47 protein-coding genes are annotated in these 46,975 nt (G+C 71.2%); 21 read left to right on the forward strand and 26 right to left on the reverse strand.

Annotated features, from left to right (window positions below):
* The coding region (locus DW297_RS07815) for an LLM class flavin-dependent oxidoreductase (protein ID WP_136031077.1) at window positions 1-672 on the reverse strand (672 nt) is incomplete at its 3' end.
* 104 nt (window positions 673-776) lie between these two features.
* On the opposite strand from DW297_RS07815, the gene DW297_RS07820 reads away from it, so the two are divergent.
* On the forward strand, window positions 777-1,772 hold the full coding sequence (locus DW297_RS07820; protein WP_136031079.1) for a Gfo/Idh/MocA family protein: 996 nt from the start codon (window positions 777-779) through the stop codon (window positions 1,770-1,772).
* Complete coding sequence (locus tag DW297_RS07825) at window positions 1,765-2,727, forward strand: NYN domain-containing protein (RefSeq protein WP_136031082.1); 963 nt, start codon at window positions 1,765-1,767, stop codon at window positions 2,725-2,727. The genes DW297_RS07820 and DW297_RS07825 overlap by 8 nt, the downstream gene beginning before the upstream one ends.
* Before the next feature lie 72 nt (window positions 2,728-2,799).
* Here the strand turns inward: DW297_RS07825 and DW297_RS07830 are convergent, their stop codons facing one another.
* The 7 genes from DW297_RS07830 to DW297_RS07860 all read right to left on the reverse strand — a co-directional run bounded on the left by DW297_RS07830 (window position 2,800) and on the right by DW297_RS07860 (window position 10,795).
* A complete protein-coding gene (locus DW297_RS07830; RefSeq protein ID WP_136031084.1) occupies window positions 2,800-3,807 on the reverse strand; it encodes a sugar phosphate isomerase/epimerase family protein in 1,008 nt (335 codons plus the stop codon).
* A gap of 57 nt (window positions 3,808-3,864) precedes the next feature.
* Window positions 3,865-4,716: a sugar phosphate isomerase/epimerase family protein gene (locus DW297_RS07835; RefSeq protein WP_136031085.1), complete on the reverse strand. Its 852-nt coding sequence runs from the start codon at window positions 4,714-4,716 to the stop codon at window positions 3,865-3,867.
* A gap of 77 nt (window positions 4,717-4,793) precedes the next feature.
* A complete protein-coding gene (locus DW297_RS07840) occupies window positions 4,794-5,990 on the reverse strand; it encodes a substrate-binding domain-containing protein (protein WP_372490612.1) in 1,197 nt (398 codons plus the stop codon).
* A gap of 14 nt (window positions 5,991-6,004) precedes the next feature.
* Window positions 6,005-7,075, reverse strand: a complete 1,071-nt coding sequence (locus DW297_RS07845) for an ABC transporter permease (RefSeq protein WP_136031089.1) — start codon at window positions 7,073-7,075, stop codon at window positions 6,005-6,007.
* Complete coding sequence (locus tag DW297_RS07850) at window positions 7,072-8,172, reverse strand: ABC transporter permease (RefSeq protein ID WP_136031092.1); 1,101 nt, start codon at window positions 8,170-8,172, stop codon at window positions 7,072-7,074. The genes DW297_RS07845 and DW297_RS07850 overlap by 4 nt, the downstream gene beginning before the upstream one ends.
* Window positions 8,169-9,689, reverse strand: coding sequence for a sugar ABC transporter ATP-binding protein (locus DW297_RS07855; protein WP_136031094.1), 1,521 nt, complete (start codon window positions 9,687-9,689; stop codon window positions 8,169-8,171). Before DW297_RS07855 ends, DW297_RS07850 begins: the two co-directional genes overlap by 4 nt.
* Entirely contained in the window at window positions 9,686-10,795 is a 1,110-nt protein-coding gene (locus DW297_RS07860; RefSeq protein WP_136031096.1) for a Gfo/Idh/MocA family protein, read from the reverse strand. Before DW297_RS07860 ends, DW297_RS07855 begins: the two co-directional genes overlap by 4 nt.
* Window positions 10,796-10,909: 114 nt before the next feature.
* Here DW297_RS07860 and DW297_RS07865 point away from each other — a divergent pair, with 114 nt between their 5' ends.
* Window positions 10,910-12,127, forward strand: coding sequence for an ROK family transcriptional regulator (locus tag DW297_RS07865; RefSeq protein WP_136031098.1), 1,218 nt, complete (start codon window positions 10,910-10,912; stop codon window positions 12,125-12,127).
* Here DW297_RS07865 and DW297_RS07870 read toward each other — a convergent pair.
* Window positions 12,079-13,215, reverse strand: a complete 1,137-nt coding sequence (locus tag DW297_RS07870; protein WP_136031100.1) for a Gfo/Idh/MocA family protein — start codon at window positions 13,213-13,215, stop codon at window positions 12,079-12,081. The two genes, DW297_RS07865 and DW297_RS07870, sit on opposite strands and share 49 nt — an antisense overlap.
* Window positions 13,215-14,021: a sugar phosphate isomerase/epimerase family protein gene (locus tag DW297_RS07875; protein ID WP_136031102.1), complete on the reverse strand. Its 807-nt coding sequence runs from the start codon at window positions 14,019-14,021 to the stop codon at window positions 13,215-13,217. Before DW297_RS07875 ends, DW297_RS07870 begins: the two co-directional genes overlap by 1 nt.
* A gap of 106 nt (window positions 14,022-14,127) precedes the next feature.
* Here DW297_RS07875 and DW297_RS07880 point away from each other — a divergent pair, with 106 nt between their 5' ends.
* Both DW297_RS07880 and DW297_RS07885 read left to right on the forward strand, forming a co-directional pair.
* The gene (locus tag DW297_RS07880) at window positions 14,128-14,778 is read left to right on the forward strand and encodes a TetR/AcrR family transcriptional regulator (RefSeq protein ID WP_136031104.1); all 651 of its coding nucleotides are present in this window, start codon (window positions 14,128-14,130) and stop codon (window positions 14,776-14,778) included.
* A complete protein-coding gene (locus DW297_RS07885) occupies window positions 14,775-15,737 on the forward strand; it encodes an epimerase (RefSeq protein WP_136031105.1) in 963 nt (320 codons plus the stop codon). The genes DW297_RS07880 and DW297_RS07885 overlap by 4 nt, the downstream gene beginning before the upstream one ends.
* A gap of 40 nt (window positions 15,738-15,777) precedes the next feature.
* Here DW297_RS07885 and DW297_RS07890 read toward each other — a convergent pair whose 3' ends face one another.
* The 4 genes from DW297_RS07890 to DW297_RS07905 form a co-directional block, all read right to left on the reverse strand.
* The gene (locus DW297_RS07890) at window positions 15,778-16,722 is read right to left on the reverse strand and encodes a DUF1254 domain-containing protein (RefSeq protein WP_136031107.1); all 945 of its coding nucleotides are present in this window, start codon (window positions 16,720-16,722) and stop codon (window positions 15,778-15,780) included.
* Window positions 16,723-16,789: 67 nt separating this feature from the next.
* Entirely contained in the window at window positions 16,790-17,173 is a 384-nt protein-coding gene (locus DW297_RS07895; protein ID WP_136031109.1) for a PLD nuclease N-terminal domain-containing protein, read from the reverse strand.
* A gap of 38 nt (window positions 17,174-17,211) precedes the next feature.
* Window positions 17,212-18,141: an aldo/keto reductase gene (locus DW297_RS07900; protein ID WP_136031111.1), complete on the reverse strand. Its 930-nt coding sequence runs from the start codon at window positions 18,139-18,141 to the stop codon at window positions 17,212-17,214.
* 21 nt (window positions 18,142-18,162) lie between these two features.
* Entirely contained in the window at window positions 18,163-18,393 is a 231-nt protein-coding gene (locus DW297_RS07905) for a helix-turn-helix domain-containing protein (RefSeq protein WP_206253032.1), read from the reverse strand.
* A gap of 94 nt (window positions 18,394-18,487) precedes the next feature.
* On the opposite strand from DW297_RS07905, the gene DW297_RS07910 reads away from it, so the two are divergent.
* Genes DW297_RS07910 through DW297_RS07920 form a run of 3 tightly spaced genes read left to right on the forward strand, consistent with a single transcriptional unit; the run spans window position 18,488 to window position 19,916 of the window.
* The gene (locus DW297_RS07910; protein WP_136031115.1) at window positions 18,488-18,859 is read left to right on the forward strand and encodes a helix-turn-helix domain-containing protein; all 372 of its coding nucleotides are present in this window, start codon (window positions 18,488-18,490) and stop codon (window positions 18,857-18,859) included.
* Window positions 18,860-18,884: 25 nt separating this feature from the next.
* Window positions 18,885-19,280, forward strand: a complete 396-nt coding sequence (locus DW297_RS07915) for an ImmA/IrrE family metallo-endopeptidase (protein ID WP_136031117.1) — start codon at window positions 18,885-18,887, stop codon at window positions 19,278-19,280.
* A gap of 33 nt (window positions 19,281-19,313) precedes the next feature.
* A complete protein-coding gene (locus DW297_RS07920) occupies window positions 19,314-19,916 on the forward strand; it encodes a GNAT family N-acetyltransferase (RefSeq protein ID WP_136031120.1) in 603 nt (200 codons plus the stop codon).
* A 24-nt stretch (window positions 19,917-19,940) separates the two neighbouring features.
* Here the strand turns inward: DW297_RS07920 and DW297_RS07925 are convergent, their stop codons facing one another.
* Entirely contained in the window at window positions 19,941-20,147 is a 207-nt protein-coding gene (locus DW297_RS07925) for a hypothetical protein (RefSeq protein ID WP_136031122.1), read from the reverse strand.
* Between the two features lie 88 nt (window positions 20,148-20,235).
* Here DW297_RS07925 and DW297_RS07930 point away from each other — a divergent pair, with 88 nt between their 5' ends.
* Window positions 20,236-20,847 (forward strand): flavodoxin family protein, encoded by a 612-nt coding sequence (locus DW297_RS07930; RefSeq protein WP_136031124.1) that lies wholly within the window; start codon window positions 20,236-20,238, stop codon window positions 20,845-20,847.
* 25 nt (window positions 20,848-20,872) lie between these two features.
* Here the strand turns inward: DW297_RS07930 and DW297_RS07935 are convergent, their stop codons facing one another.
* Together DW297_RS07935 and DW297_RS07940 are read right to left on the reverse strand one after the other, a co-directional pair.
* Window positions 20,873-22,609 (reverse strand): DUF4304 domain-containing protein, encoded by a 1,737-nt coding sequence (locus DW297_RS07935; protein ID WP_136031126.1) that lies wholly within the window; start codon window positions 22,607-22,609, stop codon window positions 20,873-20,875.
* 18 nt (window positions 22,610-22,627) lie between these two features.
* Complete coding sequence (locus tag DW297_RS07940; protein ID WP_136031128.1) at window positions 22,628-22,939, reverse strand: DUF7882 family protein; 312 nt, start codon at window positions 22,937-22,939, stop codon at window positions 22,628-22,630.
* A 120-nt stretch (window positions 22,940-23,059) separates the two neighbouring features.
* On the opposite strand from DW297_RS07940, the gene DW297_RS07945 reads away from it, so the two are divergent.
* On the forward strand, window positions 23,060-24,064 hold the full coding sequence (locus DW297_RS07945; protein WP_240744553.1) for a hypothetical protein: 1,005 nt from the start codon (window positions 23,060-23,062) through the stop codon (window positions 24,062-24,064).
* 96 nt (window positions 24,065-24,160) lie between these two features.
* Here the strand turns inward: DW297_RS07945 and nrdF are convergent, their stop codons facing one another.
* Genes nrdF through nrdH form a run of 4 tightly spaced genes read right to left on the reverse strand, consistent with a single transcriptional unit; the run spans window position 24,161 to window position 27,989 of the window.
* Entirely contained in the window at window positions 24,161-25,141 is a 981-nt protein-coding gene (nrdF, locus tag DW297_RS07950) for a class 1b ribonucleoside-diphosphate reductase subunit beta (RefSeq protein WP_136031130.1), read from the reverse strand.
* A 32-nt stretch (window positions 25,142-25,173) separates the two neighbouring features.
* Entirely contained in the window at window positions 25,174-27,318 is a 2,145-nt protein-coding gene (nrdE, locus tag DW297_RS07955) for a class 1b ribonucleoside-diphosphate reductase subunit alpha (RefSeq protein ID WP_136031132.1), read from the reverse strand.
* On the reverse strand, window positions 27,315-27,749 hold the full coding sequence (gene nrdI / locus DW297_RS07960; protein WP_136031133.1) for a class Ib ribonucleoside-diphosphate reductase assembly flavoprotein NrdI: 435 nt from the start codon (window positions 27,747-27,749) through the stop codon (window positions 27,315-27,317). Before nrdI ends, nrdE begins: the two co-directional genes overlap by 4 nt.
* 6 nt (window positions 27,750-27,755) lie before the next feature.
* Window positions 27,756-27,989, reverse strand: coding sequence for a glutaredoxin-like protein NrdH (nrdH, locus tag DW297_RS07965; RefSeq protein WP_017202656.1), 234 nt, complete (start codon window positions 27,987-27,989; stop codon window positions 27,756-27,758).
* Between the two features lie 423 nt (window positions 27,990-28,412).
* Between nrdH and DW297_RS07970 the strand changes: the two genes are divergently transcribed.
* The 6 genes from DW297_RS07970 to DW297_RS07995 all read left to right on the forward strand — a co-directional run bounded on the left by DW297_RS07970 (window position 28,413) and on the right by DW297_RS07995 (window position 34,394).
* Complete coding sequence (locus DW297_RS07970) at window positions 28,413-29,576, forward strand: MFS transporter (RefSeq protein WP_136031136.1); 1,164 nt, start codon at window positions 28,413-28,415, stop codon at window positions 29,574-29,576.
* Window positions 29,573-30,490 carry a sugar kinase gene (locus DW297_RS07975; RefSeq protein ID WP_136031138.1) on the forward strand — a complete coding sequence of 306 codons (918 nt, stop codon included), beginning with the start codon at window positions 29,573-29,575 and terminating at the stop codon, window positions 30,488-30,490. The genes DW297_RS07970 and DW297_RS07975 overlap by 4 nt, the downstream gene beginning before the upstream one ends.
* A gap of 48 nt (window positions 30,491-30,538) precedes the next feature.
* The gene (locus DW297_RS07980; protein ID WP_136031140.1) at window positions 30,539-31,297 is read left to right on the forward strand and encodes an alpha/beta fold hydrolase; all 759 of its coding nucleotides are present in this window, start codon (window positions 30,539-30,541) and stop codon (window positions 31,295-31,297) included.
* On the forward strand, window positions 31,294-32,454 hold the full coding sequence (locus DW297_RS07985; RefSeq protein ID WP_136031142.1) for an acyl-CoA dehydrogenase family protein: 1,161 nt from the start codon (window positions 31,294-31,296) through the stop codon (window positions 32,452-32,454). The genes DW297_RS07980 and DW297_RS07985 overlap by 4 nt, the downstream gene beginning before the upstream one ends.
* A gap of 84 nt (window positions 32,455-32,538) precedes the next feature.
* Entirely contained in the window at window positions 32,539-33,006 is a 468-nt protein-coding gene (locus DW297_RS07990; RefSeq protein WP_136031144.1) for an Lrp/AsnC family transcriptional regulator, read from the forward strand.
* Window positions 33,003-34,394: an aspartate aminotransferase family protein gene (locus tag DW297_RS07995; protein ID WP_136031146.1), complete on the forward strand. Its 1,392-nt coding sequence runs from the start codon at window positions 33,003-33,005 to the stop codon at window positions 34,392-34,394. Before DW297_RS07990 ends, DW297_RS07995 begins: the two co-directional genes overlap by 4 nt.
* A gap of 16 nt (window positions 34,395-34,410) precedes the next feature.
* Here DW297_RS07995 and DW297_RS08000 read toward each other — a convergent pair whose 3' ends face one another.
* Window positions 34,411-35,958, reverse strand: coding sequence for a PucR family transcriptional regulator (locus tag DW297_RS08000; RefSeq protein WP_240744554.1), 1,548 nt, complete (start codon window positions 35,956-35,958; stop codon window positions 34,411-34,413).
* A 98-nt stretch (window positions 35,959-36,056) separates the two neighbouring features.
* On the opposite strand from DW297_RS08000, the gene DW297_RS08005 reads away from it, so the two are divergent.
* Window positions 36,057-37,541, forward strand: coding sequence for a CoA-acylating methylmalonate-semialdehyde dehydrogenase (locus DW297_RS08005; protein WP_136031148.1), 1,485 nt, complete (start codon window positions 36,057-36,059; stop codon window positions 37,539-37,541).
* A 25-nt stretch (window positions 37,542-37,566) separates the two neighbouring features.
* The gene (locus DW297_RS08010; protein WP_136031150.1) at window positions 37,567-38,955 is read left to right on the forward strand and encodes an aspartate aminotransferase family protein; all 1,389 of its coding nucleotides are present in this window, start codon (window positions 37,567-37,569) and stop codon (window positions 38,953-38,955) included.
* A gap of 21 nt (window positions 38,956-38,976) precedes the next feature.
* On the opposite strand, the gene DW297_RS08015 is transcribed toward DW297_RS08010, so the two are convergent.
* A complete protein-coding gene (locus tag DW297_RS08015) occupies window positions 38,977-39,249 on the reverse strand; it encodes a metal-sensitive transcriptional regulator (protein WP_045255889.1) in 273 nt (90 codons plus the stop codon).
* 36 nt (window positions 39,250-39,285) lie between these two features.
* On the opposite strand from DW297_RS08015, the gene DW297_RS08020 reads away from it, so the two are divergent.
* Window positions 39,286-40,563: a DUF445 domain-containing protein gene (locus tag DW297_RS08020; RefSeq protein WP_136031152.1), complete on the forward strand. Its 1,278-nt coding sequence runs from the start codon at window positions 39,286-39,288 to the stop codon at window positions 40,561-40,563.
* A gap of 1 nt (window position 40,564) precedes the next feature.
* The gene (locus tag DW297_RS08025; RefSeq protein WP_136031154.1) at window positions 40,565-41,482 is read left to right on the forward strand and encodes an arginase family protein; all 918 of its coding nucleotides are present in this window, start codon (window positions 40,565-40,567) and stop codon (window positions 41,480-41,482) included.
* 72 nt (window positions 41,483-41,554) lie between these two features.
* On the opposite strand, the gene hutI is transcribed toward DW297_RS08025, so the two are convergent.
* Genes hutI through hutH form a run of 3 tightly spaced genes read right to left on the reverse strand, consistent with a single transcriptional unit; the run spans window position 41,555 to window position 45,958 of the window.
* Entirely contained in the window at window positions 41,555-42,736 is a 1,182-nt protein-coding gene (hutI, locus tag DW297_RS08030) for an imidazolonepropionase (protein ID WP_136031156.1), read from the reverse strand.
* 23 nt (window positions 42,737-42,759) lie between these two features.
* On the reverse strand, window positions 42,760-44,424 hold the full coding sequence (gene hutU, locus DW297_RS08035; protein WP_136031158.1) for a urocanate hydratase: 1,665 nt from the start codon (window positions 44,422-44,424) through the stop codon (window positions 42,760-42,762).
* Complete coding sequence (hutH, locus tag DW297_RS08040) at window positions 44,417-45,958, reverse strand: histidine ammonia-lyase (RefSeq protein WP_136031160.1); 1,542 nt, start codon at window positions 45,956-45,958, stop codon at window positions 44,417-44,419. The genes hutU and hutH overlap by 8 nt, the downstream gene beginning before the upstream one ends.
* 53 nt (window positions 45,959-46,011) lie before the next feature.
* On the opposite strand from hutH, the gene DW297_RS08045 reads away from it, so the two are divergent.
* On the forward strand, window positions 46,012-46,815 hold the full coding sequence (locus tag DW297_RS08045) for an IclR family transcriptional regulator (RefSeq protein WP_240744555.1): 804 nt from the start codon (window positions 46,012-46,014) through the stop codon (window positions 46,813-46,815).
* Window positions 46,816-46,975: the final 160 nt, after the last annotated feature.

Genomic DNA, 46,975 nt, shown 5'->3' on the forward strand with positions numbered 1-46,975 from the left:
CGACCGCGGCGACGTGCCGGCGTGCACCACCGGGATGCGCCCCTGCGGCGGCCGTGCGACGTTGAGCGGTCCCGTCACGCGCACGTGCGCGCCCTCCAGGTTCGCGGCGCGCAGCCGGTCGGCGTCGATCAGCACCCCGCGTTCGGCGTCGGCGATCCAGGCGTCGGCGTCCCACGAGTCCCAGAGCCGGCGCAGCGCCGTGACGAACTCCTCGGCCCGGTCGTAGCGGGTCTCGTTGTCGGCGTGCGCCGCGCGTCCGTGGTTGCCCGCCGCGCGCGGCTCGGCCCCGGTGACCAGGTTCACCCCGGCGCGTCCGCCCGAGAGCACGTCGAGCGACGCCAGCGACCGCGCGGTCGTGTACGGATCCGCGTAGGTCGTGTTGACGGTCGCGATGAGCCCGATGCGCGAGGTGAGGCCGGCGAGGAACAGCACGGCGCTGACCGGGTCGATGCGCGCGAGCAGGTACGGGTCGCGGAACTCCAGGTCGGGGCCCGTCGCGAGCCAGTCGCCGAAGAACAGGTAGTCGAGCCCGGCCTCCTCGCCCGCCGCGGCGATGCGCCGCAGGACCTCGGCGTCGCGTGCGGGGTCGCGGTGTGCTCCGGGGTGACGCCAGCCGGACGGGTAGGCACCGAGCGTGCGCACCATGGCGCCGATCACGAGGGGTTCGGTCATGCCGTCACGCTAGGAGCGCGGGACGGCGGCGACCACGGCGCGGAAGCCGGGGGTCACGCGACGTCACACGGCGACATGTCCACCCCACCCTCTACGCTGAGAGGATGACTGGTCTTCGTTGGGGAATCCTCGCGACCGGCGGCATCGCCGGCGCCTTCGCTTCCGACCTGCGCACGGCGGGCCTCGACCTGGTCGCGGTCGGCTCGCGCTCGCAGGAGTCCGCCGACGCGTTCGCCGCGCGGTTCGACATCCCGCACGCGCACGCCTCGTACGAGGCGCTCGTGGCGGATCCCGACGTCGACATCATCTACGTCTCCACACCCCATCCGATGCACCACGAGAACGCCCGGCTCGCCCTGGAGCACGGCAAGCACGTGCTGGTCGAGAAGGCGTTCACGCTGAACCAGACCGAGGCCGCCGACCTGCAGGCGCTCGCCGCCGAGCGCGGCCTGCTGGTCACCGAGGCCATGTGGACCAGGTATCTGCCGCACATGGTGCGCATCCGCGAGCTGATCGCCGAGGGGGCGCTGGGCGAGATCCGCACCGTGAGCGCCGACCACACGCAGCTCCTGCCGACCGACCCGGCGCACCGCCTGAACGCGCTGGAGCTGGGCGGCGGCGCGCTGCTCGACCTCGGCATCTACCCGATCTCGTTCATCTGGGACATCCTGGGTGCCCCCACCAGCATCCGCGCGGTGGGCCGCCTGGTCGAGACGGGCGCCGACTCCGAGGTCGCCACGGTCATGACGCACGAGGGCGGCGCAGTGTCGACCAGCCTGTCGTCCTCGCGCGGCGCGGGCCCCAACGCGGCGAGCATCGTGGGCACCGCCGCCCGCATCGACATCGATCGCGTCTGGTACGCGCCCACCACGTTCCGTCTGGTGCTGCCCGACGGCACGGTCGCGGAGGAGTACGTGACCGACATCACCGGGCGCGGGATGCAGTTCGAGGCGATCGCGGCGGAGCGTCTCGTGGCCGAGGGGAACCTCGCCGGCGACATCCTCCCGATCGCCGAGAGCGTCGCGATCATGGGGGCGCTCGACGAGATCCGCGCCCAGATCGGCGTCCGCTACCCCGGCGAGGAGGATCACCGTGGCTGAGACCCCCGACGCCCGTGTCGCGGTCTACCTCGACTTCGACAACATCGTCATCTCCTGGTACGACCGCGTCCACGGCCGCAACTCGTACGGCAAGGACCGCCAGCGCATCACCGAGAACCCGAACGACCCCGAGGTCGCCGAGCGGTTGAACAGGGCGATGATCGAGGTCGGCGCCATCATCGACTACGCCGCCTCGTTCGGTACCCTCGTGCTCACCAGGGCCTACGCCGACTGGTCGTCGCCCGTGAACGCCGAGTACCGCTCGCAGCTCGTGGCCCGTGCGGTCGACCTGGTGCAGCTGTTCCCGGCCGCCGCGTACGCCAAGAACGGCGCCGACATCCGGCTCGCGGTCGACGCGGTGGAGGACATGTTCCGCCTGCCCGACCTCACCCACGTGGTGATCGTGGCGGGCGACAGCGACTACGTGCCGCTCGCGCAGCGCTGCAAGCGCCTCGGCCGCTACGTGATCGGGGTCGGCGTGGCCGGCTCCACCGCGAAGTCGCTCGCCGCCGCGTGCGACGAGTTCGAGTCGTACGACTCGCTGCCCGGTGTCGCCCGCCCGGCGAAGAGCGTGAACCGCACGCCCGCGGAGGCCCCCGCGGAACTCGCGGCCCCACCGGCCGACACCGCGACCAAGCCGAAGGCGGCGCCCAAGACGCGCGCGAAGGCCAAGGCCGCGAAGACCGAGGAGCCCAAGGTCGAGGAGAAGATCGACGACCAGGGCGAGGCCACGCGTCTGCTGGAGCGGGCGCTGCGCCTCGGGCACGACAAGGCCGATGCCGACGAGTGGCTGCACAGCTCAGCGGTCAAGACGCACATGCGCCGCATGGACCCGTCCTTCAGCGAGAAGGCGCTCGGTTACCGGTCGTTCTCCGACTTCCTGAAGTCGCGCGACGACATCGCCGAGCTCGAGGAGACGGGGCACGAGCGCCTCGTCCGCCTGCGCGAGCCCTGATCCCCCCGCCTGCGCGAGCCCTGATCCACCCGCCTGCGCGGGGCCTGATCCATCCAGGCCGAGGTCCGGCCCTCACTGGTTGCTGAAGGCGGCGTCGAACGCGGCCTCGGGCGGCGGCCACAGCAGCGACCGCACGAAGCCGAGCGCTTCGGGGGCACCGTGGAGCCGGTCCATGCCGGCGTCCTCCCACTCGATCGAGATCGGGCCGTCGTAGCCGATCGCGTCGAGCGCCCGGAAGGCGTCCTCCCACGGCACGTCACCGTGACCGGTCGACACGAAGTCCCAGCCGCGCCGCGGGTCGCCCCACGGCAGGTGCGACCCGAGCACGCCCGCCCGGCCGTTGTGCGGACGCATCCGGGTGTCCTTGCAGTCCACGTGGTAGATGCGGTCGGCGAAGTCGACGATGAACCCGACCGGGTCGATGTTCTGCCACATCATGTGCGAGGGGTCCCAGTTGAACCCGAACGCCTCACGGTGGTCGATCGCGTCGAGCGCACGCACGCTCGACCAGTAGTCGTAGGCGATCTCGCCCGGGTGCACCTCGTGCGCGAACCGCACGCCCTCGCCGTCGAACACGTCGAGGATCGGGTTCCAGCGGTCGGCGAAGTCCTGGAACCCCTGCTCGATCACGGCGGCGGGCACGGGCGGGAACATCGCCACGTAGGGCCAGATCGACGAGCCGGTGAAGCCCACGACCGTGTCGACCCCGAGCTTGCGGGCGACCCGGGCGGCGCGCGTCATGTCCTCGGCCGCTCGCTGCCGCACCCCTTCGGCCTCGCCGTCGCCCCACACGTACGGGCGCAGGATGCCCTGATGGCGGAAGTCGATCGGGGCGTCGCACACGGCCTGGCCCGCCAGGTGGTTCGAGATCGCGAAGAGCCGCAGGCCGTGTCGGTCGAGGATCTCGCGGCGCGAGGCGAGGTAGGCGTCGTCCTCGTCGGCGCGGCGCAGGTCGAGGTGGTCCCCCGAGGCCGCGACCTCCAGCCCGTCGTAGCCCCACTCGGCGGCGAGCCGGGCCACCTCCTCGAACGGCAGGTCGGCCCACTGGCCGGTGAACAGGGTGACCGGACGAGTGCTCATGGATCCTCCTTGGTCGCGGGTACGGGGTACGGGGGTCGGGCGGGCGGGGTCGCGGGGTCAGGCACCCAGGGCGCGCAGATGGGCGATGCTGCGCGCGGCGAGCTCGTCCTGGCTCGCGGCGAGCGGGCGCCACACCGACGCCGCGACCGCGATCGTCGCGTTCTCGCCGGTGAAGCTCTCCAGCCCGAGCACCCCGCGGTAGCCCGCGTCGTCGAGCGCCGCGAGGATGCCCGGCCAGTCGGTGTGGTCGTCGCCCACCGCCCCGCGGTCGCTGCCGCACACCTGCACGTGGGCGATCGCGGATCCCGCGGCCCTGATCGCGTCGGCCGGCCGCTTCTCCTCGATGTTGAGGTGGTACGTGTCGAGGGCGAGCCCCACGCCCGCGCCCAGCAGCGGCTCGAGCGCGTCGAGGCTCTGCGCGACCGTGTTGAGCACGCTCGTCTCATACCGGTTGAGGGGCTCGACGGCGAGGATGAGCCCGGCGGCCGCCGCCTCGTCCGCCAGGGGCGCCAGGTTCTCCCGCAGCTCGGCCACGACCGCGGTGCGCTCCCCCGCGTCCATCCGCCAGGTCGCCCCGGTGGGCGCATAGAACGGACCGGCCACGACCGGGGAACGGAGGATCGCGGCCGCGTCGAGGCAGGCGCGCAGGTAGTCCTGCGTCGCCGGCACGTCGCCCGCGCGTGCCACGAGCGACCGCCCCTGCCCCATCGCGCCGACCAGGACCGCGCCCATCCCGAGGCCGTCCAGCACGGCACGCGCCCGCACGGGATCCCAGTCGCCGGGGTTCTCCAGCGGCAGTTCCAGGGCGTCGTAGCCCATCCGTGCGGCGGTGTGCGCGAGCGGCTCCAGCGTCTCGTCGGTGAGCGGAGACGTCCACACCCAGGTGTTGACGGCGATCGTGCGGGGCATCGTTGTCCTTCGATCAGGGAGTCGCTCCCACCCTCCCACCCCGGTGACACGGAGCGGAAGGGCGGGAGCGCAGGCGGTTACGGGATCTGCCGCTCCTGCCACACCGTCGGGTAGCCGGGGAGGTTCTCCCCGCCGAACTTGGCGTAGTGGCCGTCGGGCATGCCCTCGTTCGCCGCCAGGTAGTCGTCCAGCTCCGCCTCGGTGATGGGCTTCTGCGGCAGCACCCACTCCTTCGGCACCTCCTGGCCGGCGAAGATCATCTGCGCCGCGAGCAGCGGGGTGCGCCACTGGAAGTTCGAGTACACCGGGGCGAGGCCGGTGAGGCCCGTGTCCTTCCACTTGCGCAGGAAGCTCATCTCGTCCTCACCGGTCATGACCGGGTAGTCCGCGCCGGCGTCCTCGAACGCCTCGATGGCCGCGACGGCGCCGTCACCGGCGTCCATCCAGATGCCGTCGACGTCGCCCTTGGCGAGCTCGTCGCTGATGATGCTCTTGATCTCCGCCGGGTCGGCGCCCGTGAAGTAGTCCACGGCCTCGATGCCCGCCTCGTCGAACAGCTTCTCGGCACCGGCCCAGCGGTGCTCCAGCACGTCGACGCCGGGGAGGATGCGCAGGGCCACGACCTTGTCGCCCTCCTCCAGGTTGTCGATCAGGAACTCGGCCGTGTCGATGCCCCAGGCGAAGCCGCCGATGGGGTGGATGAAGGTGACGGGGCAGTCGGTGTTCACACCGCGGTCGAACACCACCACGGGCTTCCCGGTCTCGCACGCCCGGTCGACGGCGGGCGTCATGGCCGCCGTGCTGTTCGGCGAGATGAGGAACACATCGCAGTTCCCCTCCGAGATGAAGTAGTCGATGTCGGCGATCTGCGTGTCATCGGAGTCCTGCGCGTCGCGCGTCTCCATCTCGCTGATCGCCCCGGCCTCCTGCAGCGCCTTGAGCTGCTCGTTCATGGTGATCCAGCCCGTCTGCCGCCACGGGTTGGAGATCGAGGCGTTCGCGAAGCAGGCCTTCTTGGCCCCGGCGCTGGCGAACTCGGACGTGTCGACCATCTCGGCGTTGATGTGCTGCAGGTAGGGCTCGTCGGCGGGACCCTGGGGCTCCACGCCGCGCTCCTCGTCCTGCTTGTCGAACAGCTCCTGGTCGAACCACTCGGTCGTCTCCGCCGCCTGCTCGGGGTTCTCCGACTCCGCCGGCGCCACGGACGGGTCGGTCGTGCACCCGGCGAGCGCGATGAGGCCGAAGAGGGCCACCCCGGCGGTGGCGATCTTCATCGATCGTCGCATTGCTAATCTCCTCTGGTTTCTGTGTGGATGGTGCGTGAGGTCGTGACGGCCCCGTGGGTCACGGGCGCCGCTGGTTCGGGTTCCGCGGGCTCCGGCGCCGCGGATTGGGGGCCGCGTGCGCGGCGGGCACGGAAGGCGACCGCGGAGTAGGCCACCGCCGCGATGATGATGACGCCCTGCACGGCGTCGCGCAGCGTGGACGGCACGCCCGCGATGTTGAGGAGCATGAACAGCGCCTCGAGCGTGAACGCCCCGGCGACCGCGCCCACGATCCAGCCCCGGCCACCGCCGAGCACGACGCCGCCGAGCACGACCGCCGTGATGGCGGTGAACTCGTAGCCGCGGCCGACCGACGGGTGCACGCCCGCATAGCCGACCAGCAGCACGGCCGACAGCGTGGCCGAGAGCGAGGAGATCACGAACGCGCGCGTGGTGACCCAGGCGCGGCGGGCACCGGCGTAGTCCACGGCCCTGGCGTTGTCGCCGATGGCGATGAGGGTCTTGCCGAGCGGCCGCTTCGTGAGGACGATGCCCAGCGCGAGCCACACGATCAGCAGCAGCACCGCCCACGGGATGAAGTCCAGCAGCGGCACGTCGCGCAGGCCGCCACGCCCGATCTCGCGGAAGCTGTCGGCGGGGTTTCCGGTGGCCGCTCCCCCTGTCCACCACATCACCCCGCCGAGCAGCGCGAGCATCATGCCGAGCGTCACGATGAACGACGGCACCTTCAGCAGCGTCGTGATCAGGCCGTTCACGAGCCCGACGGCCACCGCGAAGACCACCATGAGCAGCAGCACCGGGATGGTGCGGGCGTCGTCCTGGCCCACCAGGTTGCCGGCGATGATGACCTGCGCCGTGATGAGCGAGCCCTGCGACAGGTCGAACTCGCCGGCGATGATCACGAAGTACTGCCCGATCGCGACGATGGCGATGGGTGCGACCCGCTGCAGGAACCGCATGAACTGCCCCGGCTCGGCGAAGCTCGGGTTGAGGATCGTGACCGCGACGAGCAGCACCACCAGCAGCAGGAACACCGCGCCGCGCGGGCTGACGAGGGTGCGCAGGGCCTTCATGAGCGCGTTCCTTCCGTCGTGGAGCCGGGACTGGGCGCGAGCTCCCGCGCCGCCGCCGCCATCTCGGCCTCCGCGGCTCTGGCCGCCGCATCGCCCCCGGTGCGCGTGCCCCCGGCGCCGAAGCGCGGGCGACGCCGCACGATCGCGCGACGGCTGTACACCGCGACCGCCGCGACGATGACCACGCCGCGCACCACGTCCTTCAGGAACGGGTTCACCTGCAGCACGCTCATCACGTTGTCGACCACCGCGAGGATCGCGACGCCGCCGATCGTGCCCCAGATGGAGCCGCGGCCGCCGAGGAGCAGCGTGCCGCCCAGCACGACCGCGGCGATCGAGAGCAGCGCATAGCCGCCCTGCTGCCCCACCGTCGGGCTGCCGACGCCGAGGCGGCTCGCGAGCAGCAGTCCGGCGAGCCCCGCGAACACGGAGCACAGCACGTGCGCCCAGATCAGCGGCATCCGCGTGCGCACGCCGCTGAGCCGTGCGATCTCCGGGTCGCCGCCGACGGCGTACAGGTGCGCGCCGGTGCGGGTGCGGTTCAGCAGCACCCAGACCACCACGGCGAGCACGATCATGATGATCGTCGACACCGGGACGGGCCCGACGCCGGTGGCGCCGATCAGCTGGAACGCCCAGGGGACGTTGCCCGCCGAGCCCTCGAAGTTCGTGTTGAGGATGCCCTGGAGGATCAGCCCCACGCCGAGCGTGGCGATGAAGCCGTTCACCTTGAGCACCGTCACGATCACGCCGTTGAGCAGCCCGATGCCCGCGCACACCAGCAGCGTGACGGCCACGGCGACCGGGATGTTGCCGGGGTTGCCGTTCATCAGGGTGGCCGCGAGCAGGCTCGACAGGCTGATGACGTAGGTGACGGAGAGGTCGAGCGACGCCCCGAGCACCACGAGCGTCTGCCCGATCGCGACCAGTCCGAGCACGCTCATGCCGGTCAGCACGTCGCGGATGTTGCCGGGGCTGAGGAAGTTGCGGCCGACGGTCGCGACGAGGATCGCCCCGACCACGAGGGTCAGCACGAGGATGCCGAGCACGATCACGGTGGAGTCGATGCGCAGCCGGGGGCGGGTGGCGGTGGTCATCGCTGGCCTCCCTCGGTCGAGGGGCGCGCATCCGCACCGGTCGCCGCGGCGAGGATCTCGTGCTCCGCGGAGCCCGCGGGCAGCTCGGCGACCAGCTCCCCGTCGTGCATCACCAGGATGCGGTCGCTCATGCCGATCACCTCCGGCAGCTCGCTCGAGACCATCAGCACGGCCGTGCCCTGCGCCGCGAGCTGGCGCATCAGCTCGTACACCGCGTACTTCGCGCCCACGTCGATGCCGCGTGTCGGCTCGTCGAACAGCACGATCTGCGGTCCGGTGAGCAGCCACTTCGCGAGCACGACCTTCTGCTGGTTGCCGCCGGAGAGGTACCGCACCTCCTGGTCGAGCCCGCGCGACGACACCTCCAGCGCGCTGAGCACGCCGGGCACCTCGCGGCGCGACGCGGCCGTGCGCCCGGCGAACACGCTGCGCACGACCAGCAGGGCGTTGTCGAGCACCGACTGGCCGAGCGCGAGGCCCTGCGCCTTGCGGTCCTCCGACACGAGCGCGAGCCCCGCACGGACGGCCGCCCGGGGGCCGGTGATGCGCACGGGGGCGCCGTCGATGCGCATCGTGCCGCGCGTGAACGCCTGGATGCCGAACACGCCCTCCACGAGCTCCGTGCGTCCGGAGCCCTGGAGCCCGGCGACGCCGACGATCTCGCCGGCGCGCAGCGTGAGCGACACCCCGTCCACGTAGGCGTTGCCGCAGCCGTCGAGCTCGAGCCGCGGCTCCCCCACCTCGGTGCCCTCGAGCGCGTCGGGGAAGTACGACTGGATGGAGCGGCCGACCATGCGCCGCACGAGCTCGTCGGTCGTGAGCGCCGCGGTGTCGTCGGTGGACACGAGGGCGCCGTCCTTGAGGATGGTGATGCGGTCGCAGAGGTCGAAGATCTCCTTGAGCCGGTGCGACACGTAGAGCACCGCGACCCCGCGCGAGGTGAGCCGGCGGATGATGGCGTACAGCAGCTCGACCTCGCGGTCGCTGAGCGCCGCCGTCGGCTCGTCCATCGAGATGACCCGGGCGTCGAACGACAGGGCCTTCACAATCTCGACGATCTGCTGCTCGGCCACGGTGAGCGAGCCGACGCGGGCCTGCGGGTCGATGAACGACACTCCGAGGTCGTCGAGCAGTGCGCTCGTCTTCGCGTTCATGCCGCGCACGTCCACGAAGCCCGCCCGGCGCGGCTCGCGTCCGAGGTACACGTTCTGCGCGACCGTGCGCTCGGGCAGGAGCGTGAATTCCTGGAACACGGTCACGATGCCCGCGTCCATGGCCTGCCGCGGGTGCGCATGGTGCACCTCTTCGCCGAGGTACGTCAGGGTGCCCTCGTCGGCGGGCTGCACTCCGGCGATGATCTTCATGAGCGTGGACTTTCCCGCACCGTTCTCGCCCACGAGGCCGTGCACCTCACCCGGTCGCACGTCCAGGTCGACGCCGTGCAGCACCTCCACGCCGAAGAACGACTTGCGGATGCCGCGGGCCGCGAGCACGGGCTGCGTCGTCGTGGCGGTCATGCCGTCACCTCCACCCATCGGCCGTCGTGCGCCGCCGAGTCGAGCACGGCTTCGGTGAGCACGGCGGAGCGGTGTCCGTCGGCGAAGGTCGGGAGTCCGTCCGGTCGGGCCCCGCCGATCGCGGCGTACACGTCCGCGACGAAGCCGTTGAACGCGTCCTGGTAGCCCATCGCATGCCCCGCTGGCACCCGCTGCAGCCGGGCCGCATCGGCGCCGGCGGTCGCGGGGTCGCGCAGCAGCAGCCGGGACTCCTCGCGCATCCCGATCCAGAGCTCCTCCGGGCGCTCCTGCTCGAACCGCAGGCTCTGCCGCGAGCCGTGCAGCTCCAAAGTGAGGGCGTTCTTCCGCCCCGGTGCCATCTGCGAGATGAGCAGCGTGCCGAGCGCGCCGGAGCCGGTCTCGACGAGCACGGCGACGAGGTCCTCGGTGTCGACGGCGTGCCCGCCGCGCTCCGCGTAGACGCGGCGGCTGCGGGCGCTGAGGGCACGGATGCGCTCTCCCGTGACGAACTCGATCAGGTCGCACAGGTGCGAGCCGATGTCGGCGAAGGCGCGCGAGGCGCCGCCTGCCTCAGACCTCACGCGCCAGTCGTCGTCACCGGGCAGCAGCATCCAGTCCTGGAGGTAGGAGCAGTCGAGGGTGAGCAGGTCTCCCGCCTCTCCCCTGGCGATGCGGGCCCTGGCCTCGCGCACCATGGGGTGGTAGCGGTAGATGAAGGGGACGGCGCCGATGAGGCCGGCCGCGGCGGCCGCCTCCGCGAGCTCGCGGGCGTCGTCCGCGGTGGTCGCGAGCGGCTTCTCGCAGATCACGTGCTTGCCGGCGTGCAGCGCGCGGCGCGCGAGGTCGGCGTGCGTGGCGTTGGGGGTGCAGATGTGCACCACGTCGATGTCGTCGGCGTCGAGGAGGGCGTCGGCGTCGACCTCCGCCCGCTCGGCCCCCAGGGCCTGCGCCGCATCGCGTCCGCCCGCGGCCGACCGGGTGGCGATCGCCCGCAGCTCTCCCCCTGCGTCGCGCGCTGCCGCGCGGTGGACGCGGGCCATGAATCCCCCGCCGAGGATGCCGGCTCGGATCGTCCCGAGACCGGTGTCTGTGACATCCGTTGTCATGTCGGGGAGTCTGACACACCCCGAACCACTTTTGCTAGCTTTTCGTCAAAAGTTGTTCGAACCGAATTCGAAGTTCTGCGTCTGCACTCCGAAGTGCTGTGGTTTACTGACCGAATGGTTGACGTGCTGAGGCCGGTCACGGTGCCCTCCCCGGGGACGGGCGAGATCTTCCAGATCCTCCGCGACGGCCAGGCGCGCACCAAGGCCGAGCTCGCGGCGCTCACCGGACTCGCCCGCTCGACCGTCGCCCTCCGTGTCGACGCGCTCCTCGCCGCCGGGCTCCTGCGGCCGGCGGGCGAAGCCGCCTCCACGGGCGGACGCCCGCCCGCGCGGGTGGCCTTCAATCCCCGCGCCGGACTCTCGCTCGCGGTCGACCTCGGGGCCACGCACGCCACGGTCGCGGTCGCCGATCTGTCCGGTGTCATCCTCGACGCCCGCACGCGCACGATCGACATCGGCGACGGCCCCGAGAAGCTCCTCGACACCATCCTCGCCGACGGCGCCGCGCTGCTCGCGGCGACCGCGGACGGACTACCGCTGGTCGGTGTCGGCATCGGGGTGCCCGGCCCCGTCGAGCACTCGACCGGACGGCCCACGAACCCGCCGATCATGCCGGGGTGGGACCGCTTCGACGTTCCCGCCTATGTGCAGCGGACATTCGACGTGCCCGTGCTGGTCGACAACGACGTGAACATCCTCGCGCTCGGCGAGCAGGCCACCAGCTGGCCCCGCGTCGACGACCTGATCTTCGTCAAGGTGTCCACGGGCATCGGCGCCGGCATCATCGCGGGCGGACAGCTGCAGCGCGGAGCCCAGGGGTCGGCGGGCGACATGGGCCACGTGCAGGTGCCGCGGGGGGCGGGATCCGAGCGCGATCCGGACGACGAGCGCGACCTCGAGGCCCTGGCCAGCGGCTCGGCCCTCGCGATCGCGCTGCGCGCGGCGGGGCACGAGGTGCACAGCGCCTCCGACGTGGTCGACCTGGTGCGCGGAGGCAACGCGGCGGCGATCGAGGCGACCCGGCAGGCGGGCCGCGACGTGGGCGAGGTGCTCGCCACCGTCGTGAACCTCCTCAACCCGTCGATCATCGTGCTGGGCGGCAGCATCGCGCGGGCCGGCGAGCATCTGCTGGCCGGTGTCCGTGAGGTCGTGTACCGCCGCTCGATCCCCCTCGCCACCCAGCACCTGGCCATCGTGCAGTCCCAGGCCGGAGACCGGGCCGCGGTGCTGGGGGCGGCGATCATGGTCGCCCGCGAGGTGCTCTCCCCCGCGAGCGTCGACCGCTATGTCGCGGCGAAGGGGTCGAAGTCGGCCGACAGCGCGCCGACCTGAGCGAGCGTGCTGGCCACCTCGACGAAGCGGCGCTGTTCTGCGGCCTCCTCGATCGACAGCAGCGTGTCGAGCACGTGGTACGCGAACTCGCCCGTGGCGACGTGCGGGCGGTCGTCCGCGATCGAGCGGACCATGTCCAACAGGCCGATGCCGCGACCGGCGAGCACGCCCTCCTGGGCGACGTCGACGATCTCCTGCTCCACGGGCTCCGGCGGCACGAAGTGGCGCGCGAGCGGGCGGGTGATCGTGATCGGCCCCCCGAAGGTGTTGGGGTCGGGGATCGTGATCGTGCCCTCGGTCCCGGTGATCTCCACGATGCCCTGCCGCACGAGGGGCGAGTCGGTGCTGTAGAGGCTCTGGGCCTGGCCGCCACCCTCGAAGTCGAGCAGCACGCTCAGCGTCGACGGGATCTCGACGGGGAACTCCTGCCCGGCGAGCTCGCCGACCTGCACCCGCCTGGTCGGCGCACCCTGCAGCCCGAGCGCGGCGACCGCCGCCACCGGGCCGAACACGTGCACGAGCGTCGAGACGTAGTACGGGCCCATGTCGAGCAGCGGACCGGCGCCCTTGGCGTAGAGGAACGCCGGGTTCGGGTGGAAGATCTCCGGGCCCTGCCACTGGAACGTCGTCTGCCCGAACAGCGGCCGCCCGATGTCGCCGCGGGCGATCGCGCGCTTCGCGGTCTGCACCCCGGGGCCGAGCACCGTGTCGGGCGCGGCGCCGATGCGCCGTCCGGCCGCCTCGGCGGTGCGCAGCAGCCGGCTGGCCTCCTCCCGGCTCACGCCGAGCGGCTTCTCCGTCCACACGTGCTTCCCGGCGCGGATGATCGCCTCGGACACCGCGACGTGCGCGGCCGGGATCGTGAGGTTGACGACCACGGCGATGTCGGGGTCGTCGAGCACCACGTCCACGCCGCCCGCCCGCGGCACGCCGTACGCCTCGGCCTGAGCGCGGGCGCGCTCCGGGAGGAGGTCGCCGATCGCGAGCACCCGCACGTCGGGGAACCGGGTCAGGTTCTGCAGGTACTGGTCGCTGATGTTGCCCGCGCCGATGATGCCGACGCCGACCGCGTCGCCTGCGCGCCCCATCAGCCCGCGACCTCCGCGTCGAGGAACCGCCGACTGCGCTCGATCGCGTCGAACAGGTCGCCCTCGTAGTGGTCGAACTCCACGATGGCGAGCTCGAGCGCGGGGGCCGCCGCGATGGCCGCCACGAGCGGGACGGCGCCGTCGCCCGCGGGCACCTGGTCCGCCGGCGGGTAGGCGTCGAGCAGGGCGGGGTCGAGCGTGCCGTCCTTGGCGTGCACCGCGATCACGCGGTCGCCCAGGCGCTCCAGCAGGGCCACGGGGTCGACCCCACCGCGCGCCACCCAGTAGAGGTCCACCTCCAGCACCACGCGGTCGTCGAGCAGGCCCGCCAGCACCTCCAGCCCCGTCACGCCGTCGAACGCGGCCTCCAGCTCGTGGGCGTGGTTGTGGTAGCCGACGCGCACGCCCATCGCGGCGCCGACCTCGGCCGCGGCGTTGAGCAGTCGGGCGGTCTCGGCGATCTGCTCCACCGACTCCCAGCGGGCAGGTTCGGTGTACGGGTCGATCACGGTGTGCATGCCGAGCGTCTTCGCCGCCGCGAACACCTCGGCGGGCGCGGGCACGGGCAGGGTGGTGCCGCTGCCGTCCGGGTTGACGAACGACTCCGACGCCAGGAACGCGTGTCCGGAGGGCGCGGTGAGACCGGCGGCGGCGAGCGCGGCGGCCATCGCCTCGGCCCTTCGCACGAAGTCGTACGGCTCGACGGCCGTGAACCCGCGCGCGGCGACGGCGGCGAGAGTGCCGTCGAGGTCGGCCTCCAGCTGCTCGCGGATGGTGAACAGCTGCAGGGACGTCTGGATCGTCATCGGTCGTGCTCCTCGGGTCGTCGGCGACTCGCGGGTGGTGCCCCGCGCTGGCACGCTATCACCGAATACCTCCACATGGAAGTTTTGGTCGCACTAGACTCGGGCCATGCCCCCCTCCTCCGCCGACGGTCCGGAGCGCCCACGCGCCCGTGGCGCCTACGCCAAGGGGATCGCGCGTCGGCAGGAGATCCTCGACCGCGCGATCGAGGTGTTCGCGACCCGCGGCGCCGACCGCACGAGCCTGCGCGCGATCGCCAGCGAGGTCGGCGTCACGCACGCCGCGCTCACGCACTACTTCGGCTCCCTGGAGGAGCTCCTGGTCGCGGTCTACCGCGAGAGCAACGCCCCTGGTCGGCACCCCGAGGCGCGAGACGACGCGACGCCCGTGGAGAGCATGATCCTGTCGGCCAGGGTCAACCGCGAGGTGCCAGGCCTCGTGCAGCTGTACTCGGCCCTGGTGGCCTCCGCGCTCGAGGAGGGCCATCCGGCGGCGAGGGAGTTCGCCACCGACCGGTTCGCGCGACTGCGAGCGAGCATCGCCGCGACCGTGCGGCAGCAGCAGCGCGAGGGGCGCATCCGCGACGACGCCGACCCCGAGGCGGTCGCTGCCCTGGTCATCGCCGCCTCGGACGGCCTGCAGACGCAGTGGCTGCTCGACCCCGACGCCCCGCAGCACGAGGCGCTGACACTGCTGAACCGCCTGCTCCGCCCCACCCCGGGCGCCGAGCCCCGACCACCGGAGGATGACCGCGCATGAGCACAGGACGGGTCGTGGTGGGCGGGTCCACCGGATTCATGGGGCAGTACCTCACGGAGCGCCTGCGCGGACAGGGGCGGGAGGTCGTGACGGTCTCTCGCGCGGGCGCCGACCTCGCCTGGACCGATCAGGCCGGGATCGACGCGGCGGTCGAGGGTTCCGCGCTCGTCCTCGGCCTCGCGGGCAAGAGCGTCAACTGCCGGTACACGCCGGCGAACCGCGCCGAGATCTTCCGCTCCCGGCTCGACACCACCGCCGCCCTGCGCACCGCGATCGCGCGCGCCTCGGCCCCGCCCGCCCTGTGGATCAACTCGTCCACCGCGACGATCTACCGCCACGCCGAGGACCGGCCGATGACCGAGGCGGACGGCGAGCTCGGCAGCGGCTTCTCGGTCGAGGTCGCGAAGGCCTGGGAGTGGGAGCTGTTCACGGGCGCGCTGCCCGGCACGCGCCGTGTCGCCCTGCGCAGCGCGATCGTGCTGGGCGACGGCGGAGTGCTCGGCCCGCTGCGCACCCTCGCCCGCCTGGGCCTCGGTGGTCCGCAGTACGACGGGCGCTGGCCGGTGAGCCGTGCGCGCCGGGAGGCCGGCACCGCGCATCGCTTCGGCGCGCGCCGCGGTCGCCAGCGGTTCAGCTGGATCCACCTCGAGGATGTGGCGCGGATCGTGGAGTTCCTGGAGCAGACGCCGGCGCTGGAGGGTCCGGTCAACGCCGCGTCGCCGAACCCCGTGGACAACGTCGCCTTCATGGCGGCCGTGCGTCGCGCGCTGGGGGTGCGTTTCGGCCCGCCGACGCCGCGGTGGATGCTGGAGCTGGGCGCGATCGGCATCCGCACCGAGACCGAGCTCGTCTTGAAGAGCCGGTGGGTGTTGCCCGAGAAGCTCCGTGCCGCGGGCTTCACATTCCGCCATCCCGACCTCGACGAGGCGCTGCGTTCCTCCTTCGCCGCCTCGACCTGATCGCAGCCCGGCACGCGATCAGGTCCGCCTCCGGCGAGGGTCACGCCGACTGCTGCAGCGCCGGGAACCTCCAGCTCCCGTCGAGGAGCTTGGGCCGCGGACGGTACAGACGCACGAGGTAGTTCCATCCCTCCGGGATCGGGATCACGTTCGGCACGCCGTCGGGGTGATCGCCGAACCGCACCGTGATGGCGCCGTCGTCGTCCGGGACTCCGGTGATGTTGTTGATCGTGTAGGCACCGCGGTCGTTCGGCTCGAAGAAGCCGTCGGCGTTGTACACCGAGATGGACCAGAACCCGTCCACGGGAACGTCGATCACCCGGAGTTCGTACCGCCCCCGCGGCAGCCGCGGGTCGACTCCGATGTACTGAGCCTCCCAGGAGGGCAGCCCTCCCCATCCCGCCGCGGTTCCGATCAGGTGCCGGACCGGATCGACTTCGGCCTCGGACCCGAACATGCGGTCGAATCCGCGCAGGTTCCGTGCAAGAGTCAGCAGCGCCCCGCGTGTCTCGTCCAGGTCCGCGGGGTCGTCGTCGGGGACGGGGAACGGTTCAGCGGACGCACTGTCGATCCCGAGCTGATCCTGGAGCGCCGTCACGACGGCCACGTCTGCCTGGTCTTGCGGGTCGACGAGGATGCGCACCGCGACCACGACGTAGGGTGTGCCGAACCGCTCGGTGGTCAGCCGGTACTCTCCGGGGTCGTGGAAGACGGCGTCCACGTAGTGGCGTTCGTTGACGACCATCGCCGAGAGGTAGCGATCGCCGTGGTCCGGGATCGTGAGCGTCGCCCCCGCGCGGATGTCGACGACGGCGAAGCTGTAGAGCGTGTCGCGGTTGAGCCGGATGACCGTCTGATGCTCGATCGCGGCCGGCTCCCTGTTGTGTCGGAACCGGTTCACGCCCCCGGCGTCGCGCTGCAGGTCGGACATCATGCGGTGGGTCTCGGCGACGGCGAAGTTCTCCACGTTCACGGGTGCGCTCATACCGGGATCATGGCACCGACGCGCACCCCGAGCCAGCATCGTCTCGCACGGCCGGTCTCCGAACCGTCTACGCTCCCGCCGCGGGCGCGTCGCCGTCGTCGCGTCGCCGCTTCTCGAGTTCATCGCGCAACCGCCACTCCTCGATCTCGCGGTCGAGGTCGGCGATCTGCTGCTCCGTCGTGCGGGTGTCGCGGGGCCGGGAAGGAGGCGCCGTCACGGTGGGTGCGGCGGGTCGTTCGGCCCTCCGCATCCGGGGGATCGCGACGCCGCCCTCGCCGTACTCGCGTCCGAGCGCGAACCACAGCAGGCTTCCGACGAGCGGCAGCAGGATCACGATGATCAGCCACACCATCTTGGGCAGGTGCTTCACCTGCCCGTCGTCGCGGGTGATGATGTCGATCAGCGCACCGACCATCAGCGCGATGATCAGCAGCGAGAACAGGAACGGCATGAGTTCAGGGTAGACGACGGGTCGTGCGCCGCGCCGCCCTAGGGCAGGAGATGCCCGGCGGCGCGGAACAGCTCGTACCACTCGGGCCGCGTGAGGACGACGTCGGCGCCGGCCGCCGCGTCCCGCACGCGCTCGGGGGTCGTGGTCCCCAGCACGACCTGCATCCCGGCGGGGTGCCGCGTGATCCACGCGGTGGCGATCGCGATCGGCTCGACGCCGTACTGGGCCGCGAGCCGGTCGATCACGGCGTTCAGCTCGGCATACTCCGGACTCCCCAGGAAGACACCGGCGTCGGTGCCGCTCTGGAACGGCGACCACGCCTGCACCGTGATGCCGTTCAGCCGGCAGTAGTCGACGATGCCGCCGCCGTCGCGCACGATGCTCTGGTCGTGTCCGCCGATGTTCGCTGCGACCGGCTGCGCGATGATCGGCGCGTGGGTGAGCGACAGCTGCAGCTGGTTGGCGATCAGGGGCTGGCGGACGGCCGTGCGGAGCAGGTCGATCTGCGACGGGGTGTGATTCGAGACGCCGAACGCCCTGACCTTGCCGGAGGACTCGAGGTGGTCGAACGCGCGCGCGACCTCGTCGGGCTCGACGAGCGCGTCCGGTCGGTGCAGCAGCAGGACGTCGATGCGATCGGTGCGCAGCGCCGCGAGCGATCCCTCGACCTGGGTGACGATGTGGTCGTAGGAGAAGTCGAACATCCCCTGCGTCGGCACGATGCCGCACTTGGTCTGCAGCACGATCTCGTCGCGCTCGCCCGGGCTGAGGGCGAGCGCCTCCGCGAAGCGGGCCTCACAGCGGTGCATCGCACCGCCGTAGATGTCGGCGTGGTCGAAGAAGTCGATGCCGGCCTCGCGGGCTGTCGCATACAGCTCGCGGATGTGGGCGTCGTCCTTGTCGGCGATACGCATCATCCCGGCGATGACGGCGGGGGCGGTGGCGGTTCCGAAGGGCACGGTCTTCATGGTCGCCACGCTATCGCGCACTCACGGGTCCACGGCAGTCGAGAACGGCAGGAGGTCCGTCACCGGGATGTCGAGCGCCGCCGCGATGCGCGCGAGGTCGACCATGGTGAAGTCCACGCGCGCGTCGAAGAGGTCGTGCAGTCGACGAGCGGAGATGCCTGATCGATCCGCCAGCCGGTCGAGCGACACTCCGGCGTGCAGTCGCGCCGCCTCCACCGTCGATGCCATCGTGTGACTCAGTTCTGTCCCCATATGCCGACACTACCCCCACACGCGGACACTCACTCGGGAAGAATGAACCGATATGACGGCATCTTGATCTCGGAGCGCTGCTAGGGTGTGCCGAATGAGGACACCTGCCGAGCAGTTCAACGAGGCCGTCGGGCGGCAGATGCGGGCCGAGATCGCCGCCGCGCGCAGCAGCATCGCGGCGATGGCGCGCAGCGTGGGGATCGCACGCAGCGCCCTCGACAACTACGTCACCGGAAAGCGCGCGATCCCGGTGCCCGTGGTCTATGCCGTGTGCGCGACTCTCGGGATCGAGCCGCACGTCCTGGTCGCGAGAGCCGAGGAGCGCCTCGACGCCGACGGCACCACCGCCATCATCACTCCCCTGCGCCGCACCGCCGATGTCGCCACCCCGCGCGACAATACCCGCGAGGTCGCCTTCGAATCCGACGAGCGGCACGACGCCGACACCGACGACCTCTACGACTGACGCCGACGACCGTGGGAGGACGCACATGCAGCAGCTCCTCCTGCGCGCCGAAGACCTCGGTCTGCGCGTGATCGAGCGCCCGGGACGCACGCGCGGCGGGTTCGACCCCGCGACCGGCACCATCCGCCTCGCGCCGGGCATGAGCAGACGGACGGCGCGCAGCGTGCTGGCGCATGAGCTGGGTCACGCACATCTCGGTCATCGACCCACCGAGGTCCCCCACACCCGCGAACGCCAGGAACGGGCGGCGGACGAGTGGGCCGCCCGGCTCCTCCTCACACCGCAGGCGTATGCCGCCGCGGAGCGGGCTCGCGGCGCGCACCTCGCGAGCCTCGCCTTCGAGCTCGATGTCACGGTCGAGATCGTCGTCGCCTTCCAGCGTCTGCTGCGCCAGGGGACCACCGCGACTCGGGCGGCGTGAGATCCACCCGCATCGCGCTGGTTGAATGGGGACATGGCCTTCCTCGTCCCACCCGCCCCCGTGACCCTGACCGGCGACCTCGTCGAGCTGCGTCCCCTCGATCGCTCCCACATCGACGGGCTGGTCGACGCCGTCCGCGAGGGCGAGCTGTGGAAGACGGCGTGGTACACGTCGGTCCCGGAGCCCGACGGCGTGGCCGCGGAGGTGGATCGGCGGCTCGGGCTCGTCGACCGCGGCGAGATGCTGCCGTTCACCGCGATCGACGCGAGCGGACGGATCCTCGGCCTCACGTCGTACTACGACATCGTCGCCGACGTGCCCCGGCTCCACATCGGCTACACCTGGAACCGCCCGTCCGCGCACGGAACCGGAACCAACGCGGAGTCGAAGCTGCTGCTCCTGCGGCACGCGTTCGAAACGCTCGGGGTGTTCCGCGTCGGGCTCACCACGCAGTGGGTCAACTTCCAGTCGCGCACGGCGATCGAGCGACTGGGCGCCAAGCAGGACGGCGTGATGCGCGCGATGAGTCGTTACCGCAACGGCGCGCTCCGCGACAGCGTCGAGTACTCCATCATCGAGCCCGAGTGGCCCGCGGTCCGGGCGAACCTGGAGGCGCGGTTGTCCCGTCGGCGCTGAGCGATCGCGCCGACGGGGTCGGCCTCACTCGGTCGGGCTGCCGGTCCAGTTCTTGGAGCGGCGCGTGGCCGAACCGCGCTGCCGCATCGCGAAACCGAGGGCGAGCGAGACCAGGATGATGCCGGCGCAGAAGGTGAGCGCGGCGGCGGTGTCGGGAAGCTCGTGCGCGATCCCCAGCAGCCAGAAGCCCCCGAGGAAGAGGATCATGAAGAACAAGAAGCTGAGGATCACGGGATCTCCTGTCGTCGGTGCCCTACCAGGATAGCCCGGGCCCGGGAAGGCCCTGTGCCGCGGTCTCCGGGCCTGGTGTGATCGTCGCATGACCAGTACGCTCACCGCCCTCGCGATCTCCTGCACCCTCAAGCCCTCCCCCGCGGAGTCGAGCTCCGACCTCCTCGCGCGCCAGCTGCTCGACGCCCTGTCCGCTCATGACGTCTCGGGCGACGTGGTGCGGGCCGTCGACTTCGACATCCGCCCCGGCGTCGAGAAGGACATGGGCGACGGCGACCAGTGGCCGACTCTGCGTCGGCGGGTGCTGGAGGCGGACATCCTCGTGTTCGTGACGCCGACCTGGATGGGCCAGCACTCGAGCGTGGCGCAGCGCGTGCTCGAGCGGCTCGACGCCGAGCTGAGCGAGACCGACGACCAGGGCCGCCCGATCCTGTTCGACAAAGTCGCGATCGCCGGCGTGCTCGGCAACGAGGACGGCGCCCACCACATCTCGGCGATCCTGTTCCAGGCGCTCGACGACATCGGCTACACGATCCCCGCCCAGGCCTCGGTGTACTGGAACGGCGAGGCGATGCAGACGGTCGATTACAAAGACCTCGAGGAGACCCCGGAGAAGGTGGCCTCGGCCATCCAGACGGCCGCGCGCAACGCGGCACACCTCGCACGGCAGCTGACCGCGCAGCCGTACCCGGCGTCCTGACGCGAGGACACCCGCCGCGGCGCCCTCACTCCGTGGCCGCGAGGCGCCGGCGCCAGTAGTCGATCTCCGCCTTCGACCGTGGATGGCTGAGGGGATCGACCGCGGCATCGGCGTCGTCGAGCCACGCCTGCGCGGAGAGCCGGTCCCCGGCCACGCACGACAGGGCGCCGAGCGCGATGCCGGGCGTGAACGGTCGGGTGCGCAGGTGGAGCGTCGTCTCGGTGTGGCCGGTCACCGGATCCCGCACGCCCTCCGCAGCCGGGATGCCCTCCCCTGTGGTGAGCACCGCCGCGAGCCGAGCCCGGTCGCCGCAGGCGCCCAGGAACGGCACGATGGCCGAGCGCACGCGGGCGGCCAGCCGCTCGAGGGTGTCCTCCTCCGCGAACCACGCGCTCTCCACGATCGACACATCGAGCTGGTAGGGCTTCACCCGCTGCGGGTCGCGGTGGGCGGCGACGCCGTCCTCCGGATGCAGCGCCGGGAACAGCACGCCGTAGTGCACGCTCATGTGCAGGCCGCTGGAGAAGAAGTCGACGACCTCGACGCGGTCCTCCACGGTCCGCCGCCACGTGCGCCCCGACTTGCGGAAGCCGAATCCGCGCATCGTGCCGTCGACGTGGTCGCGCAACAGTCGATCGACCTCACCACGCAGCACCCGGGGGATCGGATTCGCCTTGGCCCGTACGGCCGCCGCTTTCTCCCGCTTCAGGTCGTCGTCGCGCGTCGCCGCTCGGGCCGTCGCCTCCGAGCCGAGCGCCGTTCCGATGCGCTTCACCAGATCGCGGCGTGCGATGCTCTCCAGCAGCGCCTCGAGCTCTGCGGTGTCGGCGGGCGCCTCGCGCTGCACCAGACTGTCGATCGCCGCGGTCGCCACCCGCAGGGCGAGCGACTCGGTCTGCGGGGGTCGCGTGGCGGCGCCCTGGCGGGCGAGCGCGCCGAGTAGCGGCGCGGGCACGTCGTCCGAGGACAGCCAGCGCGCGGCGACGACGGCCGCGCGCACGAGATCCTCGTTCGACGGCGTGAAGAGGTGGCCGTCCGCGGCCACCCCGGTCTCGGCTGCGGCGCGTATCCACTCGCGCACCAGACGGCGGCCGGCGTCGGACTGCACGTGCTGCCGCGCCTGGCGCTGCCAGGTCTGGGACGGCGCCTTGTGTCCGAGCGCGGCCAGGTGACGCACGATCGGTTCGATGTCATCCACGGGCAGCGCGCGGGCGAGTCGTCGTGCCGACTCGGCCCACTCGTCTCCGTCGTCGACCACCGTGAGGTCGAGGACTCCCGACGGCAGGAACGACGCCCGCAGGCGGCGCGCGACCTTGAGATCCTTGTCGACGCCGTAGCGCGAGGCGAACCGTCCCGACATCAGCCCGTCGAGGTGCTGCACGCTGGCCTCGAGCGCCTCATACAGCTCGGCATCCCGATGCCCGGCGTCCATCGCCGTCTCGGCGCCGCGCAGCGCCGGGGCGCACACATAGCTCATGGCATCGATGGCGAGCGCGGCGCGCAGGGCGAACGCCGCGGTCTCCGCGTCCCAGGGCAGCTTCTTGCGCGGGAGGGAGCGGATGAGATCGTCTTCGGCCGATCGATGCCGCCACCCGTTCACGAGCTGCGGGCTGACGTCCATGATCAGCAGCAGCGCGACGAGCTGGAGGCGCGGTGTCGACGCTCTCCCGGCGAAGGCCTCCGCCCAGTCGGTGTCCGACGACACGGGACGACCAAGGGCCTCCCCCAGCTCACGGCGCAGCGCCTCGCGGGTCAGTGCCACGCCGGCACCGCCGAGCGCTTACTCGGCGGGACCATCGATGACTTCGTCGACCAGGCTGATACCTCCGGACGAGCTCGCCTCGACCATCAGCGCCTGGATCCACTTCACGTTGAGCTGCGGGGTCTCCGGCTCCTCGAACGTGAACCGGAGCGGGATGGATGGGTGCAGCCAGATGGTCGAGCGACCGGGCGTATCGCCCTCGGGGTGACGCCAGGAGAGCGTGAAGCTCTCGTTGCGGCGGAGCTTGGTCGCGATCGCGACCTTGAGGTGTGCGAGGGCGCGGTCCTCGATCTGGATCTCGCTGCCGCTCCCGTACTGCATGGTTCCCATGCCACGACTGTAGCGGGCGACTCTCCCGCATGCGAAGGCCGTGCTGCGCTCGCGGGAGGAGGACTCGTCCGGGGCTGTCAAGGCCCTGGGGCCGGCGCGGTGCGGGTGTAGGTTCCGCGCATGGAGACGATCAGAGTGGGTCTCGTCGCGGATCCGGCGTCGCCCACCGCCGTTGCGCGCCGGATGACCGGCCTCACTCCACCGCTCGCCGCCGAGGCCGACGGATGGATCGTCGAGCTCGTCGGCGAGCCGTTCACCCTCGGGTCGGAGGATGTCGACGTCGCTCTGGAGCGACTCCGCTCGCACGCCGATCAGCACGGGTGGGACCTCGTCATCGGCGTCACCGAGCTTCCGCTCCGCGACGACGACGGCCGCTATCTCCTGGCAGCGGTCCACCCTCGACGGCGCTCCGCCGTCCTGTCGCTTCCCGCACTGGGAGGGTTCCGGGTGCAGCGCCGCGCACGACACGCGGTTCGGGGCCTCGTGGACGGGATGGCTGAACCCGTCTCGCCGGAAGAGCAGCGCCTGCCGCTCCCCCGGCTCAGCGCCCGGGGGCGTGTGCTCCTGGGCATGGTGCTGGCCAACCGCCCGTGGCGGCTCGCCGCGGGTCTCAAATCGGCGCTCGTCGCCGCCCTCGCCACCGGCGCGGTGGCGACCATCGAGCCGACCGTGTGGTCTCTCGCCCTCTCGCTGTCGCCCTGGCGCCTGGTGGCGGCGACGGTGGCCTCGATCGCGATCATCATCGCCTGGATCGTGATCGACGGCAGGCTGTGGGACCGACCCGACGACGACTCGCCCGCGGCGCGGGAGCGATCCCGTCTCTACAACACCTCGACGCTGCTGACCCTCACCGTCGGGATCGTCATCTGCTATCTGACGCTCTACGTCGTGAACCTGGCGTGGGCGCTGTTCGTCCTCGACCCCGCGGTCATGAGTGAAGACCTCGGGCGGTCCGTCGAGTTCGGCGATCTGTTCGTGCTCACCTGGTTCGTCGCGTCGGCGGCGACTGTCGGCGGGGCGTTGGGCACCGGCCTGGAGTCCGACGAGGCGATCCGGGCCGCCACGTACTCCAAGCGCGAGGAGGAGCGCCGCGCCCGGTTGGCCGACGAGCGCGACGCCCGGTGACAACTGCCGGGTGCACGTCCACGCGGAAGGGCCCCGCCACCTGCTCATGGTGAGCGGGTCGCGGGGCCTATCGATCGTCGACGTCGGCCGGGGGACTCAGAAGTCCCAGTCGTCGTCTTCCGTGGCCTCGGCCTTGCCGATGACGTACGAGGAGCCTGACCCCGAGAAGAAGTCGTGGTTCTCGTCCGCGTTCGGGGAGAGCGCCGACAGGATCGCCGGGTTCACGTTGGTGACCGTCGAGGGGAACATCGCCTCGTAGCCCAGGTTCATCAGGGCCTTGTTGGCGTTGTAGTGCAGGAACTTCTTGACGTCCTCGGTGAGGCCGACGCCGTCGTAGAGATCCTGCGTGTACTGCACCTCGTTGTCGTACAGCTCGTAGAGCAGCGAGAACGTGTAGTCCTTCAGCTCGTCCTTGCGCGCCTGGTCGAGCGTCTCGAGCCCGCGCTGGAACTTGTACCCGATGTAGTAGCCGTGCACGGCCTCGTCACGGATGATGAGGCGGATGAGGTCGGCGGTGTTGGTGAGCTTCGCCCGGCTCGACCAGTGCATCGGCAGATAGAAGCCCGAGTAGAAGAGGAAGCTCTCCAGCAGGGTCGAGGCGACCTTGCGCTTGAGCGGGTCGTCGCCGCGGTAGTAGTCCGTGACGATCTGCGCCTTCTTCTGCAGGTTCGGGTTCTCCACCGACCAGCGGAACGCCTCGTCGATCTCCTTCGTCGAGCACAGCGTCGAGAAGATCGACGAGTAGCTCTTCGCGTGCACCGACTCCATGAACGCGATGTTCGTGTAGACGGCCTCCTCGTGCGGAGTGATCGCATCGGGGATGAGCGACACGGCGCCGACGGTGCCCTGGATGGTGTCGAGCAGCGTCAGGCCGGTGAACACCCGCATCGTGAGCGTCTGCTCGTCGGGGGTGAGCGTGTTCCACGACTGGATGTCGTTCGACAGCGGCACCTTCTCGGGCAGCCAGAAGTTGTTCACCAGGCGGTTCCAGACCTCGAGGTCCTTGTCGTCCTGGATGCGGTTCCAGTTGATCGCCTGCACGCTGTCGACCAGCTTGAGGGGTTCGTGCGGAGTCATTTCTCGTTGTTCCTTGGGGGTACGGAGGCCGGTCAGAGCATGCAGGAGACGCACTCGGTCATGTCGGTGCCCTCGAGCGCCAGCTGACGCAGGCGGATGTAGTAGATCGTCTTGATGCCCTTGCGCCACGCGTAGATCTGCGCCTTGTTGATGTCGCGCGTGGTGGCGGTGTCCTTGAAGAACAGCGTCAGCGACAGGCCCTGGTCGACGTGCTGCGTGGCCGCGGCGTACGTGTCGATGACCTTCTCGTAGCCGATCTCGTACGCGTCCTGGTAGTACTCCAGGTTGTCGTTCGTCATGAACGCCGCCGGGTAGTACACGCGACCGAGCTTGCCCTCCTTGCGGATCTCGATCTTCGACGCGATCGGGTGGATCGACGACGTGGAGTTGTTGATGTAGGAGATCGATCCCGTGGGCGGCACGGCCTGCAGGTTCTGGTTGTAGATGCCGTGCTCCTGGATCGACGCCTTCAGCGCGGCCCAGTCCTCCTGCGTCGGGATGTGCTTGCCGGCGAAGAGCTCCTTGACCTTCTCGGTATCGGGAACCCACGCGCGCTCGATGTACTTGTCGAAGAACTCCCCCGACGCGTAGGTCGAGTCCGCGAACCCGTCGAACGTGGTGCCGCGCTCGATGGCGAGGTTGTTCGAGGCGCGCAGTGCGTGGAACAGCACCGTGTAGAAGTAGATGTTCGTGAAGTCGATGCCCTCCTCCGAACCGTAGAACACGTGCTCGCGGGCGAGGTACCCGTGCAGGTTCATCTGGCCGAGGCCGATCGCGTGGGAGCGGTCGTTGCCGTCTTCGATCGAGCGCACCGAGCCGATGTGACTCTGGTCGCTGACCGCGGTGAGCGCGCGGATCGCGGTCTCGACCGTCTGGCCGAGGTCGTCGGCGTCCATCGACAGCGCGATGTTCATCGAGCCGAGGTTGCACGAGATGTCCTTGCCGATGCTGTCGTACGACAGGTCGTCGTTGTACGTGGTCGGCGTGTTCACCTGCAGGATCTCGCTGCACAGGTTGGACATGTTGATGCGCCCCTTGATGGGGTTGGCCTTGTTGACCGTGTCCTCGAACATGACGTACGGGTAGCCGGACTCGAACTGGATCTCGGCGACGGTCTGGAAGAACTCGCGGGCGTTGATCTTCGTCTTCTTGATGCGCGGGTCGTCGACCATCTCGCGGTACTTCTCGGTGACCGAGATGTCGCCGAACGGCACGCCGTAGACCTTCTCGACGTCGTACGGCGAGAACAGGTACATGTCCTCGTCGTTCTTGGCGAGCTCGAACGTGATGTCGGGCACAACCACACCGAGCGACAGCGTCTTGATGCGGATCTTCTCGTCGGCGTTCTCGCGCTTGGTGTCGAGGAACCGCATGATGTCGGGGTGGTGCGCGTTGAGGTACACCGCGCCGGCGCCCTGACGCGCGCCGAGCTGGTTGGCGTAGCTGAAGCTGTCTTCGAGCAGCTTCATGACGGGGATGATGCCGGACGACTGGTTCTCGATCTGCTTGATCGGCGCACCGGCCTCGCGGATGTTCGACAGGAGCAGGGCGACGCCGCCGCCGCGCTTGGACAGCTGCAGCGCGGAGTTGATGCCGCGGGCGATCGACTCCATGTTGTCTTCGATGCGCAGCAGGAAGCAGCTGACGAGTTCGCCGCGCTGCGCCTTGCCCGCGTTGAGGAACGTGGGGGTGGCCGGCTGGAAGCGACCGGAGATGATCTCCTCGACCAGGTTGACCGCGAGCTTCTCGTCGCCGTCGGCCAGGGCGAGGGCCGTCATCACGACGCGGTCCTCGAAGCGCTCCAGGTAGCGCTTGCCGTCGAACGTCTTGAGCGTGTAGCTCGTGTAGTACTTGAACGCGCCGAGGAACGTCTCGAAGCGGAACTTCTTGGAGTAGGCCAGGTCGTTGAGCTTCTGCACGAAGTCGAACGAGTACTTCTCGATGACCGCACCCTCGTAGTACTCCTTCTCCACGAGGTAGTCCAGGCGCTCACGGAGCGAGTGGAAGAAGACGGTGTTCTGGTTCACGTGCTGCAGGAAGTACTCCCGCGCGGCGCGCTTGTCGGCGTCGAACTGGATCTTGCCGTTCGCGTCGTACAGGTTGAGCATCGCGTTGAGGGCGTGATAGTCGAGCCCCTCGTATGCGGGGTTCACCTTGAAGGCCACCGTCTCGGTCACTGAAGTTCCCACCGTCGTTCCAATCCGTCGCTCACGCGATCCACGTCGTCCTGTGTGCCGAAGATCTCGAGCCGATACAAGTGAGGCACGTGGCACTTGCGGCTGATGATGTCGCCGGCGAGGCAGAACGCGTCGCCGAAGTTGGTGTTGCCCGCGGAGATCACTCCGCGGATGTGGCGCCGATTGCGCTCGTCGTTGAGGAACCGGATCACCTGTTTGGGCACCGCGCCCTTCTCGACGCCGCGCCCCGCACCCCCACCGTAGGTGGGGGTGACCAGCACGAAGGGCTCGTCGACCACGAGGTCTTCGTCCGTGCGGTGAAGGGGGATGCGTCGGGCGGGGAACCCGAGTTTCTCGATGAAGCGCGCGGTGTTACCCGACACGCTCGAGAAGTAGACCAGGAGCGGCGCTGCGGTCGCGACGGCGCTCATGGCCGGTCACGCCAGGCGGGAGGCGAGCTCGTCGATCTTGTCGGGACGGAAGCCCGACCAGTGGTCCTCGTCGGTGACGACGACCGGCGCCTGCATGTAGCCGAGCGCCTTGACCTGCTCCAGGGCCGTCGGGTCCTCCGACAGGTCGTGGATCTCGTACTCGATGCCCTTGGCGTCGAGGGCGCGGTAGGTGGCGTTGCACTGAACGCAGGAAGGCTTGGTGTAGACCGTGATCGACATCTGATTCCCCTCGAATCTCTGGTTTCTCCGGCAGGCCCCCGCCGGGATCTCAATACTACATATGGGTGCGGACATTCGGAGTGACCACAAGGGGTAGTAGTTACATCCGTGTAGTTTTTCCACCGCTCTCCACTGATACAACACAGGTTCTCCACCGTTTCTTCCACAGGCGGAGGTGCGCTCGCAGCCCTCCCGAACCGCGTGAAATCGCGGCTGGGAAGACGCTGGGAGAGATCCATCCACAGGGGGCACCGTACGCCGTGCCTCGGACATCCGAATGCCTGTGGAATTCGCTCTTCGGCGTGTCGCGGGCGTGTCGCGGCGTGTCGTCCCCGACGCCGTCTCCGCAGCCCCCTCGCGGGCCGGTACCGTTGTCGGGTGGCGGGCTATCGGGATCTCCTTCGCACGCCGGGAGTCGGGCGCATGATCGCCGCCCAGCTCACCGCGCGGTTCCCCAACGGGATGATGTCTTTGGCGATCCTGCTGCACGTCGAACAGCAGACCGGCTCCTACGGATCGGCCGGTCTCGTGCTCGCCGCGACCAGCGTCGGACAGGCCGTCGCCGGGCCGATCACCAGCCGCTGGATGGGCGCGTGGGGCATGCGTCGCGTGCTCACCCTCACCCTGACGGTGTGCGTGCTCGCCGTGCTCGGCCTGGCCGTCCTCCCGCTCTCGGTGCCGGGATACATGGCGCTCGGCATGGTCGCCGGGCTCTCCACCCCTCCCGTGCAGGCCGCTGTGCGCACGATCTACCCCAAGCTCGTCAACGCCGGTCAGCTCACCCCGCTCTTCTCGCTCGACGCCTCGCTGCAGGAGATCATCTGGGTGCTCGCCCCCGTCGTCATCACCCTTGTCTCCACCCAGATCGGCACGACCGAAGGGCTGCTGCTGGTCGCGATCGTGCTCGTGGGCGGCGGCGCGTGGTTCATCCTCTCCCCCGAGGTGGGGCGCGTGCGCATCCCGCGCAGCCGCAACGCTCTCGGCACGGTCGTGCTCAAGCCCCCCGTGCTGCTGGCCACCGTGATCGGCTTCCTCCTGATCGGCGCCTGCTCGGCCGTGGAGGTCGGCGTCGTCGCGACATTCGAGCACGGCAGCCTCGCGGCGGGCCTCATCCTCGCGGTGTTCTCGGCGGGCAGCCTGGCCGGAGGCCTCGCGTTCGGCCACATCCCGATCGGCCCGTGGGCCATGGCCCGACGGCTCCTCATCGTCACGGTCGGGCTCGCGCTCACCATGGTCATGCTCAACGTCTTCTGGCTCGGGGGCACCCTGATCCTGGCGGGCATCGGCATCGCCCCCGCGCTCGCGGTCCTGTTCGCCATCACGACCGCGAGCGTCAAGTTCAGCGAGACAGCGGAGGCCTTCGGCTGGGCGGGAACCGGGCAGCTGATCGGCGCCGCCGCGGGGTCCGCCGTCGCGGGCTTCCTCGTCGACGTCGGCGACTGGCGCGGCGCCTACCTCGCCGCCACGATCTTCGCCGGCGTCGGCCTCCTGGTCTCCATCGTCTTCGTCCGCGCCTTCCCCGACCTGCGTCACCGCGACGCGAGCCCGCATCCCGACACCGAACCCCTGGCGGTCACCCCCTCATGAGCCTCCCCGTCCCCTCCCCCGCGCCCGAGATCGTCTGCGTCGGCGAGTCGATGGCCCTGATCACCCCCACCGGCGCCCCCCTCGCGGACGCCGACACCGCGACCCTCACCCATGCCGGCGCGGAGGCCAACGTGGCGGTCGGCGTCGCGGCGGCCGGGCACCGCGCCGCCTGGGCCTCGCGCCTCGGCGACGACCCGCTGGGCGACCGTCTCGCCGGCGAGCTCGAGCGTCGCGGGGTCGAGCTGTGGGTCGAGCGCGACGGGGACGCGCCGACCGGGGTCATGTTCAAGGATCCCGGTGTCGAGTCGTCCGCGGTCTACTACTACCGGCGCGGATCCGCGGCCTCCCGCATGGCCCCCGGCTTCCTCGACGCCGCCCGGCTCGAGGGCGTGCGCATCGTGCACACCACCGGCATCACCCCGGCGCTCTCCGCCACCTGCCTGGCGATGGTCGATGCGCTGTACGCCGACGCCCGCGCCGCGGGAGCCACCGTGTCGTTCGACGTGAACGACCGCCGCGCCCTGTGGAGCCCGGAGGACGCGGCCTCGACGCTCGCGCGACTCGCGGACGCCGCCGACATCGCCTTCGTCGGCCGCGACGAGGCGGAGCGCATCTGGGGCACCGCGACACCGGCCGCGATCCGGGCGCACCTCCCCCACTGCGCGCTGCTCGTGGTGAAGGACGGCGACGTGGGCGCGACCGCGTTCGCGCACGACGCCGAGCCCGTGTTCGTCCCGGCCCCCACGGTGGACGTGGTCGAGCCGGTGGGAGCCGGCGACGCGTTCGCCTCCGGCTTCCTCGCGGCGACGCTCGAGGGCGAGGACCTCGCCGCACGCCTGGCCGCCGGGCACGCCGCCGCCGCCCGGGTCCTGCGGATCGCGGCCGACCTGCCCCCGCTGACCCGCGTCGGCTGAGCCCCGCCGGGCCGACCGGTGCCGCGGCCGCGGTCGTAGGCTGGTGCCATGCCCGCACCCCTCACCCTGCCCCGACGGTCGTGGGGCGATCCCGCGGCCGCGCGCCGCATTCTCCTCGTGCACGGACTCGGCTCGTCGGGCGCCCTCATGTGGCGCCTGGGCGATGCCATCGCGGCGACCGGAGCGGCCGCGACCGCCGTCGACCTGCGCGGGCACGGTGACGCCCCCCGCTCCCTCGACTACACCGTCGACGCGTACGCCGCCGACCTCGCGGCGACGGCATCCGACGGCGGAGGACCGTGGGACGCGGTCGTCGGCCACTCGCTGGGCGGCGCGGCCGCGACGGTCGCCGCCGCCGGCTCGCCGGACTGGACGCGACGCCTCGTGCTGATCGACCCCGCCCTCCACGTCGACGGACGCGACGCGGGCATCGTGCGGCGCAGCCAGGAACGGGCGTTCGCCGACAACCGGATCGAGGTCGTCCGGGAGGAGCACCCGCACTGGCACCCGCAGGATCACGAGCTGAAGATCGACGCCGTGCGGCGCGCGAGCGCCTGGGCCGTGGAGCAGACCAGCGCGCAGAACCAGCCGTGGGACGTACGCGCGCACGCCGCCCGTCTCACCGTCCCCACCCATGTCATCGGCGCCGATCCCGCCGTGTACAGCATCTTCGCGGGCGACCTCGCCGCCGAGGTGCTCGCCGGCAACCCGCGGATCACGATGTCGGTCGTGGCGGGCGCCGGGCACTCCCTTCATCGCGACCGGCCGGAGGAAGCGATCCGACAGCTCCTGGAGGCACTCGCATGACCGCGTTCGACCCGACCCGCTACCTCCCGGACGACCTCCTCGCGCGCATCCGCGAACGCGCGCCGATCCACGACCGCGAGAACACGTTCCCGCAGCAGGACCTCGACGAGCTCCGCGACGCCGGCTACCTGTCGATCCTGGTCCCGGTCGAGCGCGGCGGCGCCGGACTCGGGCTCGCCGAGGCCGCGATCCTTCAGCAGCGTCTTGCCGGCGCAGCCCCCGCCACGGCCCTCGCGATCAACATGCACCTGGTGTGGACCGGGGTCGCGAAGGTCTTCTCCGACCGGGGTGTTCCCGGGCTCGAGTTCGTGCAGGACGGCGCGGTCGCCGGCGAGGTGTTCGCGTTCGGCATCAGCGAGGGCGGCAATGACCTCGTGCTGTTCGGCAGCGACACGGCCGCGGTGCCCGACGCCGACGGGGGCTACGCGTTCACGGGCACCAAGATCTTCACCTCGCTCGCGCCCGTCTGGACCAGGCTCGGACTGCACGGCCTCGACACCACCAGCGCGGACGCCCCGAAGCTCGTCTTCGCGTTCGTCGAGCGGACCGACGCCGTCACCACCTCGGACGACTGGGACACGCTCGGCATGCGCGGCACCCAGAGCAGGACGACGCGGCTCGACCGCGCCGTCGCCGACGCGGCGCACGTGGTCCGGCGGATCGACCAGGGCCCGAGCGCCGACCCCATCGTCTTCGGCATCTTCTCGGTGTTCGAGATCCTGCTGGCCTCGGTGTACACCGGCATCGCCCGCCGTGCCCTCGAGCTCGCGGTCGCGACCGCGCAGACCCGTCGCTCCAAGAAGAGCGGCGCCGCCTACAGCCAGGACCCCGACATCCGTTGGCGCATCGCCGACATGGCGATCGCCTACGACGCGCTGCCGCCCCAGATCGCCGCGCTCGCGCGCGACGTGGACGAGCGCGTCGACCACGGGCCGCGCTGGTTCCCCGCCCTGTCCGGCCTCAAGCACCGTGCCGTGACGATGGCCAAGAGCGTGGTCGACGAGGCGATGCTGGTGGCGGGTGGCGGGTCCTACTTCTCGGGGAACGAGCTCTCCCGGCTGTACCGCGATGTGCTCGCCGGGATGTTCCATCCGTCCGACCCCGAGTCGGCGCACGCGACCGCGGCCAGCGCCTGGCTCGGACCCGTGGAGGCCTGACCGAACGCACGGATCGTGCAGGTCGGTCACTCAGATTCGACGGATCCGGTTGTCCATGACCGCCGCCAGTGCCAGGATCGCAGCATGGCACCGGCGAAGAAGAACTCCGCCCTCGACGCGATCTCCAAGACCATCATCGAGCTGCTGCAGGACGACGGGCGTCGCTCCTACTCCGACATCGGCCGCGTGGTGGGCCTCAGCGAGGCCGCGGTCCGCCAGCGCGTGCAGCGGCTCACCGAGACCGGCGTGATGCAGATCGTCGCGGTCACCGATCCGATGCAGCTCGGCTTCCACCGCCAGGCGATGATCGGCATCCGTGTGGCCGGGGACGCCCGGCACGTGGCGGAGGCGATCGCGGAGATCGACGCCGTCGACTACGTCGTCATCACGGTGGGCTCATTCGACGTGATCGTCGAGGTCGTGTGCGAAGACGACGACCACCTGCTGGCCCTCGTGAACGACGTGATCCGTCCGATCGACGGCGTGCTGTCGACCGAGACGTTCATCTACGCGAAGCTGCAGAAGCAGCTCTACAACTGGGGGACCCGATGACCTCGCGCTCCGTGCCGTCCGCGTCCGCGCTGCAGTCCATGGCGAAGGATCACCTCTGGATGCACTTCACCCGCCAGTCGACCATGGCGGACTCCGGCGTGCCGATCATCGTCCGGGGCGACGGGCACCGCATCTGGGACGTCGAGGGCCGGGAGTACATCGACGGTCTGGCGGGACTGTTCGTGGTGAACGCGGGACACGGCAGGCGCCGGCTCGCCGAGGCCGCGGCGGCGCAGGCGTCCGAACTGGCCTTCTTCCCGCTGTGGTCGTACGCGCACCCCGCGGCGATCGAGCTCGCGGACCGGCTGGCGGACGAGGCGCCCGGCGACCTCAACCGCGTGTTCTTCTCCACGGGCGGCGGCGAGGCGGTGGAGACGGCCTTCAAGCTCGCGAAGCACTACTGGAAGCTGCAGGGGAAGCCCGCCAAGCACAAGGTGATCTCGCGTGCCGTCGCGTATCACGGCACCCCGCAGGGGGCCCTCGCGATCACGGGGATCCCCGCCATGAAGGCGATGTTCGAGCCGGTCACACCCGGCGGGTTCCGCGTGCCCAACACCAACTTCTATCGCGCGGCCGAGATGGGCGCGCCCGCCGACGACCTCGAGGCGTTCGGGCGCTGGGCCGCCGACCGCATCGAGGAGATGATCCTGTTCGAGGGTGCGGACACCGTCGCGGCCGTGTTCCTCGAGCCGGTGCAGAACTCGGGCGGCTGCTTCCCCCCGCCGCCCGGCTACTTCGCCCGCGTGCGCGAGATCTGCGACCGGCACGACGTCCTGTTGGTGTCAGACGAGGTGATCTGCGCGTTCGGACGGCTCGGGCACACCTTCGCCTGCACGGGGCTGGGGTATGTGCCCGACATGATCACGTGCGCCAAGGGCATGACCAGCGGCTACTCCCCCATCGGCGCCACGATCGTGAGCGACCGCGTGTACGAGCCGTTCGCGCAGGGCGATGTCTCCTTCCCGCACGGCTACACGTTCGGCGGCCACCCCGTGTCGGCCGCGGTGGCCCTGGAGAACCTCGCGATCTTCGACGAGGAAGGGCTCAACGCGCACGTGCGGGAGAACTCGCCGGTGTTCCGCGCGGAGCTGGAGACACTGCTCGACCTCCCGCTCGTGGGAGACGTGCGCGGCGACGGGTACTTCTTCGGCATCGAGCTGGTCAAGGACACCGCCACGCGGGAGACGTTCGACGAGGAGGAGTCGGAGCGGTTGCTGCGCGGCTTCCTCTCGCCCGCACTGTTCGAGGCCGGGCTGTACTGCCGGGCGGACGACCGCGGCGACCCGGTCATCCAGCTCGCCCCGCCGCTGACCGTCGGACCCGCGGAGTTCCGCGAGATCACGCAGATCCTGCGGGACGTGCTCACGCGGGCGCAGGCGGTGCTCTGAGCCACGACGTGCGGCGTCAGGAACGTTCTCGGGCTCCGCGGGGCCGCGCCAGCAGCGCGATGTGCAGCGCCGCCAGCACCTCGCCGTCGTCGAGGTCGACGGCGAGCAGATCTGCGATGACCGCGAGCCGCTGGTAGAACACGGAGCGGGACAGGTGGCTCGCCGTCGCGGCCGCCGACCGGTTCCCCGGGTGGGCGACGAGCGCGGCGAGCACGTCGAGCAGATCCCCGCGGCGCTCCCGGTCGTGGCGGATCAGCGGCGCGAGCATGCGTTCGCCGTGCTCTTGCAGTCGGCGGTCATCGCCGAGCGCCGCCACCAGCTGCGCCAGCGGACGGTCGGCCACGCGGCGCACGGTGTCGGCGGCGTCCTCCGGGGCCCGGGCGGCGAGTTCCAGTGCAGCCCTGGTGGACGCGAGGAGGCCGCGCACATCGTCGGCCGGCTGACCGATGACCACCGCGACCGCGGGGCCGGCGATGCGGCGCGCGGCGGCGTCGCTCAGACCTCCGGCTGGTGGGACGACGAGAAGCACGACCGCGTCGTCGCGTCGGGCGGCGAGCGCGGCCACCCCTTCCGCGGTCGCGCGGGCTCGGATACTCTCCGCCGCCTCGGTCGTGCGCACGACCACGCCGCACGCCGGACGCCCGCCCACGTCGAACCCCAGTCGGGCGAGCCGTGCCGCGACATCGTCGACGCGTACGAACCGCGACCCCAGCAGGTCGTCGATCAGCGTGCGATGCGCGAGCACCGTCCACTCTGCCGCTCCGTCAGCGAGGCATCCGAACGCGAGCGCGGTGGCCCCCAGCTCCAGGACCGTGAGCCGACCGGCCGGGTGCGGGGGCCCCACGAGTGCCGTGAGCGACCCCCAGCGCACACCCCTCGCCTGCACGGGTACCCGCTCGGACGCCCCGTCGGCGGCCAGCGCGAGCACCTCGGCGACCGGACGGGACAGCGCTTCGGTGGCGATCACCTCTCCCGCCAGGTTCTCCAGCACGACCGGCGCGTCGAGCGCGCCGGCCGTCTCGGTCACGATCACGTCCGCCGGGGCTCCCCGCAGGCTGAGGGCCGTGAACAGCTCGTGCAGTCGCTGCCGTTCGCGCAGGGCCGCCGTCTGCGCGTCGATCAGTGCGCGGTGCACGGCCTCCGTCACGGTGACGAACTTGACCTCTCCGGCCAGCGCGACCAGGGCGAGCGACGCCTCCGCGCACGCCTCGACCACGGCGTCCGGCACGCGCGGCATCCGGTCGCCGAGCTCCACCACGACCCCGGAGACGCCGACCGCGGCCAGCTCGCGCACGAGCGCGCGCAGCGAGCGGGCGTCGCGCGGCCAGGCGGCCGCCGTGGTCAGCAGCAGCTCTCCCCCGTCGAGCAACCGCGCGACCCCGGCACTGTCGGACGCGTGCACCCAGCGCACGCCCGCGTCCAGCGCCGCGCCGCCCACGAGCACGCGCGGCGCACCGTCCTGCACCACGGGGAGCGCGACCACGTCCGCGACGCGCAGCAGCGGCGATCCGTGTCGCTCCGGACGATCTGTCTCGGACGGGGAGAACTCCCGACGTTCTGACACTCCGCATCTCCTGCCGGCTCTGTGACCATGGACTCGCACCCAGCGTAGCGAGCGCCGGTCAGAGTGTCCGGTCACGCGCATCACCCAGCGGAGGAACCGTGGACATCGTCCGACACATCATCGACGGCAGCGAGACCGCGGCGGCACGCCGCACCGCCCCCGTGTACGACCCCGCGACCGGCCGGATCACGAAGCAGGTGGCGCTCGCCGACGCCACGGAGGTCGAGGCCGCCGTCGCCGCCGCGGCAGCGGCGCTCCCCGCGTGGCGGGCCACCAGCCTGATCAAGCGCGCCGACGTGTTCTTCCGGTTGCGGCAGCTGCTCGCCGACCGCACGTCCGAGCTCGCGGCGATCGTGACATCCGAGCACGGCAAGGTGCTCTCCGATGCGGCGGGCGAGGTGTCGCGCGGCATCGAGAACGTCGAGTTCGCCGCCGGGCTCGTGCACCTGCTCAAGGGCGAGCGCAGCGAACAGGTCGCCCGCGGCGTGGACGTGCACTCCGTCAAGCAGCCGGTCGGTGTCGTGGCGGCCATCACCCCGTTCAACTTCCCGGTCATGGTGCCGCTGTGGATGGTCGCGTCCGCGATCGCGTGCGGCAACACGGTCGTGCTCAAGCCCAGCGAGAAGGACCCCTCCGCCGCGGTCTGGCTCGCGAAGCTGTTCCGGGAGGCCGGGCTCCCCGACGGCGTGCTCAACGTCGTGCACGGCGACCGGGAGGCCGTCGAGACCCTGCTCGACTCGCCCCGCGTGGATGCGGTGAGCTTCGTCGGCTCGACACCCATCGCGCGCTCGATCTACCGGCGGGCGTCGGCCGCGGGCAAGCGGGTGCAGGCGCTCGGCGGCGCGAAGAACCACATGGTCGTGATGCCCGATGCCGACCTCGACGCCGCGGCCGACGCGGCCGTGTCCGCCGCCTACGGCTCCGCGGGTGAACGCTGCATGGCGGTGTCGGTGCTGGTCGCGGTCGGCGACGTGGCCGACGACCTGGTGGCCGCGGTCGCCGCACGCATCGGCGGACTCCGGATCGGCCCCGGCACCGACGCCGCGAGCGACATGGGGCCGCTCATCACGCGCGAGCACCGTGACGCGGTCGCCTCGTACGTGCACGGCGCACCGGCGGAGGGCGCGACGGTCGTCGTCGACGGCACGCGGCAGGAGTTCGACTCCGACGGGTTCTTCCTCGGCGTGAGCCTGCTCGACCATGTGCGTCCCGGCATGGCCGCGTACGACCAGGAGATCTTCGGCCCGGTGCTGTCGGTCGTCCGTGTGGACACCTACGCCGACGCGGTCGCCCTCGTGAACGCCAACGCCTACGGCAACGGCACCGCGATCTTCACGCGCGACGGCGGCACCGCCCGCCAGTACGAGTTCGACGTCGAGGTCGGCATGGTGGGGGTGAACGTGCCGATCCCTGTACCGATCGGCGCGTACTCGTTCGGCGGATGGAAGGACTCGCTGTTCGGCGACTCCCACATCTACGGTCCCGAGTCCATCCACTTCTACACCCGCTCGAAGGTCGTCACGACTCGCTGGCCCGACCACACCCCCTCCCAGATCGACCTGGGCTTTCCGAGCAACCACTGACCACCGCGACCGGAAGGCACGACTCATGACCACCTACACCGATCGGCACGGCGCCACCCTTCCCCTGCCCGATGCGGCGGCCGACGCGCGCGTGCGTTCCGACGACCGCTCGCACGTCTTCCACTCCTGGAGCGCGCAGGCCGCGATCGATCCGCTGCCCGTCGCCGCGGGGCACGGCTCCACGTTCTGGGACTACGACGGCAACGCCTACCTCGACTTCTCCAGCCAACTGGTCAATCTGAACCTCGGTCACCAGCACCCCGACCTCGTGGCCGCCATCCAACGGCAGGCGGGGCGGCTCTCGACCATCCAGCCGGCCATGGCCAACGATGTCCGCGGCGAACTCGCCCGGCTGATCTCCGAGGTGGCGCCCGACGGCTTCGAGAAGGTGTTCTTCACCAACGGCGGCGCCGAGGCGAACGAGTACGCGGTGCGCATGGCACGCCAGTCCACCGGGCGCCGCAAGGTACTGTCGATGTACCGCAGCTACCACGGCTCCACGTCGACCGCGATCTCGCTCACGGGCGACCCCCGCCGCTGGGCGAACGACACCGCCGACGCGGGAGCCGTGCGCTTCTTCGGCCCGTACCTGTACCGCTCCCCGTTCCACGCCGAGACGCCGGAGCAGGAGGCCGAGCGCGCCCTCGCCCACCTGGAGCAGACCATCCAGCTCGAGGGACCGCAGACGATCGCGGCGATCATCATCGAGACGGTCGTCGGCACGAACGGCGTGCTGGTGCCGCCGCCCGGCTACCTCCCGGGGGTGCGCGAGCTGTGCGACCGCTACGGCATCGTCTACATCGCCGACGAGGTGATGGTGGGGTTCGGACGCCTGGGCGAGTGGTTCGGCATCGACGCGTTCGGCGCGCAGCCCGACCTCCTCACCTTCGCGAAGGGCGTGAACTCGGGCTACGTGCCCCTCGGCGGTGTCGTGATCTCCGACCGCATCGCCCGCGCGTTCGACACGATGCCGTTCGCGGGCGGGCTCACGTACTCCGGGCATCCGCTGGCGTGCGCGGCCGGCGTCGCGACGTTCGAGGTGTTCCGCCGGGACGGGATTCTGGAGCGCGTCCGCGACCTCGGCGAGCGCGTCGTCGAGCCGACCCTGCGCTCCTGGGTCGAACGGCACCCGTCCGTGGGCGAGGTGCGGGGGCGCGGGCTGTTCTGGGCGGTTGAGCTCGTGCGGGATGCGGAGACCAGGGAGCCGTTGGTGCCGTTCAACGCCGCGGGTGCCGACGCTGCGCCCATGGTCGCGTTCGCCGCGGCCGCTCGACGCGCAGGGGTCTGGCCGTTCACGCACTTCAACCGCGTGCACGTCGCGCCGCCGCTGGTGATCGAGGAGGAGGAGCTGCGGCGCGGGCTGCGGGTGATCGACGAGGCGCTGGCCGTGGCGGACGAGGTGGCCGCCGGCTGAGGAGCCGGGCGGCCGGCGGGGCTACTTGGAGTCGAAGTCGAACGCCTTGAGCAGTTCCAGGACGGCCTTGTCGCGCTCCTCGCCGCCCTCCTCGAACATGTGGGTCACGTGCGTGCGCAGGTGGTTCTCGAGCAGCAACCGGTTGAGAGACTCGAGGGAGCGCTGGATCGCCCGGGACTGCGTGATGATGTCCATGCAGTACTCCTCGTTCTCGATCATCCGCGCGACGCCGCGCATCTGACCCTCGAGGATGCTCGTGCGATGCAGGGCGCGCTTCTTGATGTCTTCGATCACGTATCGAGGGTACTCGCCCCGTGAAAGGATGACGTCATGCCGCGAACACCCACGACGCTGCTCTCCCTCGCCGATCAGGAACGGCGGCGAGCGCTGCGGCGGATGAAGGCCGTCGCCCTCGGCGCCCTGCTGTTCATGGCCCTCGCGTTCGTGATCGCCTTCGCGTTCCAGGAACGCGTCGGCTGGCTCTCCTACGTGCGCGCGGCGGCCGAGGGTGGCATGGTCGGTGCTCTCGCGGACTGGTTCGCGGTCACGGCGCTGTTCCGTCGCCCCCTGGGGCTGCCCATCCCGCACACGGCGATCATCCCGAACCGCAAGGACGAGATCGGCCGTACGCTCGGCGAGTTCGTGGAGACGAACTTCCTGGCCGCCGACGTGGTGCGCACGAAGCTGTCGACCACCGCGATCGCGCGCCGCGCCGGCGAGTGGCTGCGGGAGGAGCCCCATGCGGAACGCGTCGCCGCGGAGGGCGCGACGATCGCGACGGCGGTGCTCAACGCCCTGAGCGACGACGACGTCCGTGACCTGCTCACGGATCTCGCCCGTGAGCACCTGGTGGCGCCGGAGTGGGGTCCGCCCGCCGGTGCCTGGCTGGAGAAGATCGTCGAGTCCGAGGCGCACCACGGCGCCGTCGACCTGGCGGCCGACAGCATCGAGCGCTGGCTGGAGGCCAACGCCACCTCGTTCACCGGGCTCGTGTCGCGACGCCTCCCCGGCTGGGTTCCGAAGCTCGCGCATCGGTTCGTCGACGACACGGTGTACAACGAGGCCCTCAAGTTCGTGCGCGCCGTGCAGGCCGATCCGCACCACCCGGCACGCCTGGCCGTCGACGGCTATCTGGCCCGGCTGGCCGACGCCCTGCAGAACGACCCGGCGACCCGCGCGAAGCTCGAGAGCGCGAAGGCGTCGCTGTTCGACAGCCCCCGGGTGGGAGCGCTGGCCGCCGAGGCCTGGAACACCGCGAAGAACGGACTGCTCACCTCGCTCGCCGATCCGGAGAGCGGACTGCGGAGCCGGGCGGTGCAGGCGCTGCAGGAGGTGGGCGAGCGCCTCACCACGGACGCCGCCCTGCAGCGTCGCGTCGACACCTGGGTGTCCGACGCCGCGGTCTTCCTGGTCGAGCGCTACCGTCATGACATCGCCTCGATCATCACCGACACCGTGGAGCGCTGGGACCCCGCCGAGACCACCGAGAAGATCGAGCTGATGGTGGGCAGGGACCTGCAGTACATCCGCCTGAACGGCACCGTGGTGGGCGCGCTCGCGGGCCTGGCGATCTTCACGCTCGCGCACGCCCTGATCCCGGGAGTCTGACATGGCACTGTCCCACGACCCGCTCTGGCCCCGTGCCGGATCCTGGCCCGCGTTCGGTGCCGCGGCCGACGCCGTGCTGCTGGGCGTGCCGACCTGGCGCACCTCGCTGTCGCCCACCGGAGCGCACGCCACGCCCGCCGCGATCCGCGAGGCCCTTCCCCGCTACGGCACCGCGCTGATGGGTCCGCCGACCCGCGACCTGAACGAGCTGCTGCGCATCACCGACGCCGGTGACATCGCCGAACCGGACGGGCCCGCGGGGGAGGCGGAGGTGATCGCCCGCGTGCGAGAGCTCTCGGAGGCGGCGGAGCTCGTGGTCGCCCTCGGCGGAGACAACTCCCTCACGTACCCGGTCGCTCTCGGTGCGCGGGCCACGGGGCTCATCACGTTCGACGCGCACTTCGACCTCCGCGACGGCGTGTCCAACGGCAGCCCGGTGCGGCGCCTGGTCGAGGACACCCCGGTGGCGTCGCTCCTGCCGACGACGCGGCTCGACCCCACCAGGGTCGTGCAGATCGGGATCGCGGACTTCGCGAACTCGGTCGCCTACGCCCGGCGCGCGGCCGAGTGGGGCATCCGGGTGATCACGCTCGACGAGCTGCGGCGGCGGGGTGCCGCCGACGTGGTGACCGAGGCGCTGGAGGTCGCGGGGGCGGGCGCCGACCCGCGCGTGCACCTCGACATCGACGTGGACGTGTGCGACGGCGCCGTCGCTCCCGGCTGTCCGGCGAGCGTCCCCGGTGGGCTGCAGGCGTGGGAGCTCCGCGCCCTCACGCGTGCCGTGGCGTCGGATCCCCGCGTCGTGAGCGCCGACATCGCCGAGGTCGACGCGACCGCCGATGCCGCCGACGCCCGGACGGTGCGACTCGCTGCCCTGTGCGTGCTGGAGCTGCTGACCGGGCTCGCGCTCCGGCGATGAGGTTCGTGCCGGCGAGGGCGGCGAGGGTGTCCGCGGCGGACGCTGTCCGCTCCTGAGCCGGAGCGCGGGCGGTCAGCCGACCTCGACGCCGTCCTTCCACACCCGGTGCACGAGCGGAACGCCGGGGCGGTAGGCCAGGTGCACGCGGCTCGGCGCCTCCAGCAGCACCAGGTCCGCGCGTGCACCCGGTGCGAGCGTGCCGATGTCGTCTCTGCGCAGGGCGCGGGCGCCGCCGGCCGTGGCCGCCCACACCGCTTCCGCCGGGGTCATGCCCATATCGCGCACGGCCACGGCGATGCAGAACGGCATCGACGAGGTGAAGCTCGACCCCGGGTTGGTGTCGCACGCGAGCGCCATGATCACCCCCGCATCGAGCAGTCGTCGCGCGTCCGGGTACGGCTGACGCGTCGAGAACTCCACCCCGGGCAGCAGGGTGAGCACGGTGTCGGATCCGGCGAGCGCCGCCACGTCCGCATCGGTCAGGTAGGTGCCGTGGTCGATCGACGCGGCGCCGAGCTCGACGGCGAGCTGCACCCCCGCGCCGGGGCCGAGCTGGCTGGCGTGCACCCGCGCGCCCAGTCCCCGGGCGATGCCGGCTTCCAGCACGCGCCGCGACTGCGCGGTGGTGAAGGCGCCGGTCTCACAGAACACGTCGATCCACCGGGAGTGCGGCGCACAGGCGTCGAGCATGGGACCCACCACCAGGTCCACGTACTCGTCGGCGCGATCCGCGTACTCCGGTGGCACGACGTGCGCTCCGAGGAACGTGACCTCGGGCGTGATCTCGGCGGCGAGCCGCACGAGCCGTTCCTCGTCCTCGACGCTCAGCCCATACCCGCTCTTGATCTCGACGGTCGTGGTGCCCTGCGCGAGCATCTCGTCGCGGAACCGCCGCAGCCGCAGCCGCAGCTCGGCGTCCGTCGCGGCCCTGGTCGCGGCCACGGTGGAGCGGATGCCTCCGGCGGTGTACGGGCGCCCCGCCATGCGGGCCTCGAACTCGGCGGCGCGGTCGCCCGCGAACACGAGGTGGCTGTGGCTGTCGACGAACCCGGGGATCACGGCACGTCCGGCAGCGTCCACGACCTCGAGGTCCGCCAGCCCGGCGGTGCGCGCCGCGGCATCGCCAGCGGGGCCCGTCCAGACGACACGCCCCTCGTCGAGGAGCACAGCTGCGTCGACGGCGGTACCGCAGGGATCGCGGTCGCTCACGACGTTCGTGGTGAGTTCGCCGATGCGGGTGATGAGCGTGGGCATGCGGTCTCCTGGGTCCGGGCGGCTCAGAGCATCGGGATCGTCAGGCCGCGCTCGCGCGCCACCTCGCGGGCGTGCTCGTACCCGGCGTCCACGTGCCGCATCACGCCCGTCCCCGGGTCGTTCGTCAGCACACGCGCGAGCTTCTCGGCCGCGAGGTCCGTGCCGTCCGCGACGGTCACCTGGCCCGCGTGGATCGAGCGCCCGATGCCGACGCCGCCGCCGTGGTGGAGCGACACCCAGGAGGCGCCCGAGGCCGTGTTGAGCAGCGCGTTGAGCAGCGGCCAGTCGGCGATCGCGTCTGAGCCGTCCTTCATCGCCTCGGTCTCGCGGTACGGCGACGCCACCGACCCGGCGTCGAGGTGATCACGACCGATCACGATCGGCGCGGAGAGCTCCCCCGAGGCCACCATCTCGTTGAACTTCAGCCCGGCGAGGTGCCGTTCCTGGTAGCCGAGCCAGCAGATGCGTGCCGGGAGGCCCTCGAACTGCACGGAGGACCCGGCCTTGTCCAGCCAGCGACGGAGGGCGGTGTCCTGCGGGAACAGCTCGGCGATCGCGCGGTCGGTCTTCGCGATGTCGGCGGGGTCGCCGGAGAGCGCAACCCAGCGGAAGGGCCCTCGACCCTCCTCGAACTGGGGACGGATGTAGGCGGGTACGAACCCGGGGAACGCGAACGCGCGGTCGAATCCGCCGAGCTCGGCTTCCGCGCGGAGGGAGTTGCCGTAGTCGAACACGGCCGCCCCGTCGTCGAGGAACCCGACCATCGCCTCGACGTGCGCCGCCATCGACGCCCGCGACCGTCGGGTGAAATCCTCCGGGTCCCGCGCGGCTTCTGCTCGCCAGTCCGCCACGGATACGCCGACGGGCAGGTAGGCGAGCGGGTCATGCGCGCTGGTCTGATCCGTCACGATGTCGATGGGCACTCCGCGGCGCCGCAGCTCGGGGAAGATCTCGGCGGCGTTGCCGACCACGCCCACGGAGCGCGCCTGTCCTGCGTCCTTCGCGGCGACCGCTCGGGCGACGGCGGCGTCGAGGTCGTGCGTGTACTCGTCGAGGTAGCCGTGTTCGACGCGACGCGCGAGCCGGGTCTCGTCCACGTCGACGATCAGCACGGCCCCCTCGTTCAGCGTCACGGCGAGGGGCTGCGCGCCCCCCATTCCCCCGGCGCCGGCGGTCAGCGTGAGAGTGCCGCGCAAAGAATCGCGTCCGAGCGAGCGGGCGACGGCCGCGAACGTCTCATACGTCCCCTGCAGGATCCCCTGCGTGCCGATGTAGATCCACGACCCCGCGGTCATCTGCCCGTACATGGTGAGCCCGAGCTCCTCCAGCCGACGGAACTCGGGCCACGTGGCCCAGTCGCCCACGAGGTTCGAGTTCGCGATGAGCACGCGGGGCGCCCACTCGTGCGTGCGGAACACGCCGACCGGCTTGCCCGACTGCACGAGCAGCGTCTCGTCGGGCTCGATCTCGTCGAGCGTGCGGACGATCGCCTCGTATGCGGCCCAGCTGCGCGCCGCGCGGCCCGTCCCGCCGTAGACCACGAGCTCTTCGGGGTGCTCGGCGACCTCGGGGTCGAGGTTGTTCATGAGCATGCGCTTGGCGGCTTCCGCGCCCCAGCTCTTGGCGGTGCGGGTGTTCCCTCGCGGTGCGCGGACGGTGCGGCTCTTTGGTTCGACGGTGTCACTCATGCATGTGCTCCTTTGCGATGCGGGCGACCTGGCCCGACTGGACGAGTGCGGTCACGGCTTCCATGTCCGGCGAGAGGTAGTGGTCGGGGCCCGGACCGGCGGCGACGGTTCGCACGAGGTCGCGGACGGCGCCGGTCGCGGCTCCGGCCTCGAGGGGCGCGCGCAGATCGAGGGCTCGCGCAGCCGTGAGGATCTCGATCGCGAGCACGCGCGACAGTCCATCGATCGCACGGCGCAGCTTGCGGGCGGCCGCCCAGCCCATCGAGACGTGGTCCTCCTGCATCGCCGACGACGGGATCGAGTCGACCGAGGCGGGCACGGCCAGGCGCTTGAGCTCGGAGACGATGCCCGCCGCGGCGTACTGGGCGATCATGAGGCCCGAGTCCACGCCCACCTCCGCGGCCAGGAAGGGCGGCAGTCCGTGGCTGCGCGCGGGGTCGAGCGCGCGATCGGTGCGGCGCTCCGACACCGAGGCGACGTCGGCGACCGAGATGGCCAGGAAGTCCAGCACGGCGGCGACGGGTGCGCCGTGGAAGTTGCCGTTGGACTCGATGCGGCCGTCGAGGGTGATGACAGGGTTGTCGATCACGCTGGAGAGCTCACGCAGCGCGATCGTCTCGGCGTGCGCGACCGTGTCCCGGGCGGCCCCGTGCACCTGCGGAGAGCACCGGAGGGAGTAGGCGTCCTGCACACGTCCGTCCTCCGGCCCCTTGTGGCTGGCCACCATGGGCGAGTCGGCGAGCAGCGCGCGAAGGTGTGCCGCCGAGATCGACTGTCCCGCCTGCGGACGCAGCGCCATCAGGTCCGCAGCGAAGACGGCGTCGGTACCGAGCTGCGATTCGATCGACATCGCCGCGGCCACGTCAGCCGTGAGAAGAAGTGTGTCGAGGTCGTGCAGGGCCAGCGCCAGCATGCCGAGCATGCCGTCCGTGCCGTTGATCAGCGCGAGGCCTTCCTTCTCGACCAGTGTCAGCGGAGCGATCGCCGCGGCAGCCAGGGCGTCGGCGGCGGGGAGGAGAGTCCCCTGCGCGTCGCGCACGTCCCCCTCCCCCATGGTCGCGAGCGCGATGTGGGCGAGGGGCGCCAGATCGCCGGAGCAGCCGAGGGAGCCGTACTCGCGCACGACCGGTGTGATGCCGGCGTTGAGGAGCGCCGCGTACGTCTCCACCACCGCGGGCCGCACCCCGGTGCGACCGGAGGCGAGGGTCTGCAGGCGCAGCAGCTGCAGTCCGCGGACCACCTCGCGCTCGACCTCCGGACCGGTACCGGCGGCGTGCGAGCGGATCAGACTCGCCTGCAGCTGCAGACGACGCTCGGGCGCGATGAACGTCGTGGCCAGCGCGCCGAAGCCGGTCGACACCCCGTAGTGCGGGTGCGGATCCGACGCGAGCCCGTCGATCACACGACGGGTCTCGGCCACCCGCTCCAGGGCCTCGGCGGGAACGATGACGGGTGCTCCGTGACGAGCCACGCGGACGACATCCGCGAGAGACACGGGACCGCGACCGACGACGACGGGGGTGGAAGAGCTCATGGATCCGATTCCACACCCGACCGCCCCGTCGCGCGGTGTCTTCGTGAGATCCTGTGTCTGTGATCCCAGACAGCAGCGAGCGCGCCGTGGCCGGTACGAGCGTGCCGGCCGCCGACCAGACGCTGCGGATCCTGAGCCACCTGGCCACCCGTCCGGCGCCGGTCGCGGCGTCGGCGATCGCGCGCGAGCTCGGGCTTCCGCGGTCCACCGTCTATCACCTGCTGAACACGCTGGCCGCCCGCGGCTTCGTGATCCACCTTCGCGACGACCAGCGGTGGGCCCTCGGCACCGCCGCGTTCGAGCTCGCGGGCGGGTATGCCCGACAGCAACCGCTCGCCCGTCTCGGCCGGCCGATCGTCGCGGCGCTCTCCGACCGCCTGGGAGAGAGTGCGCACCTCGCCGTGATGAGCGGCAGTGACGTGCTGTACATCGTGGAAGAACGTGCAGCCCGGCGCCCGGCCCTGGTCACCGATGTCGGCGTGCGCCTCCCCGCTCATCTCACGGCGACGGGCCGTGCCATGCTCGCCGCGCTGCCCCGTGAACAGATCAGGGCGCTGTATCCCGGGCCCTCGGCGTTTCCGGACCGGACGGGTCGCGGTCCTCGTCGGCCGTCGGAGCTGCGTGAGCTGCTGCGGGAGGTGAGGGAGCGCGGGTACGCCACGGAGGACGGCGAGGTCGCGGACGGCCTGCGGTCCGTCGGTGCCGTCGTCGCGGATCGCACAGGATGGCCTGTCGCTGCGGTGGCGGTCACCTGGGCCGGCGACAGCCGTGACGCACCGCAGGACGGCCGCGACGCAGCACTGGCCACGGAGGTGCGCGAGGCTGCAGCGCTTCTCGAGGCCCGCACGACGCGTTGAGGCCGTGCCCTGCGCGCGCAGGTTCGGCGGCGCGGCCCGTTAACGCAAGGCGGCGCGGCCCGTTAACGCAAGAAGGCCACCCAGCATTGGGTGGCCTTCTCGACTAAAAGGAGTCCGGCGGTGTCCTACTCTCCCACAGGGTCCCCCCTGCAGTACCATC

It is taken from the genome of Microbacterium sp. PF5, assembly GCF_004794315.1.
GTDB lineage: Bacteria > Actinomycetota > Actinomycetes > Actinomycetales > Microbacteriaceae > Microbacterium > Microbacterium sufflavum.

Excerpts from the sequence above, each read along its gene's own strand:
- DW297_RS07820 (WP_136031079.1), top strand. The coding sequence starts at position 777 with ATGACTGGTCTTCGTTGGGGAATCCTCGCGACCGGCGGCATCGCCGGC.
- DW297_RS07830 (WP_136031084.1), bottom strand. The coding sequence starts at position 3,807 with ATGAGCACTCGTCCGGTCACCCTGTTCACCGGCCAGTGGGCCGACCTG.
- DW297_RS07835 (WP_136031085.1), bottom strand. The coding sequence starts at position 4,716 with ATGCCCCGCACGATCGCCGTCAACACCTGGGTGTGGACGTCTCCGCTC.
- DW297_RS07840 (WP_372490612.1), bottom strand. The coding sequence starts at position 5,990 with ATGAAGATCGCCACCGCCGGGGTGGCCCTCTTCGGCCTCATCGCGCTC.
- DW297_RS07845 (WP_136031089.1), bottom strand. The coding sequence starts at position 7,075 with ATGAAGGCCCTGCGCACCCTCGTCAGCCCGCGCGGCGCGGTGTTCCTG.
- DW297_RS07850 (WP_136031092.1), bottom strand. The coding sequence starts at position 8,172 with ATGACCACCGCCACCCGCCCCCGGCTGCGCATCGACTCCACCGTGATC.
- DW297_RS07855 (WP_136031094.1), bottom strand. The coding sequence starts at position 9,689 with ATGACCGCCACGACGACGCAGCCCGTGCTCGCGGCCCGCGGCATCCGC.
- DW297_RS07860 (WP_136031096.1), bottom strand. The coding sequence starts at position 10,795 with ATGACAACGGATGTCACAGACACCGGTCTCGGGACGATCCGAGCCGGC.
- DW297_RS07865 (WP_136031098.1), top strand. The coding sequence starts at position 10,910 with ATGGTTGACGTGCTGAGGCCGGTCACGGTGCCCTCCCCGGGGACGGGC.
- DW297_RS07870 (WP_136031100.1), bottom strand. The coding sequence starts at position 13,215 with ATGGGGCGCGCAGGCGACGCGGTCGGCGTCGGCATCATCGGCGCGGGC.
- DW297_RS07875 (WP_136031102.1), bottom strand. The coding sequence starts at position 14,021 with ATGACGATCCAGACGTCCCTGCAGCTGTTCACCATCCGCGAGCAGCTG.
- DW297_RS07880 (WP_136031104.1), top strand. The coding sequence starts at position 14,128 with ATGCCCCCCTCCTCCGCCGACGGTCCGGAGCGCCCACGCGCCCGTGGC.
- DW297_RS07885 (WP_136031105.1), top strand. The coding sequence starts at position 14,775 with ATGAGCACAGGACGGGTCGTGGTGGGCGGGTCCACCGGATTCATGGGG.
- DW297_RS07890 (WP_136031107.1), bottom strand. The coding sequence starts at position 16,722 with ATGAGCGCACCCGTGAACGTGGAGAACTTCGCCGTCGCCGAGACCCAC.
- DW297_RS07895 (WP_136031109.1), bottom strand. The coding sequence starts at position 17,173 with ATGCCGTTCCTGTTCTCGCTGCTGATCATCGCGCTGATGGTCGGTGCG.
- DW297_RS07900 (WP_136031111.1), bottom strand. The coding sequence starts at position 18,141 with ATGAAGACCGTGCCCTTCGGAACCGCCACCGCCCCCGCCGTCATCGCC.
- DW297_RS07905 (WP_206253032.1), bottom strand. The coding sequence starts at position 18,393 with ATGGGGACAGAACTGAGTCACACGATGGCATCGACGGTGGAGGCGGCG.
- DW297_RS07910 (WP_136031115.1), top strand. The coding sequence starts at position 18,488 with ATGAGGACACCTGCCGAGCAGTTCAACGAGGCCGTCGGGCGGCAGATG.
- DW297_RS07915 (WP_136031117.1), top strand. The coding sequence starts at position 18,885 with ATGCAGCAGCTCCTCCTGCGCGCCGAAGACCTCGGTCTGCGCGTGATC.
- DW297_RS07920 (WP_136031120.1), top strand. The coding sequence starts at position 19,314 with ATGGCCTTCCTCGTCCCACCCGCCCCCGTGACCCTGACCGGCGACCTC.
- DW297_RS07930 (WP_136031124.1), top strand. The coding sequence starts at position 20,236 with ATGACCAGTACGCTCACCGCCCTCGCGATCTCCTGCACCCTCAAGCCC.
- DW297_RS07940 (WP_136031128.1), bottom strand. The coding sequence starts at position 22,939 with ATGGGAACCATGCAGTACGGGAGCGGCAGCGAGATCCAGATCGAGGAC.
- DW297_RS07945 (WP_240744553.1), top strand. The coding sequence starts at position 23,060 with ATGGAGACGATCAGAGTGGGTCTCGTCGCGGATCCGGCGTCGCCCACC.
- nrdF (WP_136031130.1), bottom strand. The coding sequence starts at position 25,141 with ATGACTCCGCACGAACCCCTCAAGCTGGTCGACAGCGTGCAGGCGATC.
- nrdI (WP_136031133.1), bottom strand. The coding sequence starts at position 27,749 with ATGAGCGCCGTCGCGACCGCAGCGCCGCTCCTGGTCTACTTCTCGAGC.
- nrdH (WP_017202656.1), bottom strand. The coding sequence starts at position 27,989 with ATGTCGATCACGGTCTACACCAAGCCTTCCTGCGTTCAGTGCAACGCC.
- DW297_RS07970 (WP_136031136.1), top strand. The coding sequence starts at position 28,413 with ATGATCGCCGCCCAGCTCACCGCGCGGTTCCCCAACGGGATGATGTCT.
- DW297_RS07975 (WP_136031138.1), top strand. The coding sequence starts at position 29,573 with ATGAGCCTCCCCGTCCCCTCCCCCGCGCCCGAGATCGTCTGCGTCGGC.
- DW297_RS07980 (WP_136031140.1), top strand. The coding sequence starts at position 30,539 with ATGCCCGCACCCCTCACCCTGCCCCGACGGTCGTGGGGCGATCCCGCG.
- DW297_RS07985 (WP_136031142.1), top strand. The coding sequence starts at position 31,294 with ATGACCGCGTTCGACCCGACCCGCTACCTCCCGGACGACCTCCTCGCG.
- DW297_RS07990 (WP_136031144.1), top strand. The coding sequence starts at position 32,539 with ATGGCACCGGCGAAGAAGAACTCCGCCCTCGACGCGATCTCCAAGACC.
- DW297_RS07995 (WP_136031146.1), top strand. The coding sequence starts at position 33,003 with ATGACCTCGCGCTCCGTGCCGTCCGCGTCCGCGCTGCAGTCCATGGCG.
- DW297_RS08010 (WP_136031150.1), top strand. The coding sequence starts at position 37,567 with ATGACCACCTACACCGATCGGCACGGCGCCACCCTTCCCCTGCCCGAT.
- DW297_RS08020 (WP_136031152.1), top strand. The coding sequence starts at position 39,286 with ATGCCGCGAACACCCACGACGCTGCTCTCCCTCGCCGATCAGGAACGG.
- DW297_RS08025 (WP_136031154.1), top strand. The coding sequence starts at position 40,565 with ATGGCACTGTCCCACGACCCGCTCTGGCCCCGTGCCGGATCCTGGCCC.
- hutI (WP_136031156.1), bottom strand. The coding sequence starts at position 42,736 with ATGCCCACGCTCATCACCCGCATCGGCGAACTCACCACGAACGTCGTG.
- hutU (WP_136031158.1), bottom strand. The coding sequence starts at position 44,424 with ATGAGTGACACCGTCGAACCAAAGAGCCGCACCGTCCGCGCACCGCGA.
- hutH (WP_136031160.1), bottom strand. The coding sequence starts at position 45,958 with ATGAGCTCTTCCACCCCCGTCGTCGTCGGTCGCGGTCCCGTGTCTCTC.